General features: G+C 59.5%; 55 protein-coding genes (2 of these 55 cut by a window edge). 30 read left to right on the top strand and 25 right to left on the bottom strand.

Going from position 1 to position 56,287, the window contains the following annotated elements:
* A protein-coding gene (locus tag K328_RS0109575) for a dihydrodipicolinate synthase family protein (protein WP_028465798.1) crosses the window boundary here: on the bottom strand, positions 1-665 show its 5' portion. The gene continues 256 nt to the left of window position 1, outside the view; only the first 665 of its 921 coding nucleotides appear in the window; it begins with the start codon at positions 663-665; its stop codon lies beyond the left edge, outside the window.
* 198 nt (positions 666-863) lie between these two features.
* Between K328_RS0109575 and trhO the strand changes: the two genes are divergently transcribed.
* Positions 864-1,862 (top strand): oxygen-dependent tRNA uridine(34) hydroxylase TrhO, encoded by a 999-nt coding sequence (gene trhO, locus K328_RS0109570; RefSeq protein WP_281169429.1) that lies wholly within the window; start codon positions 864-866, stop codon positions 1,860-1,862.
* A complete protein-coding gene (locus K328_RS0109565) occupies positions 1,855-2,544 on the top strand; it encodes a glutathione S-transferase (RefSeq protein WP_245577434.1) in 690 nt (229 codons plus the stop codon). The genes trhO and K328_RS0109565 overlap by 8 nt, the downstream gene beginning before the upstream one ends.
* A gap of 24 nt (positions 2,545-2,568) precedes the next feature.
* On the opposite strand, the gene K328_RS0109560 is transcribed toward K328_RS0109565, so the two are convergent.
* Positions 2,569-2,943: a VOC family protein gene (locus K328_RS0109560; RefSeq protein ID WP_028465795.1), complete on the bottom strand. Its 375-nt coding sequence runs from the start codon at positions 2,941-2,943 to the stop codon at positions 2,569-2,571.
* Positions 2,944-3,039: 96 nt separating this feature from the next.
* Positions 3,040-4,086, bottom strand: coding sequence for a hypothetical protein (locus K328_RS25740; protein ID WP_051284693.1), 1,047 nt, complete (start codon positions 4,084-4,086; stop codon positions 3,040-3,042).
* 335 nt (positions 4,087-4,421) lie between these two features.
* Between K328_RS25740 and K328_RS0109545 the strand changes: the two genes are divergently transcribed.
* Both K328_RS0109545 and K328_RS0109540 read left to right on the top strand, forming a co-directional pair.
* Positions 4,422-4,943, top strand: coding sequence for a CIA30 family protein (locus K328_RS0109545; RefSeq protein WP_028465794.1), 522 nt, complete (start codon positions 4,422-4,424; stop codon positions 4,941-4,943).
* 92 nt (positions 4,944-5,035) lie between these two features.
* The gene (locus tag K328_RS0109540) at positions 5,036-5,884 is read left to right on the top strand and encodes a TauD/TfdA dioxygenase family protein (protein WP_028465793.1); all 849 of its coding nucleotides are present in this window, start codon (positions 5,036-5,038) and stop codon (positions 5,882-5,884) included.
* Between the two features lie 9 nt (positions 5,885-5,893).
* Here K328_RS0109540 and K328_RS0109535 read toward each other — a convergent pair whose 3' ends face one another.
* Both K328_RS0109535 and K328_RS0109530 read right to left on the bottom strand, forming a co-directional pair.
* Complete coding sequence (locus K328_RS0109535; RefSeq protein WP_028465792.1) at positions 5,894-6,082, bottom strand: helix-turn-helix transcriptional regulator; 189 nt, start codon at positions 6,080-6,082, stop codon at positions 5,894-5,896.
* On the bottom strand, positions 6,079-6,456 hold the full coding sequence (locus tag K328_RS0109530; RefSeq protein WP_028465791.1) for a hypothetical protein: 378 nt from the start codon (positions 6,454-6,456) through the stop codon (positions 6,079-6,081). Before K328_RS0109530 ends, K328_RS0109535 begins: the two co-directional genes overlap by 4 nt.
* Before the next feature lie 282 nt (positions 6,457-6,738).
* Between K328_RS0109530 and K328_RS0109525 the strand changes: the two genes are divergently transcribed.
* Complete coding sequence (locus tag K328_RS0109525; protein WP_028465790.1) at positions 6,739-7,461, top strand: transporter substrate-binding domain-containing protein; 723 nt, start codon at positions 6,739-6,741, stop codon at positions 7,459-7,461.
* 87 nt (positions 7,462-7,548) lie between these two features.
* Complete coding sequence (locus tag K328_RS0109520; protein ID WP_028465789.1) at positions 7,549-8,784, top strand: aspartate aminotransferase type Ic; 1,236 nt, start codon at positions 7,549-7,551, stop codon at positions 8,782-8,784.
* Positions 8,785-8,833: 49 nt separating this feature from the next.
* Here the strand turns inward: K328_RS0109520 and K328_RS23270 are convergent, their stop codons facing one another.
* Entirely contained in the window at positions 8,834-9,826 is a 993-nt protein-coding gene (locus K328_RS23270) for an NAD-dependent epimerase/dehydratase family protein (RefSeq protein WP_051284692.1), read from the bottom strand.
* A gap of 138 nt (positions 9,827-9,964) precedes the next feature.
* Between K328_RS23270 and K328_RS0109510 the strand changes: the two genes are divergently transcribed.
* Positions 9,965-10,870 carry an allantoinase PuuE gene (locus K328_RS0109510; protein WP_028465788.1) on the top strand — a complete coding sequence of 302 codons (906 nt, stop codon included), beginning with the start codon at positions 9,965-9,967 and terminating at the stop codon, positions 10,868-10,870.
* Between the two features lie 44 nt (positions 10,871-10,914).
* Here the strand turns inward: K328_RS0109510 and K328_RS0109505 are convergent, their stop codons facing one another.
* Complete coding sequence (locus K328_RS0109505; protein ID WP_028465787.1) at positions 10,915-11,547, bottom strand: TetR/AcrR family transcriptional regulator; 633 nt, start codon at positions 11,545-11,547, stop codon at positions 10,915-10,917.
* Between the two features lie 112 nt (positions 11,548-11,659).
* On the opposite strand from K328_RS0109505, the gene K328_RS0109500 reads away from it, so the two are divergent.
* Genes K328_RS0109500 through K328_RS0109490 form a run of 3 tightly spaced genes read left to right on the top strand, consistent with a single transcriptional unit; the run spans position 11,660 to position 16,063 of the window.
* Positions 11,660-14,032, top strand: coding sequence for an efflux RND transporter permease subunit (locus tag K328_RS0109500; RefSeq protein ID WP_051284691.1), 2,373 nt, complete (start codon positions 11,660-11,662; stop codon positions 14,030-14,032).
* Positions 14,033-14,036: 4 nt separating this feature from the next.
* Positions 14,037-14,849 carry an outer membrane lipoprotein-sorting protein gene (locus K328_RS0109495; RefSeq protein WP_028465785.1) on the top strand — a complete coding sequence of 271 codons (813 nt, stop codon included), beginning with the start codon at positions 14,037-14,039 and terminating at the stop codon, positions 14,847-14,849.
* Positions 14,846-16,063: a hypothetical protein gene (locus tag K328_RS0109490; protein ID WP_028465784.1), complete on the top strand. Its 1,218-nt coding sequence runs from the start codon at positions 14,846-14,848 to the stop codon at positions 16,061-16,063. The genes K328_RS0109495 and K328_RS0109490 overlap by 4 nt, the downstream gene beginning before the upstream one ends.
* Before the next feature lie 160 nt (positions 16,064-16,223).
* Here the strand turns inward: K328_RS0109490 and K328_RS0109485 are convergent, their stop codons facing one another.
* Entirely contained in the window at positions 16,224-16,436 is a 213-nt protein-coding gene (locus K328_RS0109485; RefSeq protein ID WP_028465783.1) for a hypothetical protein, read from the bottom strand.
* A 450-nt stretch (positions 16,437-16,886) separates the two neighbouring features.
* Here K328_RS0109485 and K328_RS23265 point away from each other — a divergent pair, with 450 nt between their 5' ends.
* Both K328_RS23265 and K328_RS0109475 read left to right on the top strand, forming a co-directional pair.
* Positions 16,887-17,828: a division plane positioning ATPase MipZ gene (locus K328_RS23265; RefSeq protein ID WP_084608189.1), complete on the top strand. Its 942-nt coding sequence runs from the start codon at positions 16,887-16,889 to the stop codon at positions 17,826-17,828.
* Positions 17,829-17,890: 62 nt separating this feature from the next.
* On the top strand, positions 17,891-18,295 hold the full coding sequence (locus K328_RS0109475; protein ID WP_028465782.1) for a VOC family protein: 405 nt from the start codon (positions 17,891-17,893) through the stop codon (positions 18,293-18,295).
* A gap of 15 nt (positions 18,296-18,310) precedes the next feature.
* On the opposite strand, the gene K328_RS23260 is transcribed toward K328_RS0109475, so the two are convergent.
* Complete coding sequence (locus tag K328_RS23260; RefSeq protein ID WP_051284690.1) at positions 18,311-18,796, bottom strand: GNAT family N-acetyltransferase; 486 nt, start codon at positions 18,794-18,796, stop codon at positions 18,311-18,313.
* Between the two features lie 85 nt (positions 18,797-18,881).
* Between K328_RS23260 and K328_RS0109465 the strand changes: the two genes are divergently transcribed.
* The 5 genes from K328_RS0109465 to pgmG all read left to right on the top strand — a co-directional run bounded on the left by K328_RS0109465 (position 18,882) and on the right by pgmG (position 24,086).
* Complete coding sequence (locus K328_RS0109465) at positions 18,882-19,625, top strand: VWA domain-containing protein (protein ID WP_245577432.1); 744 nt, start codon at positions 18,882-18,884, stop codon at positions 19,623-19,625.
* Between the two features lie 25 nt (positions 19,626-19,650).
* Positions 19,651-20,388 carry a J domain-containing protein gene (locus tag K328_RS23255; protein WP_036553285.1) on the top strand — a complete coding sequence of 246 codons (738 nt, stop codon included), beginning with the start codon at positions 19,651-19,653 and terminating at the stop codon, positions 20,386-20,388.
* 105 nt (positions 20,389-20,493) lie between these two features.
* The gene (galU, locus tag K328_RS0109455) at positions 20,494-21,363 is read left to right on the top strand and encodes a UTP--glucose-1-phosphate uridylyltransferase GalU (protein ID WP_028465780.1); all 870 of its coding nucleotides are present in this window, start codon (positions 20,494-20,496) and stop codon (positions 21,361-21,363) included.
* Positions 21,364-21,378: 15 nt separating this feature from the next.
* On the top strand, positions 21,379-22,707 hold the full coding sequence (locus tag K328_RS0109450; protein WP_028465779.1) for a UDP-glucose dehydrogenase family protein: 1,329 nt from the start codon (positions 21,379-21,381) through the stop codon (positions 22,705-22,707).
* Positions 22,704-24,086: a phosphoglucomutase/phosphomannomutase PgmG gene (gene pgmG, locus K328_RS0109445; RefSeq protein ID WP_028465778.1), complete on the top strand. Its 1,383-nt coding sequence runs from the start codon at positions 22,704-22,706 to the stop codon at positions 24,084-24,086. The genes K328_RS0109450 and pgmG overlap by 4 nt, the downstream gene beginning before the upstream one ends.
* A 57-nt stretch (positions 24,087-24,143) precedes the next feature.
* Here the strand turns inward: pgmG and K328_RS0109440 are convergent, their stop codons facing one another.
* Positions 24,144-25,403 (bottom strand): D-alanyl-D-alanine carboxypeptidase, encoded by a 1,260-nt coding sequence (locus K328_RS0109440; RefSeq protein ID WP_036553284.1) that lies wholly within the window; start codon positions 25,401-25,403, stop codon positions 24,144-24,146.
* Between the two features lie 372 nt (positions 25,404-25,775).
* Here K328_RS0109440 and K328_RS23250 point away from each other — a divergent pair, with 372 nt between their 5' ends.
* The 3 genes from K328_RS23250 to clpA all read left to right on the top strand — a co-directional run bounded on the left by K328_RS23250 (position 25,776) and on the right by clpA (position 29,277).
* A complete protein-coding gene (locus K328_RS23250; RefSeq protein ID WP_051284689.1) occupies positions 25,776-26,306 on the top strand; it encodes a phasin family protein in 531 nt (176 codons plus the stop codon).
* Positions 26,307-26,625: 319 nt separating this feature from the next.
* Positions 26,626-26,952 (top strand): ATP-dependent Clp protease adapter ClpS, encoded by a 327-nt coding sequence (clpS, locus tag K328_RS0109430; protein ID WP_028465776.1) that lies wholly within the window; start codon positions 26,626-26,628, stop codon positions 26,950-26,952.
* A gap of 6 nt (positions 26,953-26,958) precedes the next feature.
* Positions 26,959-29,277 carry an ATP-dependent Clp protease ATP-binding subunit ClpA gene (gene clpA / locus K328_RS0109425; protein ID WP_028465775.1) on the top strand — a complete coding sequence of 773 codons (2,319 nt, stop codon included), beginning with the start codon at positions 26,959-26,961 and terminating at the stop codon, positions 29,275-29,277.
* Between the two features lie 109 nt (positions 29,278-29,386).
* On the opposite strand, the gene K328_RS0109420 is transcribed toward clpA, so the two are convergent.
* The 5 genes from K328_RS0109420 to K328_RS0109400 form a co-directional block, all read right to left on the bottom strand.
* Positions 29,387-29,575 (bottom strand): hypothetical protein, encoded by a 189-nt coding sequence (locus tag K328_RS0109420; protein ID WP_028465774.1) that lies wholly within the window; start codon positions 29,573-29,575, stop codon positions 29,387-29,389.
* Positions 29,576-29,716: 141 nt separating this feature from the next.
* Complete coding sequence (locus K328_RS0109415) at positions 29,717-30,889, bottom strand: GNAT family N-acetyltransferase (protein ID WP_051284688.1); 1,173 nt, start codon at positions 30,887-30,889, stop codon at positions 29,717-29,719.
* 74 nt (positions 30,890-30,963) lie between these two features.
* Positions 30,964-31,431 carry a RidA family protein gene (locus K328_RS0109410; protein ID WP_028465772.1) on the bottom strand — a complete coding sequence of 156 codons (468 nt, stop codon included), beginning with the start codon at positions 31,429-31,431 and terminating at the stop codon, positions 30,964-30,966.
* Positions 31,432-31,862: 431 nt separating this feature from the next.
* Positions 31,863-32,777 (bottom strand): hypothetical protein, encoded by a 915-nt coding sequence (locus K328_RS23245; RefSeq protein ID WP_051284687.1) that lies wholly within the window; start codon positions 32,775-32,777, stop codon positions 31,863-31,865.
* Between the two features lie 128 nt (positions 32,778-32,905).
* Positions 32,906-34,597, bottom strand: a complete 1,692-nt coding sequence (locus tag K328_RS0109400; RefSeq protein WP_051284686.1) for a methyl-accepting chemotaxis protein — start codon at positions 34,595-34,597, stop codon at positions 32,906-32,908.
* Positions 34,598-34,971: 374 nt separating this feature from the next.
* Between K328_RS0109400 and K328_RS0109395 the strand changes: the two genes are divergently transcribed.
* A complete protein-coding gene (locus tag K328_RS0109395) occupies positions 34,972-35,412 on the top strand; it encodes a baeRF12 domain-containing protein (protein WP_028465770.1) in 441 nt (146 codons plus the stop codon).
* Positions 35,413-35,499: 87 nt separating this feature from the next.
* On the opposite strand, the gene K328_RS0109390 is transcribed toward K328_RS0109395, so the two are convergent.
* Complete coding sequence (locus tag K328_RS0109390; protein ID WP_028465769.1) at positions 35,500-39,186, bottom strand: vitamin B12-dependent ribonucleotide reductase; 3,687 nt, start codon at positions 39,184-39,186, stop codon at positions 35,500-35,502.
* 572 nt (positions 39,187-39,758) lie between these two features.
* Here K328_RS0109390 and K328_RS0109385 point away from each other — a divergent pair.
* The 5 genes from K328_RS0109385 (at position 39,759) to K328_RS26325 (ending at position 42,512) form a co-directional block, all read left to right on the top strand.
* Positions 39,759-40,388 (top strand): LysE family translocator, encoded by a 630-nt coding sequence (locus tag K328_RS0109385; protein WP_028465768.1) that lies wholly within the window; start codon positions 39,759-39,761, stop codon positions 40,386-40,388.
* Positions 40,389-40,427: 39 nt separating this feature from the next.
* Positions 40,428-41,093, top strand: a complete 666-nt coding sequence (locus K328_RS0109380; protein ID WP_028465767.1) for an RraA family protein — start codon at positions 40,428-40,430, stop codon at positions 41,091-41,093.
* An 85-nt stretch (positions 41,094-41,178) separates the two neighbouring features.
* Positions 41,179-41,532: an NADH:ubiquinone oxidoreductase subunit NDUFA12 gene (locus tag K328_RS0109375; protein WP_028465766.1), complete on the top strand. Its 354-nt coding sequence runs from the start codon at positions 41,179-41,181 to the stop codon at positions 41,530-41,532.
* 61 nt (positions 41,533-41,593) lie between these two features.
* Positions 41,594-42,052: an outer membrane lipid asymmetry maintenance protein MlaD gene (gene mlaD, locus K328_RS0109370; protein ID WP_028465765.1), complete on the top strand. Its 459-nt coding sequence runs from the start codon at positions 41,594-41,596 to the stop codon at positions 42,050-42,052.
* Between the two features lie 28 nt (positions 42,053-42,080).
* Positions 42,081-42,512 carry a DUF2155 domain-containing protein gene (locus K328_RS26325; protein ID WP_084608187.1) on the top strand — a complete coding sequence of 144 codons (432 nt, stop codon included), beginning with the start codon at positions 42,081-42,083 and terminating at the stop codon, positions 42,510-42,512.
* Here the strand turns inward: K328_RS26325 and aat are convergent.
* The 6 genes from aat to K328_RS0109340 form a co-directional block, all read right to left on the bottom strand.
* Positions 42,446-43,099 (bottom strand): leucyl/phenylalanyl-tRNA--protein transferase, encoded by a 654-nt coding sequence (gene aat / locus K328_RS0109365; protein ID WP_028465764.1) that lies wholly within the window; start codon positions 43,097-43,099, stop codon positions 42,446-42,448. The genes K328_RS26325 and aat overlap by 67 nt on opposite strands.
* Positions 43,100-43,146: 47 nt before the next feature.
* Entirely contained in the window at positions 43,147-44,493 is a 1,347-nt protein-coding gene (accC, locus tag K328_RS0109360; protein ID WP_028465763.1) for an acetyl-CoA carboxylase biotin carboxylase subunit, read from the bottom strand.
* Between the two features lie 15 nt (positions 44,494-44,508).
* Positions 44,509-44,949 carry an acetyl-CoA carboxylase biotin carboxyl carrier protein gene (gene accB / locus K328_RS0109355; protein WP_028465762.1) on the bottom strand — a complete coding sequence of 147 codons (441 nt, stop codon included), beginning with the start codon at positions 44,947-44,949 and terminating at the stop codon, positions 44,509-44,511.
* Between the two features lie 18 nt (positions 44,950-44,967).
* Positions 44,968-45,417, bottom strand: coding sequence for a type II 3-dehydroquinate dehydratase (gene aroQ, locus K328_RS0109350; protein WP_028465761.1), 450 nt, complete (start codon positions 45,415-45,417; stop codon positions 44,968-44,970).
* A gap of 78 nt (positions 45,418-45,495) precedes the next feature.
* Positions 45,496-46,062 (bottom strand): PAS domain-containing protein, encoded by a 567-nt coding sequence (locus tag K328_RS0109345; RefSeq protein ID WP_028465760.1) that lies wholly within the window; start codon positions 46,060-46,062, stop codon positions 45,496-45,498.
* Positions 46,063-46,206: 144 nt separating this feature from the next.
* The gene (locus tag K328_RS0109340; RefSeq protein WP_036553680.1) at positions 46,207-46,719 is read right to left on the bottom strand and encodes a MarR family winged helix-turn-helix transcriptional regulator; all 513 of its coding nucleotides are present in this window, start codon (positions 46,717-46,719) and stop codon (positions 46,207-46,209) included.
* A 116-nt stretch (positions 46,720-46,835) separates the two neighbouring features.
* Here K328_RS0109340 and hppD point away from each other — a divergent pair, with 116 nt between their 5' ends.
* On the top strand, positions 46,836-47,927 hold the full coding sequence (gene hppD, locus K328_RS0109335; RefSeq protein WP_051284685.1) for a 4-hydroxyphenylpyruvate dioxygenase: 1,092 nt from the start codon (positions 46,836-46,838) through the stop codon (positions 47,925-47,927).
* 156 nt (positions 47,928-48,083) lie between these two features.
* On the top strand, positions 48,084-49,340 hold the full coding sequence (locus tag K328_RS0109330; protein ID WP_084608186.1) for an MFS transporter: 1,257 nt from the start codon (positions 48,084-48,086) through the stop codon (positions 49,338-49,340).
* Position 49,341: 1 nt separating this feature from the next.
* Here the strand turns inward: K328_RS0109330 and K328_RS0109325 are convergent, their stop codons facing one another.
* Entirely contained in the window at positions 49,342-50,097 is a 756-nt protein-coding gene (locus tag K328_RS0109325) for a DsbA family protein (RefSeq protein WP_245577431.1), read from the bottom strand.
* 129 nt (positions 50,098-50,226) lie between these two features.
* Entirely contained in the window at positions 50,227-51,531 is a 1,305-nt protein-coding gene (locus K328_RS0109320) for a M48 family metalloprotease (protein ID WP_169721195.1), read from the bottom strand.
* A gap of 177 nt (positions 51,532-51,708) precedes the next feature.
* Here K328_RS0109320 and K328_RS0109315 point away from each other — a divergent pair, with 177 nt between their 5' ends.
* Together K328_RS0109315 and K328_RS0109310 are read left to right on the top strand one after the other, a co-directional pair.
* Positions 51,709-53,271 carry a gamma-glutamyltransferase gene (locus tag K328_RS0109315; RefSeq protein ID WP_028465754.1) on the top strand — a complete coding sequence of 521 codons (1,563 nt, stop codon included), beginning with the start codon at positions 51,709-51,711 and terminating at the stop codon, positions 53,269-53,271.
* A gap of 19 nt (positions 53,272-53,290) precedes the next feature.
* Positions 53,291-54,442: a pyridoxal phosphate-dependent aminotransferase gene (locus K328_RS0109310; protein ID WP_028465753.1), complete on the top strand. Its 1,152-nt coding sequence runs from the start codon at positions 53,291-53,293 to the stop codon at positions 54,440-54,442.
* A gap of 2 nt (positions 54,443-54,444) precedes the next feature.
* On the opposite strand, the gene K328_RS23240 is transcribed toward K328_RS0109310, so the two are convergent.
* Positions 54,445-56,287 carry the 3' portion of an efflux RND transporter permease subunit gene (locus K328_RS23240; RefSeq protein ID WP_051284683.1) on the bottom strand. Its footprint extends 1,340 nt past the window's final position, so only the last 1,843 of its 3,183 coding nucleotides appear in the window; the start codon falls outside the window, past its right edge; its stop codon occupies positions 54,445-54,447.

The following is a 56,287-nucleotide window of genomic DNA, read 5'->3' as shown; positions in this document are numbered from 1 at the left end:
ATCATGTCGGGGATCATGGCTGAGGTCATGGAGCCGGTGGCGCCGGCATCGAGATCTGCCAGTAAAGTGATTGCTTCCTCGCCGTCGAACGGGCCCTCGACGGCATCGCCGCCGGCCTCGATCAGGGCGCGGAGCTTGGCCGCTGCCTGAGGAACCTCGATCTTGAACAGCTTCACCTGCTCGATTTCTTTTGCCATGCGCACCAGAAACGGCACGGAGAGGGCGACGCCGGAAAGCGGGGCGTCCTGCACCATGATCGGGATGCCGCCGGCTTGGCTGGCACGCTCGAAATGCTCGAACATGCCGGTCTCGTCCGCTTTCAGCGCGGCGCCGTGGTAGGGCGGCAGCATCATCACCATGGCGGCCCCCAGTGCCGCCGCCTCGCGGGCCCGCGCCTCGACAATGCCGGTGGAGAAATGGGAGATGGTGACGATCACCGGCACGCGGCCCGCCGTGTGCTCAAGGCAAAGCCGGGTCAGGTCGGCCCGCTCCGCGTCGCTCAGCAGGAACTGCTCGGAGAAATTGGCGAGGATGCAGATGCCGTCCACACCTTGGTCCACCATGCAGTCGATGACGCGCTTCATGCTCTCGAAATCGACTGCGCCATCGTCGCTAAAGGGCGTCGGCGCAACCGGCCAGATGCCGGAATAGGGTTTGCTGGTCATGGTGTTTTTCCTCCCTCGGTTCTTTTGCACGCAAGATGAGCCGTTCCGGGAGGCATGTCACTTGCCGATCCGCGCAGTGTGTTGCTTCGGTTCTGATATGGTCTTGAGATATAATTCTGGCGTCGGAGTAGATTTGGCGTCATCACACCGCCGCATGCGCAATAGGACTGAAGACGAGGATTGAAGGAGCTTCCTGAATTGACGGACGCGTCACACATCGCTGCACCTGATAACGACGTCCCGTTCGTGGTCGCGGCGCTTTACAAGTTTACCGCCCTGCCGGATTTCGAGGCTCGCCAGCCGGCGCTGCTGGAAGCCTGCCGCATGGCGGATGTGTACGGTACGCTTTTGCTGGCGTCCGAAGGCATCAACGGCACCATTGCTGGCGGCCGGAGCGGCATCGACGCGGTGCTTGCGCATATTCGCGGCATTCCCGGCTGTCAGGATATGGAGCTGAAGGAATCCTTCGCCTATGTGAACCCCTTCTTCCGCATGAAGGTCCGGCTGAAAAAAGAGATTGTCACGATGGGCGTGCCGGACATCGACCCGACCGAGAGCGTCGGCACCTATGTCGAGCCCGACGCCTGGAACGATCTGATCAGCGATCCGGACGTCATCCTGATCGATACAAGGAACGCCTATGAAGTCGGTATCGGCACATTCAAGCGGGCGATCGATCCCGACACGACGACGTTCCGGGAGTTTCCGGACTGGTTTCGGAAGCAGGAAAGCCTGTCCCCCGAGGCCGTTCGCGGCAAGAAGGTGGCGATGTTCTGTACCGGAGGTATTCGCTGTGAGAAGGCCACAGCGTTTGTCAAACAGCAGGGCATCGAGGATGTTTTCCATCTGAAGGGCGGAATTCTGAAATATCTTGAAACCGTTCCCCCGGAAGAGTCGCTGTGGGAAGGGGAGTGCTTCGTCTTCGACCAGCGCGTGTCCATAAAACACGGCCTGGAACTCGGCAGCTACGATATGTGCCATGCCTGTCGCATGCCCATTGATGAGCAGGACAAGGCTTCATCCCTTTATGTCCCCGGTGTCTCTTGCCCGTTATGCCACAGCTCCAGCGACGACAGGCAGAAGAGGCGTTTCGAGGAGCGTGAACGTCAGGTGGAATTGGCGGAGCAGCGGGGCGAGAAGCATATCGGTAGCGCGCATAAAGTGCCGTCAACCGACTCCGGGGAGCAAAGTGACTGAAGGCCCGGCCATCAACGGGCCGGAGACTTCAGGCGGCCCGCTTCCCGTCCTCTATTCATTTCGCCGCTGTCCTTATGCCATGCGTGCGCGACTGGCCCTGACGGTAAGCCAGCAGGATTGCGTGCTCCGTGAGGTTGTCCTTCGGGACAAGCCAGCTGAGATGCTGAAGCTTTCCCCGAAGGGAACGGTCCCCGTCCTGCATTTGCCCCATGGGCAGGTGCTGGAGCAAAGCCTCGACATCATGCGGTGGACGCTTGCGCGACATGACCCGGAAGGCTGGCTCAACCCGGAGACCGGCAGCGTGGCGGAGATGGAAGCGCTGATCGGCGAGTGCGACGGGACCTTCAAGCATCACCTCGACCGCTATAAGTATTCTGTCCGGTATGGCCCCGAAACCGATCCTCTTTATCATCGAGGTGAAGGCGCGACTTTTCTCAACCACTTGAACGAGCGTCTGAAAGGCCAGGCTCACCTGTTCGGAAACCGGCCAAGCCTTGCGGATTTCGCTATATTTCCCTTCGTGCGCCAGTTCGCCAATACCGGCCGTGAATGGTTCGACGCCCAACCTCTGTCAGATCTGCAAGCCTGGCTCTCAGGTCATCTGAACTCGGACATTTTCCAGTCGGTCATGCGCCGGAGGGAGGGCACTGACGGCGCTGCGGCGCAGAGGTTGCTGAACTGAAATCACGGCTTTGGTGGGGCGGGATTAATGAAAGCTCGCCTCGTCGCGGAGGGAGCAGAGATTGCCGTCCGGGTCGGTGAAGTTGGCGATGGTGCCCCACGAATAGGTCTCGATCTCCAGCGCGATGCCCTTGGCCCGGAGTTCCGCTGCGGCGGCTTCTACATCCTCGACATTGAAGCGTAGTTTGGTCGGGTTTTGTGCGAGGCTTTTTCGTGCGGCTGGAGGCGGGCCGTCGACCTCGATCATCAGGTATGCATCGCCGAAGGCGCAGCACGTGAGATGCGATCCGGGTTCGTCCTTTGTGTACATCACCGCGAGGCCAAGCGTTCCTATGTAGAATTCCACACAGCGTTCGTAATTACTGGTGAAGAGGATGATGCCGTGGCGGGTGAAGTTCATCGTCGTGCTTCCTTAATCGGTGCTCTGAGCCTTGTTCTGGACGCAGCGCCTGCATGAGCGCTGGCGAGAAGACGTCCAATGCGTCGGTACTGACCCTCAACCTTGCAGCAGGGTATGGAGGCCGTAGTAAAGGATGAAGGCGTTGACGAAGGCGAGATAGTAGAGGCCGGTCATAAAATAGGCCTCCATCTGTGGCGACTTTGTGGTGAGCACCAGGATGTAACGTGCATCGGTCGGGCCGCGGACGATTAGTACGAACAGGACGGCATTGATCATCAGGTGGCCGATGGCATCGACCAGGCCGAACTCGAAGATGCCGAGTACCAGCAGGGTCTGGAAGGCAAAGGCGATCAAGCGGGTCGCCACCGAGGCCGCGCCCAACAAGGTGAAGATGATCACGAACTCCACGAACCCGGCCAGCACCATGTAGATTTCCGGGTCGATGCCCATCAAAATCCCAGGATGTTTGGCCAGCAGCGGATAGGTCCAATCCGGAAAGGCAAATTTCTCGATCGAGAGCCAGAGAAAATTGATCCCGGTGACAGCGTAAAGGGTCACAAAGCCCGATTTTTTCCACCCATTTGAGGTACTGGCGGTCGCCAAGAAGAAATAGGAGATCGCCGGGAAGATCAGGTAGTCGATCAGATGGAAAACGCCGTAATCGCGCAGTGCCAGGGCGTAAAGCAGCAGGATCCCAGCACCCAGCAGCGGCGTGGTCCACCGGCTGAACGCGCAGAGCGCTATGGCGAGTTGGAACCAGGGCACCCAGTCCTGATCGGCCGCCAGCTCCGGTGCAAGGTAGAAGCTGATCCCGCCGAATTCGGCCATGGCCCACGCCGATGCAAAGAACAGACCTGCCGCGCCGCGCATAATCAGGATCGAAAGCCCGTCGAAGACCTTCAGCCGCTGGTGGAACGCGTCCAGGATGCCGCGACGCAGCGCTATGCGGTCGACCACGAAAAACAGGTAAACAAGACCGACCGAGATCAGGAAGAACGTTACGAAAATAGAGCTCAGTACCGCGTCGATAGACTTGGGCTGGGCCGAGACGTCGAAAGGCTCGAACCACTTGATATGTGCCGCTGCTGGCGAAGCGATCGACATCGTCGCAAGCAGGATTGTGAGGGTACGGACCATCTTCATTGCGAAATGTCCTCTGCCGCGTCTGAGGTGGCCTTCGAGCCTTGGAAAATCGGCTGGTAGAAATTGTGTTCCCTGCCGGAGACAGTCACCGCGATCTCGATGATGAGCAGATCCAATATGGTTAACGCTCAGCTCATAGGTGAGGAATATACTCCGATGATCGAGGCATCAACTTTCAATTCGAGGTGTCGGAGACCTTTCCGGATGCGGGCGCAGGCCTAACTCTCGGTATCATGTGTTTCTATCTGCCAAACAGAATGCCCATCTCCCGCCGCAAAATCATTGGGTTCCTCGGCGTGATAGGGGCTACCTCACTCATCCCTGGGACATTCGCCATGGCTTCCGGCTCTCCGGTTATCGACGATCTTTCTCATCCGCATCCGCAGTCGTCTCGCGGCACGCACTGGCAACTCGTCTCCGATCAGGTGATGGGCGGCGTTTCGGCGGGAGAGATGACGCGGGAGACAGTCGATGGCCGCGTGGCGCTCCGCATGCGCGGCGAGGTGAGCCTGGAAAACAACGGGGGCTTTCTGCAGCTGGCGCTTGATCTCAATCCGGACGGGGCTCCGATGGACGCCTCCGGCTGGAAAGGGATCGAGCTGCAGGTGCTGGGTGCGGGGGAAGCTTACAATCTGCATCTGCGAACCGAAGACATGACGCGTCCCTGGCAATCCTATCGCGCGGATTTCATCGCCAACCCGGACTGGCATACCGTTCGGCTCGATTTTGCCGATTTCGAGGCCCATCGACTGGAGGCGCCGCTTGATCTGTCCAAGCTCCGGCGCATCGGTCTCGTGGCCATCGGCCGCGCCTTCGACGCCGATCTGGCGGTTTCCGGGGGCCGGTTCTACGCGTGATTGGGTGGGTGGCCTTCCGGCGCCGCTAGAATGCGGATAGCATTGCGACAGGGCCGCCTCTGGCGCTGTAACTTCGTGCATCTGGACCCGCCATGCCTATTCTCTCGAAACTCACCGGCTTCATCGGCGCGGAAATCGAATGTCTTTCGCTCTCCGAGACCATCTCCGGCTCTGGTGCGGAGTTTCTGAAACGCAGCCTGGCGGAGCATCAGGTGCTTGTCCTGCGCGACCAGTACCTGACGTCGCCACAGCAGAAAGCGCTGACCCGTGTCTTCGGCCCGGCGATGCAGCTGCGTTACGTGTCGCCGCTGGAGGACGACCCGGAGATCATCGCCGTGCTGAAGGAAGCATCCGAGATCGGGGGTGGCGTCTTCGGTGGGGAATGGCATGCCGATTTCAGCTTTCTGGAAAACCCGCCCGCCGGATCGATTCTGAACGCGGTAGAAATACCGGATGTCGGCGGCGATACGGTCTGGGCCAGCCAGACAGTCGCTTATCGGTGTTTGCCCGACGCGCTCAAATCCGTGGTGGATGGTCGTAACGCTGTGCATGTCGGCAAGCCCTATGGGGTGAAACATGCGCCGCCTGCGGAAACGCGGGCCAATGCCTCCATCCGAATGACCCGGGGCGATCCGGACGCTGATCGGGAAACCTTCCATCCCGCCGTTATCACCGAGCCGATTACCGGGGCAAAAGCGCTTTTCCTCAACCCGATCTACACCACCCGCCTCGACGGGATGAGTGAGGAGGAGAGCCTGCCGGTCCTGCAGGAAATCTACCGGCATTGCACAAGGCCGGACTTCTCCTGTCGGCATAAATGGCAGGCGGGAGATGTGGTGATCTGGGACAACCGGACGACGCTGCATTACGCGACCAACGATTATGATGGCCACCGCCGGTTGCTATATCGAACGACCTTTTCAGGTGCGGCGCCTCGATAGAGGTGCCGTCTACTCCTCGAAGATCTCCTCGATCCGCAGTTGCATCACCCGGGCGATAGTGAAGGCGAGCGGCAGGCTCGGGTCGTAACGGCCGTTCTCAATGGCGTTCACCGTCTGGCGCGAGACTTCTAGCAATCCGGCGAGATCCGCCTGGGACCAGCCCCGTTCCGCGCGCAATGCTTTCAGGCTGTTTTTCATCGATAGCGCCGGAGGGCAATCACGCTGCCGACAACCCAGAACCCGGCCATCAGCGGCCAGACGGCAAGCATCGAGAGTTTCGGGAAACCGACACCTTCCAGAAAGCCGTAGCTGAAGGTGGAGAGCGCCGTGGCGGCGAAAGCAATAGCCAGAGCCTCAAAGTGAATAATCCGCTGCATCTCGTCCGCCCGCCGGACCTGCCGGATCACCGCCCAGCATACTGCTGCCGCGGGAACCATGGGGAGCAGTGAGATGATTGGCTCAAGCGCATGGCCCGGTTCCAGAGTGCTCAGCAGGCTGTTTGAAACAATGAGAGCCGCGACGTAGACGGCAAAAGCTGCGCCGAGTTCGATCAGGTAACGGGATATTTTCATGTCATCTCCATGTAAAGCAGGTTTTACATTAGGCGATGTTCGATGTGTGTCAAGGGTGCTTTACATTAAGGCGCGCTCAGTGGCGGAATGGCTCTTTTGCCGACCCCTGATCGTGGTGTGTCTGGTAGCCGGGGCTTCGGCTTACGGGGTGCAACTTATAGCTAGGTAATTGGAATTCCTTCGTATTTAAGGAGTATGCGAGATTTCATTGCTGTTTCCACCGAATAAATTGAGCACTATATTGTGACGTGCGAACGTGACGTGAATAAGGAGTGCATCGAGATGATCGATATCGAGGATTTCGGGCTGGCGGAGCCCGGCAAACTGAGAGCGGGGATCAATCTCGGAAATGTTCTGCTGGTGACCGGCACGACCGAAAGCGGGAATCCATCGGGGGTCTCGCCGGCTATCGCAGCGGCCATTGCCCGCAATTTCGGTTTCAGCATCTCCTATTGCACCTATCCTTCGCCGGGCGCGGTGGCCGATGCGGTCGACCGGGATGAATGGGATATCTGTCTGATCGCCGAAGACCCGAAGCGGGCGGAGACCATAGAGTTCTGTGGCGCCTATGCTGAGATCGAGGCAACCTACCTTGTGCCCGCCGGCTCGAAACTGATGAGCCTGGAAGACGTGGACAAGCCGGGTGTACGGATCGCGGTGTCCGATCGCTCCGCCTACGATCTCTATCTCAGCCGGGCCCTGAAGCATGCCGAACTGAAGCGGGCGCCGGGACTGAAGGCGGCGTTCGAGCTGTTTCGCGATCAGAAACTGGACGTATTGGCCGGACTTCGTCCGGCTTTGCTGGAGAACGCAGCGAGCATGCCAGGCGCAAAGGTCCTGGACGGGTCCTATACGGCGGTTCGTCAGGCAGTCGGCGTCAGGCCGGGAAATCCGGCCTTTGCCAAGGCGGTAAAGCGCTTTGTTTCGGAATCCAGATCGAACGGTCTGGTTGACGGGCTGATCAACGAGTTCGGTCAGCGTGGCCGGCTGTCTGTCGCGTCCTGAAGTAAACTGGGACAATCCGGCTCTGGCCTCTGAATCGCTCCTCTGCTAGCGTCCGCTGCACCGCAACAGTGTAACCGGATCGAGCCCATGTCCGACCTCGAAACCCTTTCCTCCGCCTACCGCAATCTGAAGTCCCGTAACCAGAATATCGACATGACGCGGGGCAAGCCCTCGGCGGCCCAGCTCGATCTGGCGGCGGCGATGTTCGATCTCGTCAGCAGTGACGATTGCAAGGGCGCTGACGGCACCGATTACCGCAATTACGGCATTCTCGCCGGTATTTCGGAAGTGCGGGCGCTGTTCGCGGAGTTGATGGAAACCACCCCGGACCTGGTCATCGCGGGCGGCAATGGAAGTCTGCAGATGATGTATGACGCGCTTCTGGGGGCGGTCATGTTCGGCGTGCCGGGCGGTGACGGTCCGTGGACGGGGGCGAAGTTTCTTTGCCCGGTGCCGGGCTATGACCGACATTTCGCCATCTGCGAGCGGCTCGGCATCGAGATGATCCCGGTCGAGATGCTGGATGACGGGCCGGACATGGATGCGGTCGAGACGCTGGTTGCCGAAGATGCATCCATCAAGGGCATCTGGTGCGTTCCGAAATATTCCAACCCGACCGGCGCGGTCTATTCCGACCTGACGGTGGATCGGCTGGCGGCGATGAAGACCGCCGCGCCGGATTTCCGGATCATGTGGGACAACGCCTATGTGGTGCACCATCTGACCGGTGACATAGCGACGGTCAAAAACATACAGAAAGTGGCGGAGGCGGCGGGTAATGCAGACCGTATCCTGACCTTTGTCTCGACGTCCAAGATCACTCTGGCCGGCGCCGGGGTGGCAGCGATGTCCGCCTCCAAAACCAACATCGACGATCAGTTGGAGCGAATGTTCTATTCCAGCATAGGTCCGGACAAGGTCAATCAACTCCGCCATGTCCGCTTCTTCAAGGATACGGCTGGAATCGCGGCACACATGGTCAAGCATGCCGAGATCATCGCGCCGAAATTCGCCGTTGTGGAAAAAGCGCTGACCGCAGCCTTCGAAGGCACAGATCTGGCCAGCTGGACCAAGCCCGAGGGCGGTTATTTCGTCAGCGTCGACCTATCGGATGGTTGTGCAGCGGAAACCGTGAAGCTCTGCGCCGAGGCCGGCGTGAAGCTCACCGCTTCCGGCGCCTGCTTCCCCTACGGCAAAGATCCGCGCGACCGCAACATCCGCCTTGCTCCGACCATGCCGACGGTGGATGAGCTGGAGCGCGCGATGGAAGTGTTCTGCACCACGGCGAAGATGGTGTGTTTGCGGAAGACGGCAGGGGGCTGATCGCGGTCCCGCCATTCTTGCGCAATCGAGTTTGGCGGGAACGGATGCGTCAGGCGTTGTTCAGCCAATAGTCTCCGTAATTGTCCGCCCATTTCTTGAAATCCGCGAAGCTCCGCTCCGGGTTCAGATCGGGTGACCAGCCGAGTGCTTCCTTCAGGCGCGCGCTCACCAGCAGTTGCCTGTCTGTGTCGCCATGCAGGTTCACGGTTGGCTCTTCTTCCGGTTTGGCGAGACGCCAGGAGAAGTCCTGATAGCCGCCTGCCAGCAATTCGCACCAGTCGGCCGTGCTCCAGGGATCTGAGCAACTGATGTTGAAAACATCGTATGGACGGCTCTCCGAATTGATCAGCCTGACCAGCGCGTCGGCGATGTCGCGGCTGTAGGTCCAGTCCCGCATGTCGCGGTAGCGCAATGTCGCCTCGCCGCCCTTGAGGGCGATGAGGGATGCCTGCATCTGCGGGCTCAGCGTGTCGCGCAATCCGCTATCGACTTCCCACGGGCCGAACACGCCGGAGAGGCGGACGCTGAACATGTCCATTTGCCACAGCTCGGCCAGCCGGCGGGTGATGCATTCGGAGGCAAACTTCGTCGTCGAGTACATGTTGTGCGGCCAGGCTGGGAGGTCTTCGGATAGTGGCTTGTCACCGAAGGCCGTTGTGCCATAGGCGGCAGTGGAGCCGACATTGATCACCCGCTTCAGCCCGGCATCGCGAGCCGCTTCCAGAGCGGCGGTGAACGCCATCAGGTTGACCTCGAGGATCGAGCGCGGGGCGTTGGCATCCCGTTCCGGGCCAGCAGTGATCGCGGCGGCGCAGAACATCCGGTCGACCTTGTTTTCCTTCAGGGCGGAGAGGATGGCGCCGTCCTTGAGCGCATCGCCGACGGTTTCGACGACAGTGCCCGGATGCGTCTCGAAGGCGCGCTTGGCGGCAGCCGGGATCGGGCGCCGGTCGAACACGACGACGGTTTCGCCCTTCGCCAGCAATGCCTCCGCGATGTTGAGGCCGACAAAACCCGCGCCGCCCAAAATCAGCACTGCCATTTCTCTCTCCAGTTCGCCCGTTGACTTGTAGGGGTGATCCTAATGCAGGTGGGTTTATTTCCAAGAAGTTCCAAAGGCATCGCACCTTGGACGGTCACGCGCTAGTCTTCCCCGCGTACAGTTGGGGAGTTCAGGAGCATGACTGCATATCCGCGCGACTTTGTCGGCTATGGGGCCAATCCGCCGGATCCGCACTGGCCTGGCGGGGCGCGTTTGGCGGTGAACTTTGTCGTCAATATCGAGGAGGGATCGGAATATTCGATTCATGACGGTGACGGGTTCTCCGAGTCCGGCCTGACGGAATCGCCGGGTTCGCCGAATATGCCGGGCAGCCGCGATCTCGCCGCAGAGTCGATGTTCGAGTATGGCAGCCGGGTCGGGTTCTGGCGGGTGCTGCGTCTGTTTCAGGAACGGGAAATGCCGGCCACCTTCTTCACCTGCGCTCTGGCGGTGGAGCGCAATGCGGAACTGGCGGCGGCAATCCGGTCCTCGGGTTTCGATATCTGTTGCCACGGATGGCGCTGGGAGGAGCACTTCAAACTCCAGCGTGACGAGGAACAGGAGCATATCCAGCGCGCCGTCGCTTCCTTGCAGAAGACACTCGGAGAGCGCCCTCTCGGCTGGTATTGCCGTCACGGCCCGGGGGAGGTGACGCGGGAGCTTCTGGTGGAGGAAGGCGGCTTTCTTTATGACAGCGACGCCTATAACGACGAGTTACCCTATTGGGTCGAAGTCGATGGCAACCCGCATCTCGTCGTGCCGTATTCCCTGACCCACAACGACTCGAAATTCTCACGGGGCTGGCTCAATACCGGCCAGCAGTTCTTCGAGTTTATCCGGGATGGCTTCGACATGCTGTATGCGGAGGGGGCGACGCAGCCGAAGATGATGTCGATCGGTCTGCACACGCGGCTCATCGGCCATCCGGCACGGGCTGCCGGGTTGGCGCGCCTGCTCGATTACATCAAAGGGTTCGATGATGTCTGGGTGACGGGGCGGCTGAATATCGCCCGACACTGGTGGGAGCATCATCCATATCGCTGATTGGCGGAGGGATATAACCGGGCCCGACCTCTAGTCCGCGCATATCAGTCCGGCGCGTAGGCTTTCAAAAAACTCTCGACGGCAGGGCCGACCGAATTTATCGCGTCTTCGGCTGTCCAGTCGCAGGAAGAGGTAAACAATCTCTGGATCAGGAATGGTCCGGTTACAAATCCCTGGAAATGCGCTGCAGCCATGGCCGGGTCGGTTTTCCTGAGAAGGCCCTGATCCTGCATTTTGCCTATATAGCCCGCCAGCTCGTTGCGCATCTTGCCGGGGCCTTCATTCCAGAAGGTTTCCCCGATCAGTGGAAACTGCTCGGCCTCCGCGATCACGGTGCGCATCAATCGTAGTTTTTCGGGGTTGTTCACTTTCGCCAGGATCAGAAGTGCACAATCAGTCAGTACTTCGCGAGGCGTTCCGGAATAATCGATGTCATCGGAATTGGGCTCGCCGAAACCGGCGCACATTCCCCCCATGACAGTGCAAAACAGGTGCTCCTTGCTATCGAAGTAGCTGTACACCGTGCGCTTGGAGACATTGGCTTCCGCGGCAACCTTGTCCATCGAGGTAACTTCGTACCCCTGTTCCGTGAAAAGTTTGCAGGCAGCATCAACGATTTGTCGCTGTTTTTCGGTTAACGGCTCGCTGTCCGGAAAATTCTGATCGGTTTTTACCATGAGTCCTTGAAGTCTCTCGGTACACTACTAAGTTTACGTACACTGCACGGTGTAGTCTATTTTTTAACACCTAAGAGACAGTAGCACGTTCTCTGAGTCGTAGGAGGGGCCGATGTCGGACGTACGTTCCGGGGATTCCGCTATACGGAAGGCCGGATGGGCAGCGAAATATGCCCACTGGGTCATTCGCTGGCGTTGGGCGGTTATCGCCGTCTCGATTTTGCTAACACTGGGGGCGGGCTTCGGTGGCCAGTTCCTGTCCTTTTCCACTGACTATCGTGTCTTCTTCAGTAAGGAAAATCCGCAGCTTCAGGCGTTTGAATCGCTGCAGCGGGTGTTCAACAAGGAAGACAATATCTCCCTGGTGCTGCAGCCGAAGAATGGCGATGTGTTCCAGGCTGACATGCTTGCCGCTATCCGGGACCTGACGGAGGAATCCTGGCAGGTACCCTTCGCAACGCGCGTCGATAGTATCTCCAATTTCCAGAACAGCACGGCGGAAGAAGACGATCTGATCGTTGACGATCTGGTGCCGGCTGGAAGTCCGCTTGATGCCTCCGATCTGCAGCGTATTCGCGCGGCGGCGATGACCGAGCCGCTGTTGCGGGACCGGATCATTTCCCCGGACGCCCGGACAACAATGGTCAACATCACCATCACGCTGCCCCAGAAGGAGCTGACGGAGGTGCCGGAGGCGATGGCCCATGTCGACGGGCTGGTCGCTGATTTCCGAGCCGATAATCCGAACATCACCCTGGCGATCACTGGCTCGGTGGCACTCAACAACAGTTTCTCGGTTTCCGCGCAGAACGACATGCAGACCCTCATCCCGCTGATGTACGGGGTTCTGCTGCTGGTCATGGCAGTGCTTCTGCGGTCCATCTCGGGAACATTCGCGACGCTTCTGGTAATCGCGTTCTCGGCCATGACGGCGATGGGGCTGGCCGGCTGGCTCGGTATTCAGCTGACACCACCATCTGTCACGGCACCGACCATCATCCTGACCCTGGCCATCGCGGATTCAGTCCATGTGCTGATCAGCATGTTCCACGGCATGAGGCGCGGGATGTCCAAGCGGGATGCGCTGGTGGAGAGCCTTCGGGTGAATTTCCAGCCGGTCTTCCTGACCAGCCTGACAACCATGATCGGCTTCATGTCGCTGAACTTCTCGGACGCGCCGCCGTTCCGCGATCTTGGCAACATCACGGCAATGGGTGTGGGGGCGGCCTGGTTCTTCTCCATCGCCTTCCTGCCGGCCCTGATGGCCGTTCTGCCGGTGCGTATCAAGCCGCGGGAGGAGCATGAAAGTGTGGCCATGGAGCGCTTGGCGGAATTCGTTATCCGGCGCCGTGGCCCGATCATGATCGGCACGCTCGCCCTCGTTGCCGGACTTGTCGCCTTTATTCCGAAGATCGAGCTGAACGATCAGTTCGTGAAGTATTTCGACAAGAGCATCCAGTTCCGGAACGACACGGACTGGGCGACGGACAATCTCTCCGGCATCTATCAGGCCCAGTGGAGCATTCCGGCGGCCGAGAGCGGCGGGATCTCCGATCCCGATTATCTGCGCCGTCTCGAGGGTTTCACGCAGTTCCTGAGGGCGCGCGGTGAGGTGGTCCACGTCCTCACGTTGACCGACATCTTCAAACGCCTGAACAAGAACATGCATGGCGACGACCCGGACTGGTACAAGCTGCCGGACGAACGGGACCTTGCCGCGCAGTATCTGTTGTTGTTCGAGATGTCCCTGCCGTTCGGGCTCGACCTGAACAATCAGGTGAATGTCGACAAGTCGGCGGTGCGGGTCATTGCCACACTGGAGAACATCACCACGAATGAGCTCCGGGCGCTGGACGAGGAAGCCTCGGCCTGGCTCCAGGATCACTTCCCGAGTGCGGCTGAAACCCGGGCCTCGGGGCCGTTCGTCATGTTCGCCTATATTGCCAAGCGCAATATCGAGGGCATGCTGACCGGTACTTTCTTCGCCTTCCTGCTGATCTCTGCAACGCTGACCATCGCGCTCCGGAGCCCGAAGCTCGGCGCTATTTCGCTGGCTCCCAATCTGGTGCCGGCGGCCATGGCCTTCGGGATCTGGGGGCTGACAGTCGGCGAGGTCGGCATGGCGTCCTCGGTCGTGACCGCGACCAGCCTCGGGATCATCGTCGATGCGACGGTGCACTTCCTCTCGAAATACCGGCGCGCCCGGGTCGAGCGGGGTGAGGATGCGGAGGACGCGGTGCGCTATGCCTTCTCGACGGTCGGCACGGCGCTCTGGGTCACCACCGCTATCCTGGTCGCCGGGTTCGCGGTGCTGTCCCTCTCCACTTTCAAGATCAACGGGTCCATGGGGATGCTGACCGCGATCACGCTGGTCATGGCCATCATCATCGACTTCCTCCTGTTGCCGGCCATGCTGCTGTTGCTCGACGGCCGGCGCAAAGACCGGGACGCCGGACAGGCGCCCATTGCTCAAGCTGCGGAGTAAGAAAATGGGAAAACTTCAGCGCATTCTCGCCCTGGCGGTGCTCGCCATCAGTCCGGTGCTGCAATCCGCCTACGCGGAAACGCCACAAGAGAAGGGGCGGGCGATTGCCGAGGAGACCGACCGGCGGGATCTCGGTTGGGGCGACAGCGATGTCGTGATGTCGATGATCCTGCGCAACGCCGAGGGAGAGAGCAGCGTCCGCGAATTGCGGCTCCGCTCCCTCGAAGTGCCGGAGCGGGGCGTCGGGGACAAGAGCATCACTGTGTTCGACAAGCCGAGGGATATCGAGGGAACGGCCTTTCTCTCGCATACCAAGATCCTGGATCCGGACGATCAGTGGCTGTACCTGCCGGCCCTGAAGCGGGTGAAGCGGATCTCGTCCAAGAACAAGTCCGGCCCCTTCGTAGGCTCCGAGTTCGCCTACGAGGATCTGGTGAGCCAGGAAGTGGACCGGTACGACTACACATGGCTGCGGGACGAGAATTGCGGCGAGGCGGCACCGACCAGGGAATGCTTCGTTGTCGAGCGTAAACCGCTCTATGAGCATTCCGGCTACACCAAGCAGGTCTCCTGGGTGGACAAACAGGACTATCAGCCGCGCAAGACAGAGTTCTACGACCGCAAGGATGCGCTCCTGAAAACCCTGCTGCAGCTCGATTACAAGCAGTATCAGGGCCAGTACTGGCGGACCCACCGGATGGACATGACCAACCACCAGACCGGTAAGTCCACCACCCTGACCTTCGAGGATTACAGCTTCAAGGTCGGGCTCTCGGAGGGTGATTTCGAGAAGAACAGGCTGAAGCGCGTCAGATGATCAGTGGTGTCCGTATTGCGGCGGCGGGGCTTTGCCTCGCCGCCGGTGCTCTGCCCGCTCTGGCGAAGGAGCCGAACATAGAAACCAGTCTGGAGCTCGGCATGGAGCTCCGGTTATTCCCGAACGACCCCGCCTTCGGCTTGCAGCGGGACCGGGCTGTCAGTCCGTCCTTCTACCTGGAGCCGGAAATCTCCGCGGACTGGAATGGCGGAGACGATCGTCTCACGCTGGTGCCTTTTGCGCGTGTCGACAGGGACGATGACAGCCGGACCCATGTCGATCTTCGGGAGGCCAACTGGCTGCATATCGGCGATGGCTACGATCTGGTGATCGGTGCCGACAAGGTCTTCTGGGGCGTCACCGAATCCCGGCACCTGGTTGACATAGTGAACCAGAGCGACGGGGTCGAGGATGTGGACCTGGAAGACAAACTGGGCCAGCCGATGGTACAGCTTGCGGTGCCGAGCGACCTGGGCACGTTCAGCTTATTCGTCATGCCCTATTTCCGTGAACGCACGTTCCCTGATGCGGATGCCCGGCTGAGCGGCGGTGTTCGTGTCGATGACGATGCGCAGTACGACTCGGATGCGGAAGAGTTCCATCCGGACCTTGCGGTCCGCTGGTCCCAGGTGATCGGCGATTTCGATGTTGGGTTGTCGCATTTTCACGGCACCAGCCGCGAGCCGCGCCTGCTCGCGCTCGATCCCGCCAATCCGTCCAACTTGACGCCTTATTACGACCAGATCGACCAGACAGGGCTGGATCTGCAATACACCACCGATGCCTGGCTCTGGAAGCTTGAGGCCATCGGCAGGGGCGGGCACGGGGACTATTTCCCCGCAGCAGTCGCCGGGTTCGAATATACGCTCTTCGGCGTTCGCGGCAGTGACATGGATCTCGGGTTTCTGGCCGAATATCAGTATGACGGCCGGGACGAGGATAGCAGCGCGCCGGGGACGCTTGCCAATAACGACACATTCATCGGCACGCGGCTGACCTTCAACGATGTCGACGATACCTCGCTCCTTGCCGGGGCGGTGGTCGATAACGAGGATGGCTCGACCTTGCTGTCTCTGGAGGCGGAACGCCGGATCGGGGATGACTGGAAGGTAGAGGCGGTTGCCCGTTTCTTCCTCAATGCCGACAGCGAGAACGGTCTCAAGGCGCTGGAGCGTGACGATTTCGTCAGTCTGACACTGATCCGCTATTTCTGAGGCGTGGCCGGCGGGACTATGCCGCCGGTTTCACGGCCGAAAGGATAACGTGGCCGGCAACGCACCAGAGCAGGTCCACCTGCTCGAAACCGGCATCCTGTCCGCCGATCTTCTCCGCCGACCAGCGATGGGATAATAAATGCGTGCGGATAATCCGGGACTAATAATGGAGCATAGCCTCTTCCCAGTCGCGCCGGCGGATCAGTACGGCCTCGCAATCGGTTTCCTTCGGCAGGAAGACCCAGAGGCCTACTTCGGGCGACCGCGGGTCGTCATGCCCGTTCGCCTTGCTGATGGTGCCGACCCGATTAAAGAGAAGCTCATGAATATCGCCGGTGTACCGAGCGGTTCGGTGTTCCATAGTCAGGTTCATCGCGACCTCCCGCGCCAAATGGTATGCCCAGTTGACGAAAAAGCGGGCTATAGGTGAAGTGCCAGCTTGTTTAAAAATATTCGAAAAAAAGAAAATTTTCCCTGATTGGTTGGCTAACCAATTGCATTCGGAGGGTTTTTCCAAAAAAGGGTCAGATCGCTGCATTAAGCCCCTATTTTAGTGAAGAAATTTTGTTTTTACGCCAAAAAGACATTCGGCGCATATATAATGGTGACGTGTTGTCCGGGTGTTTTTCTTTCGGCGACCTCTGCTTGATATTTAACCGCCGCCAGTCGCAGGCCGGCTCTCCCGGAAGCCTGTTCTGCGTACGTATCGGGCTTCTACAAGAGCGGATCGTGAGCGATGACGTATCCACTGATGCGGCTTCTCTCTTTACGCCGCTGGGGACCGGGGATAAGAACCGAAGGCATTTGTTCGTGAGGTGATGACGTGACCGACCAATCTCCGGATACCGGCGCCAAGGCGCCAGCGCCGCTCGGACCTGACGATCCGGCGACGGTTATCGTATTCGGGAACGAGAAAGGCGGCTCCGGTAAATCCACGGGCTCCATGCATGTGACCGTGGCACTGCTCCGGCTTGGCTTTAAAGTCGGCTCCATCGATCTCGATATGCGGCAGTGGACATTGACCCGGTATCTTTCCAACCGCGCGGCGACGATGAAGAACGATGGCATTTCGATGCCGATGCCCGTGCATGTGTTCCTCTCCCGCAGCGACAAGCCAAACCGCAAGGAAGCAGAGGCGGAGGACAAGCAACGATTTGAGGCCGTCCTGAAGAAGCTGCGATCAGAGGCCGATTTCGTGGTGATCGATTGTCCGGGTACAGACACCTATGTCGGCCGTCTTGCGACCGGCTACGCGGACAAGCTGGTCACGCCGCTGAATGACAGCTTTGTCGATCTGGACATGCTGGCCAATGTCGATGGCCGGACCGGTGAGATCATCAAGCCGAGTGTCTATTCCGAAATGGTCTGGGAGGCCCGCAAACAGAAAGCAGCCCGCGATGGCGGCACGCTCGACTGGATCGTGATGCGCAACCGCCTCTCCAGTCTGGCTGCGCGCAACAAGCAGGAAATGGAGCGCGTGGTTGGTCTGCTGGCAAAGCGGATCGGCTTTCGGGTGGCGCCCGGTTTCAGTGAACGGGTGATTTTCCGCGAGTTGTTCCTGCGCGGTCTGACCATGCTCGATGTCTTCGAGATTGGCGACAGTGGCAAGCCGCAGCTTTCTCATGTCGCGGCCCGTCAGGAAGTCCGGGGCCTGCTGAATTCGTTGCAGCTGCCAAACCGGATCCCGACGCCGCATTCCAGTGAGCCGACTGACGAGGCCGTCGAGACTCCATCGGTGATAGGGGATGAGGACCAGGAAGAGTAAGGGCCTCTGTCTGTTTTTCCGGACTTTATGTCCAGCATCTGCCGCAAGAATGGACTGCTGCCGTGAGTGTGACTGCCGGACTGAATCATCTAGGCCTGTCTGTCCGAGATCTGGACGAGACCACCCGGTTTTTTGTCGAGGTGCTCGGCTGGGAGGAACTGGCGCGGGACGAGAGTTACCCTCGTAACGCAGTCACGGATGGGAATCTGCGCATGACACTCTGGCAGGTTGACCATTCACAGGACGTGGTCGATTTCGACCGGCGGGCGAATATCGGCCTGCACCACCTTGCCATCGAGGTTCCGGGGGAGGATGTCCTCTATGCGACTGCCGAGCGTGTGCGGGACTGGCCGGGGGTGGAGATCGAGTTCATGCCGGAAATCATGGGCGCCGGGCCGAGGAAGCACATGATGTTCCGCGAGCCGGGCGGCATTCGCCTGGAACTGGTCTGGCCGGGCGCCGCGTAGGCGGCTCTTGAGGATCTAACGCCAGCTCGACTCGGCAGCCATCTCGTTCAATGTCAGTCCGCTGAGCTCGAAGTCCGCAGCTTGGTACTGCCTGCTGCCGATATGATTATAGAATTCGATGGCGACCGAATTGGTTGGCAGGGACTGCCAGACCACCCAGGACCCGCCGCGTGCAATGGTTTCTGCCGCCACGGCACCGATCAGAGCGCGTCCGGCACCGGTGCCACGGGCCCGGTCCTCGACATAGAGGTCGAGCATGTGAAGGCCGGGTGTGCCGAGCCCGATATTGAAGCTGTTGATGAAAATGGCGTAACCGATCAGGTCCGAATCACGTTCCGCGACGATGCCGTCGAACCGCTTGTGCTCGCCGAAACCATAGCGGATCACGTCGTCGGCATCGAAGGGCGGTGGCGGCATGCCTTCATGAGCGGACAAAGCGGCGGCCATCTCCGCCACGCGCTGCGCATCCTTTTCCAGCAAAGCCCTGACACGGAATTCCATTATGATCTCCCTGCGATGCGGGTTGGAAACTTGAGGCTGCGATGCAACATAATGCTAAAGCCTCGAAGAAAGTGAAGCGTCGAAGATGACCACACGAAAAAAGAGCGGAGGGATCGTTGACCGGCCGGGAGCGGCGCCGTCCGCGTCGATCTCGTCCCAATCCGATATCGACGCATTCGTGCGCCGGGTCCGCAGCGCGCCCGCAGCGGTTCCCACGGGACGGCCGGGGCGTCTGCTCTTCGCCATGGATGCCACGGCCAGTCGTGAGCCTTCCTGGGATCGGGCCTGCCAGCTTCAGGGTGAGATGTTTTCGGAAACGGCCGCTCTTGGCGGTCTTGCGGTGCAACTCGCTTACTATCGAGGGTTCGGCGAGTTCAAAGCCAGCGCCTGGCTGACGGATACAGAGAAACTGCTGCGGGAGATGACAGGCGTATTCTGCCTTGGGGGCCAGACCCAGATCGGACGCTTGCTTGGCCACGTCATCTCCGAGACAGGCAAGGAGCGGGTTCAGGCGGTCGTGTTTATCGGCGATGCGTTCGAAGAAGACATCGATGCGGTCTGTCATCGGGCAGGTGAACTTGGCGTTCTCGGGGTTCCGATCTTCATCTTTCACGAAGGTGGCGATCCGGTCGCACGGCGCGCATTCGAGCAGATCGCGCGATTGACCAAGGGCGCCTGCTGCCCGTTCGACGGTAACAGTGCCCAGCAGCTCCGGGATTTACTGACGGCGGTTGCCGTTTATGCGGCGGGCGGCAGAAAGGCTCTGCAGGATTTTTCAGCGCAACGGGGGGGAGCGGCCTTACAGTTGACCCATCGCTTCGGCAAATGACGGCGACCGGCGGGAGGATAGCCAGGTGCAGTTTCTGATACTGGGCAGCAGTCTGTTGGTCGGATTTGGTCTGATCGGTTACTGGTTCATCAATGCCGATCCGGCAAAGATTCGCGCGACCGCGAAATGGTTCGGGCTTGGTCTGCTCGGCGTTCTTGTTATGGCGCTGATTTTCTTCCGGCGTTTCGACTGGTTGATGTATGCCGGATTAGTTGGATTGCCGGTGCTCATGCGGGCTGGCGCTCTATTCCGTCGTTTCAGGAACGCTGTCAAAATGGCGCGCGGTCCGTCCGCCGGGCAGAGCAGCGCTGTGCGCACGGAAACGCTTGCGGTCAGTCTCGACCATGATAGTGGAGAGATTGCTGGTGAGGTGTTGCGAGGCCGTTTTGCAGGTATGCAGCTCTCCGCTCTGACCTTTGACGATGTACTGGAACTGCTGGCGGACTGTGCCAGGAACGATCCGCAGTCTGTCGCCGTGCTGGAAAGCTATCTCGCTGCGGCTCATGGGCCGGACTGGCAGGAACGGGCCGGTGAGGCTGCAGGCGCGAATAACGATACCCGGAGCAGGCGGGCATCGCGCGGCTCCGGTGTCATGTCGCGAGAGCAGGCGCTGGAAATTTTGGGCCTGGAGGAAGGCGCTGACAAGGCTGCGATTCGGGAGGCACATCGCCGTTTGATGATGGTCAATCACCCCGACCGCGGTGGATCCGACTATCTCGCGGCCCAGATCAACGAAGCAAAAGACTTTCTGTTAGGCTCCTGAGCCAAGCGATCCTTGCGGTTTTTGCCGGATGTATGCGAATAACGAGGCGCCTTGCCGACCAGTATGGCGAGGTAGGGGACCGGAGCAACGATTAGAGGTTCAGATATGCCAGTACCAGTGCGGAAGGCGATCTTTCCGGTAGGGGGGCTTGGCACGCGTTTCCTGCCGGCAACCAAGTCGATGCCGAAGGAAATGCTCCCGGTTGTCGACAAGCCACTCATCCAATATGCCGTCGAAGAAGCCCGCGCCGCCGGGATCGAGGAATTCATCTTCGTCACCGGCCGAGGCAAGTCCGCGATAGAGGATCATTTCGATCATGCGTTCGAACTGCAATCCATGCTCGGTGAGCGTGGCAAGGAAGAGGCGCTGAAGGTTGTCGAGGCGACGATCCCGCAGCCTGGACAATTTTCCTATACTCGCCAACAGGAGCCGCTGGGGCTCGGACATGCAGTCTGGTGCGCGCGAAATTTCGTCGGCATGGAACCGGTAGCGGTTCTGCTCGCGGATGACCTGATCTTGAATGGCCAAGGCTGTCTGAAGCAGATGGTCGATACCTATAACGAGGTCGGCGGAAACATGGTTGCGGCCATGGAGGTCGCACGTGAGGAAACCCAGTCGTACGGGGTCATCACGCCGGGAGAGGTTAAGGGCCGCTTGATTGAGGTGCGCGGTCTGGTGGAAAAGCCAAAACCGAAAGATGCGCCCTCGAATTATGCAGTTATCGGCCGCTATATCCTGCAGCCGAAGGTGTTTGAGGACCTGGCGCGTTTCGAGAAAGGCGCCGGTGGGGAAATCCAGCTGACGGACGCCTTGGCGCGGCAGCTTGGGCTGCAGCCGTTCAACGGCTATCTTTTTGAAGGCCATCGCTTCGATTGCGGCAGTAAGGCCGGCTTCCTCGAAGCGAATATCGCGTATGCTCTCGACCGTCCGGACATGGCCGATGCCGTCCGGAGCTTTTTGAAGAATTACGCCTGATAACGGAGTAAATTCATGCGTATTGCCATGATCGGTACAGGCTATGTTGGCCTGGTATCCGGAGCCTGCTTTTCGGAGTTCGGTAACGACGTCGTCTGCGTCGATAAGGACGAGGTGAAAATATCACGTCTCGACCGCGGCGAAATTCCGATCTTCGAGCCGGGCCTGGATGACCTTGTCGCCAACAATGTGCGGGCCGGGCGGCTGACCTTCACCACGGACCTGACCTCGGCGGTCAGGGACGCGGACGCGGTGTTCATCGCCGTTGGCACGCCGACGCGGCGCGGCGACGGGCACGCGGATCTCTCCTATGTGTATGGAGCGGCGAAAGAGATCGCCGCGGCGATGACCGGGTATACCGTCGTTGTCACCAAGTCGACTGTGCCTGTCGGTACCGGTCGAGAGGTGGAGCGGATCATTCGCGAAGCGCGGCCGGACATTGAGTTCGACGTCTGCTCGAACCCGGAGTTCCTGCGGGAAGGTGCCGCGATCACCGACTTCATGCGGCCCGACCGGGTGGTGATCGGCACGGAAAGCGAACGCGCGCAGGAAGCGATGCGGGAAATCTACCGGCCGCTCTATCTGATCGAGACGCCGATCGTCTTCACCTCATTGCAGACCAGTGAGTTGATCAAATACGCGGCGAACACCTTTCTCGCGACCAAGATCACCTTCATCAATGAAATCGCGGATTTGTGCGAGCAGGTTGGCGCCGATGTGCATGACGTGTCGCGCGGTATCGGCCTCGATGGCCGGATCGGCAGGAAGTTCCTGCATCCGGGACCGGGTTATGGCGGTTCCTGCTTCCCGAAAGACACCTTGGCGCTGGTCAAGACCGCGCAGGATTACAAGGCCCCGCTGCGGATCGTCGAGACGGTTGTCGACATCAACGACAAACGCAAGAAGCAGATGGCGGATAAGGTCATTCAGGCCTGTGGCGGCACCGTCTCCGGCAAGACCATTGCTGTCCTCGGCCTGACCTTCAAGCCGAACACGGATGATATGCGTGACAGCCCGAGCCTCGACATTCTGCCGGCCCTGCAGGCGGCCGGAGCCACGGTGAAGGCTTACGATCCCGAAGGCATGAAGGAAGCGCGGGAGATGCTCCCGGGGGTCGAGATGTGTGACAATGCATATGCTCCGATCGATGGGGCCGATGTCGTTGTGCTCATCACCGAGTGGAACGAGTTCCGGGCACTCGATCTTAAGCGCATCAAGGGATTGCTGAAGGAGCCGCTGATGGTCGATCTCCGTAACGTCTACAACCCGGACGATATGGCCGATGCCGGCTTCACCTATGTCTGCGTCGGACGCAGCACAGTTGATGCGAAGGTTTCAGCATGAGTGCGCATCAGTTCCGGCCGACGATCCTTCGGGAATATGACGTTCGCGGTGTTGTTGGCGATACGCTGAGTACCGACGATGCGCGGGCTCTCGGCCGGGCGTTTGGAACGCGGGTCATCCGTAACGGCGGCACAAAGGTGTCTGTCGGACGCGACGGGCGGCTTAGCTCGCCGGACATGGAAGCGGCGGTGGTCGAGGGGCTGATGGCGGCCGGGATCGCCGTCACCCGGCTTGGCGGCGTTGCCACGCCGATGCTCTATTATTCGGTCTATGCCCTCGAGACCGATGGCGGGATCATGATCACCGGCTCGCACAATCCGCCGAACCATAACGGTTTCAAGATGATGCTGGGCAAGGGGCCGTTCTTCGGTGCCGATATTCAGGATCTTGGCCGGATCGCGTCGGAAGGTGACTTCGAGAGCGGCGAGGGCTCGGTCGAGGATGCCGATATCCTCGACAGCTATGTCGACCGCCTGCTGCGGGACGTCAGCCTGGGCCGCCAGCTGAAGATCGTCTGGGACTGCGGTAACGGCGCTGCCGGCCCGTCAGTGAACCAGGTCTGCATGCGGCTGCCCTCGAACCACAAGGTGCTGTTCCCCGAAGTCGACGGAACCTTCCCCAACCATCATCCGGACCCGACCGTTCCCGAGAATCTCGAAGATCTCATGGCCATGGTTCTGGAGCGCGGCGCGGATCTCGGAATTGCCTTCGACGGCGACGGCGACCGTATCGGCGTCATCGACGACAAGGGCCGGGTACTGTGGGGCGATCAGCTGCTGACGGTGCTGGCGGAGGACGTGCTGAAGGAAAATCCCGGCGCAACTGTCATCGCCGACGTGAAGGCAAGCCAGGTGCTGTTCGACAAGATCGCGGAATTCGGCGGCAAGCCTCTGATGTGGCGGACCGGCCATTCCCTGATCAAGACCAAGATGGCGGAAACGGGCGCACCGCTCGCCGGGGAGATGAGCGGTCATATCTTCTTCAAGGATCGCTATTACGGCTTTGATGACGCGCTCTACGCGGCTGTCCGACTGATCGAGGGGCTGAGCCACCGGGACGAGCCGCTGTCGGCCATCCGGGACGCTCTGCCGCAGGTCATGAACACACCTGAAATGCGCTTCCAGTGCGACGACACCCGCAAGTTCGACGTGGTGGTTGAGGTTAAGGACTGGCTCTCCGGCCAGACCGGCATCGAGGTGTCGGACGCGGACGGGGTCCGGGTCAACACACCGGATGGATGGTGGCTGCTGCGCGCCTCAAACACACAGGACGTGCTGGTTGCCCGGTGCGAGTCCCAGACCGAGGCAGGGCTGGAGCGGCTGAAGGGCCAGCTCCGTGCTGCGCTGACGGCAGTCGGTGAGACACCGCCGGACATCTGATTGTTCTTTTGGGATAAGTCAGGAAAAGCGCCGCTGGGAAACTGCGGCGCTTTTTTGTCAGTCGTTCGCCGGGATGGTGGCGACTTCGAGGCCCTCGTTGCCTGGAACAGGGACACAAGGCACATGCTTGCGGGCCAGCAGAGCGCAGGCATTGCGGGCGCCGGCCTCGCTCAGGCCGGTAATACGCGAGCGGTAGACGGTGCCATGGTCGCGGGTCACGCGCTCAACGGATTCGATCGAGCCCTTCAGTATTTTCTTCAGATGACCGCGGGCCGTGCTGATCATCGCTTCAGCCGGACCCTGGCTTGAATAGGCTCCGACCTGGATACCCCAGCCGCGGTCCGAACCGCTCAGAGCCGTATCGGTTTGCTGGCTTATGTCAGTTTGCAGGGTGGCGTCGGCAATCGTCGATTGCGCGGAGGCGAGTTGAATGATGCCGTTTTCATCGAAGGCTGGCCGTGCCATCGGGATCGGCGCGGGTGTCCGGTTGCGGGCAATCAGCTCCGCCTTTTTAAAGCCGCGATTGAGAAGTGAGATCATGTGTCGGTCGCGGGATTTGGCGGTCCGGCCGCCAAACACCACGGCGATCAGATGTCTGTCGCCCTGGTGGACGGAGGAGACCAGATTGAAACCGGATGCGCGGGTGTAGCCCGTCTTGATGCCATCGGTTCCGGAATAGCGGCCGAGAAGGTTGTTGTGATTACCGTAGGTACGTCCCTTGTAGGTGAATTTCTTGGTCCGGAAGAAGTGGTAATATTGCGGGAAATCGCGCTGGATCCGGAGGCCAAGCTTGGCCATGTCGCGGGCTGTGCTTTTTTGCCGGCGATTAGGCAGGCCAGAGGCGTTCCGGAAGCTGGTCTTGGTCATGCCAAGCGCGCGCGCCTTTTTGGTCATGGCGCCGGCGAAATTGACTTCGCTTTTCTCCAGATGCTCGCCGACCACGGTGGCGACATCGTTAGCGGAGCGGGTGACCAGAGCGAGGATCGCGTCTTTGACGGAGATGCGGTCGCCTCTACGCAAACCAATATTGGTTTGCGGCTGCCCTGCGGCACGCTTGGAAACCTTCATCTGGGTTTTCAGCGTAATCTTGCCTTTATCCAAGGCATCGAAAACCATGTAGAGGGTCATGATCTTGGTGAGTGATGCGGGGTAGTTTCTGGTATCGGCATTTTTGGCGTAGAGGACGTCCAGCGTTTCAGCGTCCATGACAAAGGAGGCGTAGCGTGCCTCAGCGTTGCCAGCCGCGAGCCAGACCATCAGGCCGAGCGTGAGGGCGCAGAAAGTCCTGAAGGCTCGCCGTGTCACGCTGTCCGCCATATGCCCCCCAATCTTCCGCATTGCCAAAAGTGCAATACGAGTACACCCCAACGAAAATCCCCAAAATCTTATGTAAGAGCTTAGCTGTTGTCCATAACCGATTGAAACAAAATTAAACATGCCGTCGATATTGGAGGTGTTTTCAGAATCATTCGGAGGTTAGGGAGCGAGTCGCAAGCTCGTTCTAATTAATAATGGTGCAGCGCACAAAAATGCCCTTGACCTTTCCCCAGCATTCCCTATCTTAACGTGCATGTTGCAGTGCAGCATGAGCCCAGACATATCCTGTGAATGTGCGTGTCCGAGGGACATGCCTGCGGCCCGCCGGGTAAGACCCCGGATTTTGATAATGAATGCGCAAGGAGAGTGAATATGGTTGCGAAGAAAACCACCTCTACCGCTGCTGCCGGCCAGGTTGAAGACGCGGTCGCAGCTGGTAAGGAAGCTGTTGAAACGGCTGTGAAGGCGACGCAGGACGTTGCCCAGAAGGGCTATGATCAGGCGGTTGAGCTTATGAAAGAGCATGCCGAGAAGGCCCAGAAGACCCTCTATGGCGGCTATGACGAATACACCTCGCTCGGCAAGGCCAACTACGATGCCTATGTCACCGCGATGAACACCTGGTCCAAGGGCTTTGAGGCCATCGGCAAAGAGCTCTATGCCTTCGGTCAGGAAAGCGTTGAGGTCTCCGTCGAAACCGGCAAGACCGTGATGAGCTGCAAGAACGTCAACGATCTGATGGAACTGCAGAACGACATGACCAAGAAGAGCTATGACAAGGCCGTCGGGGAAATCACCAAGATTTCCGAGATGTCCGTCAAGACGGTCAATGAAGCGATCAAGCCGATTCAGGAGAGCCTGACCGGCACCTTCGAAAAACTGTCCAAGCAGGTCGCCGCCTAACAGGCAGCGCCACATAGGACGAGCAGAAGCCCGGCTGTTTCAGCCGGGCTTTTTGCATGTGGCCTGTATCCAGCCCCTCTGGACCGCGGATTTCCCCGGCGTGATGTTTTTCTGATCCGGAAATCGGGTGTTGTCTGTCCGATTTAACCTTGCAACGGCTTGTGCTCGACACGAAATGTCTGTCACCCTATTCGCATAGGACGAGAGGTCCGGCGGGAAGTATCGCCCGGACTTTCTTCTGGTCCGCAACGGTCTAATTTAGCGAGTGCAGCTTGTGGATACCGGCCCGGTGTGGTGCGGGAGAGTTACGGTTCTGGAAATGAGTAAAGACGACGACAAGATCGGTGATGGCACCAACACAGGCGTGGTGGTCAAGGCGCGCCCGAAAACCAAGAAGCCGGCGATGTATAAAGTCATCATGCTGAATGATGATTATACGCCGATGGAGTTCGTCGTTCACGTTCTGGAAAGATTTTTCTCCAAGAATAGGGACGAGGCGACGACCATAATGATGCATGTCCACCAGCGCGGGGTCGGTATATGCGGCGTTTACACCTACGAAGTCGCTGAAACGAAGGTTACCCAGGTGATGGATTTTGCCCGTCAGCACCAGCACCCGTTGCAATGCACTCTAGAAAAGGCTTGAGCACTCATGTTGTCGAAAAACCTAGAGGAAAGTCTGCATAGGGCCCTCGATCTCGCGAACGAGCGCAGCCACGAATATGCGACGCTTGAGCATCTGCTCTACGCATTGACGACCGATCAGGACGCCATAGCGGTGATGCGGGCCTGCGACGTCGATGTCGAGAGATTGCGCGGCGATCTGGCCGGGTATATCGACAATGACCTGATGAACCTGATTGGCGGGCAGGAAGAAGAAGCCAAGCCGACCGCTGGTTTCCAGCGGGTCGTTCAGCGGGCCGTGATCCACGTGCAGTCCTCCGGCCGGGCAGAGGTGACGGGCGCGAACGTTCTGGTTGCGCTGTTCTCCGAGCGCGAGAGCCATGCCGTCTACTTCCTGCAAGAGCAGGAAATGTCCCGCTTCGACGCGGTGAATTACATTTCACACGGTATCGCCAAGGTGCATGGCCAGACGGAGGCCCCCCGGGTCGACGGCGCCGATGAGGACGCCAAGCAGGATACCGTGAACAAGAGCGGTAACGAGGCACTGGACGCCTATTGCGTCGACCTGAACAAGAAGGCAATGGCGGGCAAGATCGATCCGCTGATCGGCCGGGAGTTCGAGGTCGACCGCACCATCCAGATCCTTTGCCGCCGGACAAAGAACAACCCGCTTTATGTCGGCGATCCGGGTGTCGGAAAGACCGCTATCGCGGAAGGGCTGGCCCGCCGCATCGTGGACGGGCAAGTCCCCGAGGTGTTGCAGAATGCCCAGATCTTCTCGCTCGATATGGGCTCGTTGCTTGCCGGTACCCGTTATCGCGGCGATTTCGAAGAGCGGCTGAAGGCCGTTGTCTCCGAGCTTGAGCGCAATCCGGAGGCCGTGCTGTTTATCGACGAAATCCACACGGTGATCGGTGCCGGCGCAACCTCTGGCGGCGCGATGGATGCATCGAATCTGCTGAAGCCCGCGCTTCAGTCCGGTGCCCTGCGCTGCATCGGTTCGACCACCTACAAGGAATTCCGGACCCATTTCGAAAAGGACCGCGCGCTGGTCCGCCGGTTCCAGAAGATCGACGTGAAAGAGCCGTCCATCGAGGACAGCATCAAGATTCTCAAAGGTCTGAAGCCCTATTACGAAGAGCATCACAAGGTGCGCTTCACCGCAGAGGCGCTGAGAACGGCTGTCGAACTTTCTGCAAAATATATCGGCGACCGAAAATTGCCCGATAAGGCGATCGACGTGATCGACGAGGTCGGCGCTGCACAGATGCTGGTCGCCCCGTCCAAACGGCGCAAGACAATCGGCGTGAAGGAAGTCGAGGAGATCGTTGCCAAGATCGCCCGCATTCCTCCGAAGAGCGTGTCGACCGACGACAAGACGGTCCTGAAGCATCTGGAGCGCGATCTGAAGACCGTGGTCTTCGGGCAGGATACTGCCATTGCCTCTCTGGCGACCGCGATCAAGCTCTCACGGGCGGGGCTGCGTGAGCCAGAAAAGCCGATCGGCAACTATCTTTTCTCCGGCCCGACCGGTGTCGGCAAGACCGAGGTGGCGCGTCAGCTTGCGAATGCGCTGGGTATCGAGCTCACCCGTTTCGACATGTCGGAATATATGGAGCGCCACAGCATCTCCCGCCTGATCGGGGCGCCTCCGGGCTATGTCGGGTTTGACCAGGGCGGCCTGCTGACGGACGCTATCGATCAGAACCCGCATTGTGTTCTGCTGCTCGATGAAATCGAGAAGGCTCATCCGGATCTGTTCAACGTGCTGCTGCAGGTCATGGATCACGGCAAGCTGACGGATCACAATGGCAAGAACGTCGATTTCCGGAACGTGATCCTGATCATGACGACCAATGCGGGGGCATCCGATCTGGCAAAAGAAGCTGTCGGCTTCATGCGCACGGAACGTGAAGGTGACGATTCCGAAGCGATCAACCGGATGTTCACGCCGGAATTCCGGAACCGTCTGGACGCCATCATACCGTTCAGCAACCTGACGCCGGAAATCATCTCCCGCGTGGTCGAGAAGTTCATCATGCAGCTCGAGGTGCAGCTCTCTGACCGGGGTGTGACCATCGAGCTCAGCGATGCGGCACGCACCTGGCTTGGCGAGAAGGGCTACGACCGTCTTTACGGCGCCCGCCCGCTCGCCCGGGTTATTCAGGAGCACGTCAAGAAGCCGCTCGCCGAGGAACTGCTCTTTGGCAAGCTGGTCAAGGGCGGCCTGGTTCAGGTTGACCTGAAGGATGACGGCCTGACCTTCTCCTACCCGGATGAGGGCGGGGACAGCTCCGGAGGCGGTTCAAGCAAGGGCACGAAGAAAAAGCCCGAACTGGTCAACTGACATACGAATATGCCGGGGCCCTTGCTGGCCCCGGCCGACACAGTAAGAGCACAAAAAAGGCCCGCGCGATGCGCGGGCCTTTTTTGTGTCGGTCAATAGCGGCTATGGCTTAGGCAGCCTGCAGATAGCCGGCGGAACCGTCGACGACAGCCTTGAGGGCGTTGGGGTCGATGCGCCAAGCGCCATTGGCGTTCAGAGCAACATCGGCGTGCCGGTCAACGAGGACCTGCATTTCAGCGGCAGTGAAGCCGTTCATTTCAGCAGCTTCGAGAAGCGTGAGGCAAAAACGATCACCCATGATCTATCTCCCAGTATCTTGATTTGAAGGATGCGGACGGCGCCGTTTCGGCTGGCCAGTCAGCAATGTACCTGTCCAACATATTGCCCCATTCGTTAATTTTGCGGTGCACAAATAGCGAAGGTCAGCCATGCATCCCGTTCAACCCTCCGAGCGGAAGGGAGATTGATTTTCGAGGGCTTCTTTTTCGTAGGCCATCTGTTCTGTTTCCCGCCGAAGAAAATCCCCGACCGCGTCACTGAAGGAGCGCGAGGGAATGAGATGGCAACTCCGGGTGTAGCGGGGCATATAACCACGCTGGATCTTGTGCTGCCCCTGGGCACCGGCTTCGACCCATTTCAGGCTGCGCTCGATGGCGAAATCGATAGCTTGATAGTAGCAAAGCTCAAAATGCAGGAACTTGAAGTCGGCGATGCAACCCCAGTTTCGGCCATAGAGCGTATCGTCGCCGATCAGGTTGAGGGCGCCGGCGACGGGCGTGCCGTCCATTTCCGCTATTACCAGCAGCACCCGGTCAGCCATGCGCTCGCCAAGCAGGTCGAAGAAGGAGCGTGTCAGATAGGCCGAGCCCCATTTCCTGTCGCTGGTGTCCGTATAGAACTCGAAGAAGGCGTCCCAGTGCCGGGGCTCGATATCGGCGCCGGTCAGCCTTCGGATGGTAAGGCCAGCCTCTGCCGCTGCCTTGCGTTCCTTGCGGATCGCCTTACGCTTGCGGGAGGAGAGAGCGTCGAGGAAGTCACCGAAATTCTGGTAGCCGTCATTATGCCAATGGAATTGCAGGCCGACCCGTTTCAGGAAGCTGGCCTCCCCAAGGGCGTTCCATTGCGCTTCCGGCAGGAAGTTCACATGCAGGGACGAAACGTCGAAACGTCGCGTGATCTCGATCAGGCCGCCAATCAAGATGTTCGTGGTGGCGTCGGCATCCGCATCGGGATGACAAAGCAGTCGGGGACCCGTTACCGGTGTGAAGGGCACGGCTGAGAGCAGTTTCGGATAATACTCACCACCGGCACGCTCATAAGCGTCCGCCCAGCCCCAGTCGAACACATACTCGCCCTGGGAGTGGCCCTTCAGGTAGAGCGGAACGACTCCGGCGATCCGGTCTTCGTCATCGGCATAAACCAAATGTTGCGGCAGCCAGCCGGTCTCGGCCTTGACCGAGCCACTGTCTTCCAGCGCGGACAGGAAGGCATGGCTGAGAAAGGGATTGGCGGCACCGGTGCAGGCGTCCCAATCGGCCGGGGCGATCTCGTGGATGGAGCGGGCAACCGAGATGGCCGCCCGCGTGTCTGTTGTGTTTTCACCGTCCGGCACCGGTCCTCACCTTCCGCTGGTGTTGCTCTTGGAAGATTGTGCGCCGCAACGATCAGTCAACCGCTAACGGTTGCTCAAGCGAGTTCAATGACCGCTTCGACCTCGACCGCGACACCGAGCGGCAGGGAACCTGCGCCGACGGCGAAACGGGCATGCTTGCCCTTGTCGCCAAACACTTCGACCATCAGGTCGGACGCTCCGTTGATCACCATCGGGTGCTGGGTAAAGTCGTCCGTCGCATTGACGAAACCGCCGACCTTCACGATCCGAGCAACCTTGTCGAGGTCGCCGCCGCAGGCAGCGCGGGCCTGGGCGATGATGTTGAGGGCACAGATCCGGGCAATCTTCTGGGCGTCCTCAGCGGTCATGTCCTTGCCGACTTTTCCGACGCCTTTCAGCTCTCCGTTCCAGAACGGGACCTGACCTGAAATATACAGGGTCTTCCCGGAAATAACGTATGGCACATAATTGGCCGCGGGCGCGGCGGCGTTGGGAAGCTCGATGCCGAGTTCGGAAAGGCGTGCGTCAATTGCGCCGGCCATGGCTGACTCCTTAGTATCCTGGAATGATCTTGCGAATTGTCCTGAAGGACCGCGCAAAGCATAGACAGTCACGCCGGAGGCCGCTACTTTTTCCAAAAAGAGGGGTGCGCCAGTAAATGACGCACCCAGTATCGGACGATAGAGGCTTCGTCCTTAGGAGCTTCACAGGGTAATCGGGGAGCGGGGATGGGAGAGTACCGCTCCCCGGTTTTCCATCGTTTGGCTGACGATGGAACTCTGAACCTTGAGGACTGAAGCTATGCCCTCACGGGTCCGCTACCAGGGGGAGCCGCTCTAAATCCGGCTCAATAACTCTATATATAGTAGTTTAGGGTACCCTGAACCGCAACAAGTATTTTTGCGGGTAATTTTATGGAATATTTAAAAAGAAGATGAGTTAGTTGCCCGTTACTGAAGTAACCTTCAGCGTATTAGGGCCATTTCCGTCGAGTCTTTGACCCACTGTGAATGTCATTTTCATGGCGCGGGTCCACCCGGTTTTTCGAGAGTGCGGCGAACTCCCTGAAAGCGGAAACGCAGGACGCGTAATACGTGTCGCTTTTGTAGTTCAAGTCTCCGATCGCTCGCTCTACTGCGACAACGGGGTCGCACACAGTCTTCATCAGCTCGTGTTCGCAGGCCTTACGCCGTCTTGCCAATTCATGCCGTACCGGCTCCGGAGGAGACGGGGCCGATTGCAGAAAATCAAGCGATGGCCGGAAATTGCGGAGCCGTGTCATGGCAATCATCTGGTCCGATCCCGGGGCGAGGGATATTCCGGCGCCAACGCGATTGACGCAAATGATGGGGAAGAGCGCGGCAATGCCCGGAAACTCTGTATTCGCGAAGGTGTCGCAGTTCCAGTAGGACTCCGCGATCCGAGCAAAATGAAAGAAATCGGATACCGGGACCATGCCGGACTTCTTGAGAGGCAGGATTTCGATCCGTGGCTTCGCCGGATTGACAGTATCGTTGGCGACATCGACATAGAATGTGCCGAACTGCATCGCATTCTGGAAATAGCTTTCCCGCAGAACGCCCCAGATCTTGCGGCCTATACCGCCGGCGCGAATGAAGCTGAGCAGTGCCAGAGACGTGGCGCATCGCGGTTGATGGATATCGGCGACCAGTCGGTCATACACGGCGTCCCGAATTTCCCGGCAACGGCCTAGCGGATAAGGCTTTCCGCTGAACTCGGGAAATTGCGGTGCAAGCTCGGCGTCAACTTCCCGTCGCAGTTTCCCGAGATAGTCGAGGAGCGCTGGAGCATCGAGGTGGGCCCGGCTCAGGGAGCGCTGCTTGGCATCGGGAGCCATTGGCTGCTGAGGGAGGAGTTCCGCCGCCATTGTGCTGTGATCCGTGAATTGCCGAGGTCGGCCTTTTTAAAAGGCTTTCGTATTTTATGGCAAGGCGCGGTCGATGTGCGGAGACAGGATGGCCCGGCGGCGGAGACCGCCAACCGGGCCGTCTGCGGTCAGTTTTCGTTCAGCTTGCGAACAAAGGTATCGATCTCCTGACGGAGTGAGCGGACCTGCTGGCTTAGATTACCGGTCACCTCCGAGAGATCGCGCGCGGTAACATCGGAGCGCTCGCCGGCCGAACTGACCCGGCCGATGTTGCTGGTTACGGTGTCGGTCGCCCGCGAAACCTGCTCGACATTGTTGGAAATCTCGCGCGTTGCAGATTCCTGTTCCTCCACGGCAGCAGCAATGGCTGACGTCGTCTCGTCGATATTCTGAATCGTCCCGACGATGGCACCGATCACGTCGGCGGCATCCTTGGTCGCCTGCTGAATGGCTGAAATCTGTCCGGCGATCTCCTGGGTCGCACTGCCTGTCTGGTTGGCGAGAGATTTCACTTCGCTCGCAACAACGGCAAAGCCCTTGCCTGCTTCTCCGGCCCGGGCCGCTTCGATCGTCGCGTTGAGGGCGAGGAGGTTTGTCTGCTCGGCGATGTCGTTGATCAGGCTGACGACTTCCCCGATCCGTTCGGCAGAGGTCTGAAGGCTTGTCACCTTTGCATTGGCGTCTTCGGCTTCCGTCGCAGCGGAACGGGATATGGATGCGGACTGGTCCGCCTGCCGGCCGATTTCCGCGATGGAATTCGTCAGCTGTTCTGTCGCGGCGGCCACGCTCTGAAGGCTTTCGGATGCTTCTTGTGCCGCATGATTGGCCTCACGGGCACTCTCGGCGGTTTCTGTCGCATTATGCTGCATGTCGGCCGCTGATTTCTGCGCGGAATTTACCGAAGTCTCGACCTCACCCGTGACTCGGCCAACGGAGCTTTCCAGATCCCTGGTGAGCTCCTGCAGGAGGCGGTGACGTTCGGACTGGGCCTTCTCAGCATCCTGTAACCGACTCTCTTCAAGTGATGAGACGCGTTCCGCGTTTTCCTTGAACACTTGGACGGCTTGCGCCATCGCGCCGATCTCGTCCCGGCGGTTGGTGCCAGGCACCGAGACCGCAATATTGTTGCCTGCAAGCTCTGACATCGTATTTCGCAGCGCTTCCATCGGGCGGGTCATGCTCCGCGCAATTGTCAATCCGGCAGCGACCATGATTAACAGAGCGACCGCGGAAAATCCTGCTGAACGCATTGCGTAATTGATGAGGGCGGCATCGATGTCGTCGGTATAGATCCCGGTTCCGACAAAGATCTGCCAAGGCTCGATCATCGCAACAAAGGACAGCTTCGGCTGGGGGACTTCGGACCCGGCTTTCGGCCACATGTATTCGCTGGTTCCACCTTTCGGATCTTTCTTGAGAAGCTCAACCATCTCCTGGATGATCTTGACACCGTTCGGGTCTGCCACGCCGGACATGTCTTTGCCCTTCAGCGACGGTTTTCCGCCATGCACGACATTGATGCCGTTCATGGTGTAGGCGAACAGATATTCAACGCCCCGGAAGCGCGCTGCGACTGCGGTTTTTTCCCAGGCGGACACGGCCTCTTCCCGTGAAATCTCACCACTCATCACGCGCGCCTCATGGGCCAGTGCTTCGGAAACGCTCATTTCCACGACAGATTGAATCTCGCGCGTCCGCTCCTTGTAGAGCTGCTGGCGCTCTAGCCATACGGTTGAGGCAATCTGCGTGATCATTGCAATGGCGGCGAGCAGAATGATCAGGGCGATCTTCTGCGCGAAAGACAGGCGGTCCAAGCCCATTTGAGGGAACTCCATCCACGAGGAAATGAATAAACCTCATTATGCAGTTGTTTCGTTAATTAAGCTCTAACGCGCTGGATGGGAGCCGACTGCAACCAATATACTGCATGTTTGCGCCTCTAGGAGCCTCCTCAGGCTGGGCGCTTCATGTGCGTTTGGTACGGCCCGGGCGCTCAACGCAAAAAAACCTCTCGGTGGTTCCTTTTAATCCGTCAGGGTTTGTCATTCTGCCGGTCTGACGTTGGTCACATAGCACCGATACGGGGAAATTCATGAACCCATTCCTGCCAGACATGTAATAATCTGCGTTATGTCTTTCGCGGCTTCGGACGCGGGGGCCTGCAATTGGATAACTAAACTGTTGGGGTAGTAGAATGCAGGTACCACACAAGGCTTGGGTGCTCGTCGCGGATGGCGAACGTTTCGTTGTGTTCGAGAATCACGGGGATGCCGAGATCATCGATCTCCGTACCGTCGATGCGGGATCTATCCGGAACCCGCCGGATCATTTGCAGGGAACGGATCGGCCCGGGCGTCTGAACGATGCCTCGTACAGGCAAAAGAGTGCGGTCGAGGCGACGGATTGGCATGTCTTCGAGAAGAGGCATTTTGCCGAGCAAACCGCTGAACATCTGAATGCGTGGGTGCGCGACAAAAGGTTTGGCGATCTTGTCATTATCGCGGACCCCCGAACGCTCGGAACCTTGAGGTCCCACTACAGTGCGGCGGTGCAGGACGCGTTGCTGGCCGAAATCGACAAGGATCTGACGGCGAAGCCGGTCAATGAACTTGAAGAAGCTATCTCGCGGATGTAGGGCGAGAGTTTCGTTCGTTTCGGTTTAAAAGCAGACGGCCGCCGCGAGATCTCGCGGCGGCCGTCTGCATTTAGCTTTGATGGAGCCTTAGCTACAGCCGGACGTCCCGCCGCATGTGTCGCACTTCAGGCATGTGCCGTTGCGGACCAGGGTGAAGTTGCCGCATTCGCCGCAGCTTTCGCCCTCATAGCCCTTGATGCGGGCCTCACGGATCCGGTTCAGCTTTGCGTCAGTAGCATCCATCACGCTTTCGGAGACGGTAACCGATGCGCTCTTCTGCACCGTTGTCGTCACAGTCGCCGTCTGCGCGGCTGTCGTTGCCATGACCGGCTGGACATTGTCCGTTCCGGTGGCCTTCATCTGGTTCGACTGACCGCCCTGTAGCACCACCAGGTTCTTGCGGACATAACCGCGGCTGGTGATGGTACCGACCTGCTCCATGAGCTGGGCCTTGGCCTTGTCGACCGCATTCTCGTCGTCTCCCTCGCCCAGTGCGTCCGGCAGCAGATCGCTGGTATCGACGTGGCTGAGATCGTGCCGGTCGAGATAGGAGATCGCCAGCTCACGGAAGATGTAGTCGAGGATGGAGGTCGCCATCTTGATGGCGTCGTTGCCGGTCACCATGCCCTGCGGCTCGAACCGCGTGAAGGTGAAGGCGTCGACATATTCCTCGAGCGGCACGCCATATTGCAGTCCGATGGAGACGGCGATCGCGAAGTTGTTCATCAGCGAGCGGAAAGCGGCGCCTTCCTTGTGCATGTCGATGAAGATTTCGCCGAGCTTGCCTTCCTCGTATTCACCGGTTCGGAGATACACCTTGTGGCCGCCGACATTGGCCTTCTGGGTGTAGCCCTTACGGCGATGCGGCAGACGCTCACGTTCCACGGCCCGTTCGATGATGCGCTCGACGATCCGTTCGGCGACAACCGGCGCCTTGGCGGCGATCGGCGCTTCCATCAGATCTTCCATCTCGTCCTCGTCCTCATCGTCGACAAGGGAGGAGGAGAGCGGCTGGCTCAGTTTGGAGCCGTCGCGATAGAGCGCGTTGGCCTTGATGCCGAGCTTCCAGGACAGGATGTAGGCGTCCGAGCAATCCTGGACCGTCGCCGCGTTCGGCATGTTGATGGTCTTGGATATCGCACCGGTGATGAACGGCTGGGAGGCCGCCATCATCCGGATGTGGCTCTCGGTGGAGAGGAACCGCTTGCCGGTCCGGCCGCACGGGTTGGCGCAGTCGAACACCGGCAGATGCTCGTCCTTCAGATACGGCGCGCCTTCCAGGGTCATCGCACCGCAGACATAGGTGTTGGCTTCCTCGACCTGCTTCCTGGTGAAGCCGAGGGACAGCAGCATGTCGAAGGAGAGATCGTTCAGCTGCTCGTCGGTGAAGCCGAGGGTGTCGCGGCAGAAGTCCTCGCCGAGGGTCCATTTGTTGAAGGCGAACTTGATGTCGAAGGCGGTGGCGACCGCATCCTGGATCACTTTCACCTGGGCATCGCCGAAGCCCTTTGCCTTCAGGCTCTCCGGGTTGATACCCGTGGCACCTTCCAGCGTGCCGTGACCGACGGCATAGCGAATGATTTCCTCGATCTGGTCGTCCGAATAGCCGAGATTGCTGAGGGCTTCCGGCACGATCCGGTTGATGATCTTGAAGTAACCGCCGCCGGCCAGCTTCTTGAACTTCACCAGGGCGAAGTCAGGCTCGATGCCGGTGGTGTCGCAATCCATCACCAGGCCGATGGTGCCGGTCGGCGCGATTACCGTGGTCTGGGCGTTGCGGTAGCCGTGCTGCTCGCCGAGTTCCAGCGCCGCATCCCAGGCCGCAATGGCGGCCGCGTTCAGATCGCGGTTCGGGCTGTTCAGGGCGTTCAGCGGCACCGGCTGGATCGCCAGATCCTCATACCCTTTGTCCTCGCCATAGGCGGCGCGGCGGTGGTTGCGGATCACCCGCAGCATGTGCGCGGCGTTCGGCTTGTATTCGGGGAATGTGCCCAGCTCGCCGGCCATTTCGGCAGAGGTCTTGTAGGCGATGCCAGTCATCAGGGCGCTGATGCCGCCGCAAAGCTCGCGGCCTTCGTCACTGTCGTAGGAAAAGCCGCTGGCCATCAGCAGACCGCCGATATTGGCGAAGCCGAGGCCGAGGGTGCGGAAGTCGTAGGACAGTTTGGCGATTTCCTTGGACGGGAACTGCGCCATCAGCACGGAGATTTCCAGTGTGATGGTCCAGATCCGGGTGGCGTGCTCGAACGCGTCGATGTCGAAGCTGCCATCCTCATGCCGGAACTGCATCAGGTTCATCGATGCGAGGTTACAGGCCGTGTCGTCGAGGAACATGTACTCGGAGCAGGGGTTGGATGCATTGATCCGTCCCGAAGCCGGGCAGGTGTGCCATTCGTTGATCGTGGTGTCGTACTGGATACCGGGATCGGCGCAGGCCCAGGCCGCGTTGGAGACCTTGTCCCACAGCTCGGCTGCATTGACCGACTCGGAGACCTTGCCGTCGGTACGGCGGATCAGGTCCCAGTTCTTGCCTTCGGCAACCGCTTCCAGGAAGTCATTGCTGACCCGGATGGAGTTGTTTGAGTTCTGGCCGGAGACGGTGAGATAGGCTTCGCTGTCCCAGTCGGTGTCGTAGGTCGGGAAGTCGATTTCAGTGAAGCCCTGCTCGGCGAACTGGATGACCCGCTGGATGTAGTTCTCCGGGATCATCGCCTTGCGGCCGCCGATGATGGCTTTCTTCAGGGCACGGTTCTGCTTCGGGTCGAAGCGGGCAGCGCCCTCGACACCGTCGGCATCGCGGCAGGCAGCCATGACTTCTTTGAGATGCTTCTGGGCCAGCTTGGATCCGGAGACCAGGGCAGCGACTTTCTGCTCTTCGCGAACCTTCCAGTCGATGTATTTCTCGATGTCCGGATGATCGATATCGACGGTGACCATCTTCGCCGCACGGCGGGTGGTGCCACCAGACTTGATGGCGCCGGCAGCCCGGTCGCCGATCTTCAGGAAGCTCATCAGGCCGGAGGACTTGCCTCCGCCGGAGAGGGATTCGCCCTCGCCGCGCAGGCGGGAGAAGTTGGAGCCGGTGCCGGAGCCATATTTGAAGAGCCGCGCCTCACGGACCCAGAGGTCCATGATGCCACCTTCATTCACCAGATCGTCACTGACGCCCTGGATGAAGCAGGCATGGGGCTGGGGATGCTCGTATGCCGACTTGGAACGGGTCAGCTTGCCGGTCTTGTAGTCGACATAATGATGGCCCTGTGCGGGACCGTCGACGCCATAAGCCCAGTGCAAGCCGGTGTTAAACCATTGGGGGGAGTTCGGGGCAGCCATCTGCCGGCAAAGCATATGGCACATTTCTTCGTAATAGGTCTTGGCGTCGGCTTCAGCGTCGAAGTAGCCGCCTTTCCAGCCCCAGTATGTCCAGGTGCCGGCCAGCCGGTTGAAAACCTGCTTGGCGCTGCTTTCGCCAACCGTGCGCTCGTCTTCCGGAAGGGTCGCGATGGCGTCCTTGTCCGGGGTCATGCGCCACAGCCATGAAGGAACATCGTTCTCTTCGAACGGCTTCAGGCGAGCCGGGATGCCCGCCTTGCGGAAATATTTCTGTGCGAGGATGTCGCAAGCGACCTGCGACCAATCGGCCGGGACTTCAATATCTGCATTCTGGAACACCACAGACCCATCCGGATTGCGGATTTCGCTGCTGGTTTTCCGAAATTCAATACCTGCATAAGGACCCTTTTTAGCGTCCGTAAACCGGCGTTCGATTCTCATACTTGGAACTCCCCCGTTCCGTTTTGGTCAGTGACTTGAGCGCTGATGCCACAAGATCTAGTGGCCAAGGGTTGAGACGATACCGGATTTGGCTTCTGGGAAGCAACGATAAATGAACCAGAAGGGTGGAAAAAATGAATGTGGTTCGGTATGCGCGGAATTCTGCGGAAACTGCCTGTCCGCAGCGATCCTTAAAGTAAAATGGAAGTAAAATAGGAGTAAATTCACCAATTCATTTAGGTGAATTAAGGGTGACGTGGAGTTTTGCGGGTCGCGCTTCACAATCCGGCGATCCGAAGTCTTGATCTTGCGGTCAAGCTCCGCATTTTCATTAAGAGGCCCGTGCCAAGCCATCGACCTGAATAATGCCGTTTTCGGTTTTCCGAATCAACATATTTTGTGCGCCGAAATGTCATAAAATCTACATCTAGTGGTTTTTTGCACTGTTGCCTCGTAATGCGAGCGTCCGCCGATACATGGAAAAGCAGGTCTTGCCTGGGGTTCCGGTGCTGTGGCTCTCTTGGTGCCGTCGGCGGTGCCGGTTTTCAGAGATCTCGCGTGGAGGAAATAAAATGGACCTGGCACTCTGGCTCGCATTCACAGCGGCCTCGGCTTTCATGCTGGCGATACCGGGGCCGACCGTGATGCTGGTTGCGAGCTACGCGATGGCACGCGGGCGGGAATCGGGCTGGGCGACGGTGCCGGGCGTCGCGCTCGGCGATTTGTTGGCAATGACGGTATCGCTGCTCGGCGCGGGTGCTGTTCTGGCCGCATCCGCCGATCTCTTCACCGTAATGAAATTGGCTGGAGCAGGCTATCTTGTCTGGCTCGGTATCCAGCTATGGCGGAGCAAGCCCGAACTTGCGTCGGTACCGGTCGGGACGGGGCGGCGCGACAAACTCAGGATGTTCAGCAATGCCTTTGTGGTGACGGCCCTCAATCCCAAGGGTATCGTTTTCTTCGTGGCTTTCGTGCCGCAATTCGTCGATCCATCGCGCCCCATCGTGATGCAATGTTTCATCCTCATTGCGACCTTCGTGATTCTCGGTGCATTGAACGCGGTCTTCTGGGCGGTTATGGCCGGGACGATGCGGAACCGGTTTTCCAGTCCGCGGGCGCTCCGGATAGTGAACAGGCTTGGCGGAAGTGCAATGATTGGCGCTGGACTTCTGACAGCCCTGACCCGGCGTTCTGTCGGGTGAAGGGTATTAACGACAAAAAAAACATTTGGGAGCAGACCAATGGCGATCATCAGATATAAGGGCGACTATAAGGCGCTCGATGCAGCGGCACTGGAGCGCTGGAAAGGCGTGCCGCCAGCGGTCGCCGGAGATTGTCTGAACCGGACGGCGAGCATGGCGGGACGGGTCTCGCCCCTGCATCCGGACATGCGAATCATCGGACATGCCCGGACCATTCGGGTCATGGCCGGCGACAATGCCTGCGTTCATGCGGCTATTCCGCTGATGCGGCAGGGCGAGATCATCGTGATCGATGCCGGTGGCAATCCGGATGTCGCCATCATTGGGGAAATCCTCGTGACAGCAGCGAAGCACAAGGGTGTCGCCGGATTCGTCATAGACGGGGCCGCACGGGATGTGGCGGAACTCCGTGCGGGAGATATCCCGGTCTTCGCCTCGGCGTCTGTTCCGGCCGGGCCCCACAAGGGGTTCGGCGGATCGATCGACGGTCCGATTTCCTGCGGCGGCGTTGCGGTGATGACGGGCGATCTCATCCTCGGCGATGCGGACGGCGTGACCGTCGTGCCATTGGGCCAGGCGGCCGCGATTTTGGAAGCCGGTGAGGCGCATGTCCGCAAGGAAACGGATATGCTGGCGCAGCTTGCGGCCGGCAAGACGACGGCGGAGATGCTCGGCATCGAAATTCCGGAGGTCAACGCGGAATGAGCCGATGCGCGTCCGACTGGACTGCGCGGCGTGGGAATGACATATTCCGCCAACGTATTGATGCAGGTGACAAGGTGGTTGGTCGATGAACATCGGCACGTCAATTTACACATGGCTTCACGGCCGCGAGGTCGGCCAGGACCAGTTCGGTAATCGCTACTACGAGCACAAGTCCGAACCGGCCGCTGGCTACAAGCGGAAGCGCTGGGTGATTTATAACGGCATCGTCGAAGCCTCGAAGGTTCCGGCGGAATGGCATGCCTGGTTGCACTACACAGCCGAAGCTCCGCTGGAAACCGAGCATGAGTTTGAATGGCAGAAAGAACATCTGCCCAACCTTACGGGCACCCGGTACGCCTACCGTCCACCGGGGCATGTCCTCGAGGGCGGTAAGCGTGACGCGGCTACCGGAGATTACGAAGCCTGGACGCCGAACTGACGGTTCCTGGCTGTGCGAAGACGGCGTCCCGACGTCGCCTGGTTCAACCTGTTGAGGTCTCATGAAACGCAATACGATCGAAACGGTTATCGGCGCCGTAGTGTTGCTGGTTGCTGGCATATTCACAGTGTTCGCCTATATTTCGGCCGATCTCAACACGCGTGGCGGCTATATCGTGACGGCAAACTTCAACAAGGTCTCCGGCCTTGCCGTCGGCGGTGATGTCCGGATGAGCGGGATCAAGGTCGGTACCATCGTCAGCCAGGAGCTGGATCCGAAATCCTTCCTGGCCAAAGTGACAATGAATATCCGCGACGATATTGAACTGCCGGCTGACAGTGCGGCAGCGATCTCCAATGAAAGCCTGCTTGGCGGAAGCTTTCTGGAGATAATTCCGGGTGGCGATCCGGATATCATCAAGAGCGGCGGTTCTATCGAATACACTCAGGACCCCGTGGATATCGTTCAACTTCTCGGCAAGTTCATATTTTCGGCCAGTTCTTCCGCTAAGAAGGAATAGTCGGGCGAAACTGGTTGGGACCGCTCCCATGCGACTGTCGAAGTATGTCTTTATCTGGCTGGCGGTTTTTCTGATCGCCCGGTCTGTTGGCGCAGGTGCTCAGACGCCGGCTCCCGAGCCGGGCTGGATCGAGCTTCCCGTGGCCGTCATGCAGGGGCTGGACAAGATCACGGCGCGGATTTCCACCTTTGAGGCAGAGGTTGGTGAGACGGCGATCTTCGGGACGTTCTCCATTACGCCGCGTGCCTGCCGCAAGCGCCCGCCGACCGAAACACCGGAAAACGCCGCCTTCCTCGAGATCGACGAGCAGAAACCCGATGAAGAGCAGATCCGCTTGTTTACGGGCTGGATGTTCTCTTCAAGTCCCGCACTAAACGCGGTGGAGCATCCGGTCTACGATGTCTGGCTTCTTGACTGCAGAAGTTCTTCGACGAACGGCCAGTCATCCGACTCCGAGTAAAATTCGGCCGGAATCTTGATGGCTTCGGCGAGCTGGTCGCGATAATTCTGACGCGGAATTTCGACGGCGCCGAATTGTGCCAGATGGTCGGTGATGAACTGGCTGTCCAGCAGAGTGAAGCCGGACGCCTTGAGCCGGGCAACCAGATGAACAAGCGCGACCTTGCTTGCGTTCGGCTCCCGGCTGAACATGCTTTCGCCGAAAAAAGCGGCCCCCAAAGCTACCCCGTAGAGTCCGCCGACGAGCTTTCCGTCGTGCCAGCATTCCACGCTGTGCCCGTAACCCATCTCGTGAAGCGACATATAAAGCCTGAAGATTTCGTCGTTGATCCAGGTGTCGGGACGCTCGTCCCTCGGCTCCGCGCAGCCCTCGAGGACAGCTTTGAAATCCGTATCGCACCGGATGTCGAAACGCCGCCGCTTTACCTCCTTGCGGAGGCTGCGCGACACATGAAAGGTGTTGAGAGGCAGAACGCCGCGCTCTTCCGGATCAACGAAGAAGGTGCGGGCATCGTCATGGCTTTCCGCCATCGGAAAGACACCGATGGCATAAGCCTGCAGCAACAGTTCGGGCCGCAATTGCGACATCGTGCCGGCACCTCCTCTGCACCCGGTTGGGCGATATGCCGAGCCGGTCAGGCCGGATCGGCGAGGAAAACCTTCTCAAGCCAGTGTATGTCGTATTCGCCGTTTATGAAATCGGGAGCCTGCGAGAGATCCTGATGCAGAGGCACGGTGGTCTCCACATTGCTTATCACGATTTCGTCCAAAGCCCGGCGCAGCCGCAGCAAACACTCATTCCTGTTGGAGCCATGCACGATCAGTTTGGCAATCAGGCTGTCATAGAAGGGCGGGATCTGATAGCCGGCATAGAGAGCCGAATCGACCCTGACCCCGAGACCGCCCGGTGCATGGTAGTCGGTGACGCGGCCCGGCGACGGCATGAAGGTGCGCGGGTTTTCCGCGTTGATCCGGCACTCGATTGAATGTCCGTTCAGCACCACATCGTCCTGGGTGAAGGACAGTGAGGCTCCCGAAGCGATCTGGATCTGTTCACGCACAAGGTCGATGCCGGTGATCATCTCGGTGATCGGGTGCTCGACCTGCAGGCGGGTGTTCATCTCAATGAAGAAGAACTCGCCGTCCTCATAAAGGAACTCGAGCGTTCCAAGACTGCGGTAATTCATCTTCGCGGTGGCGCTGGCGGCAATGGCGCCTATTTTTGCGCGCGCCGCTTCATTCAGTGCCGGGGAAGGGGCTTCCTCCAGGACCTTCTGGTGGCGCCGCTGCAGGGAGCAGTCACGCTCGCCCAGATGAACGACATGGCCATTGCCGTCGCCAACGATCTGGACTTCGATATGGCGCGGCTTGGAGAGATAGCGCTCCATATAGACTTCGTCATTGCCGAAGGCGGCCGCTGCTTCCCGGCGGGCCATGTTGTAGGCGTCGCTGACTTCTTCGCGGTTCTGGGCAATCTTCATGCCCCGCCCGCCGCCGCCGGCTGTTGCCTTGATCAGGACCGGAAACCCGATCTCCTCGGCCGCGGCGATGGCGCCCTCGACTGATTCGACTGGCCCGTCCGACCCGGGCACGCAGGGAATTCCCAGTGCCTTTACCGTCCGTTTGGCGATGATCTTGTCGCCCATGTCGCGGATATGCTGCGGCGAGGGGCCGATGAAGACAAAGCCATGAGCTTCGACGATTTCGGCGAAATCCGCATTCTCGGACAGGAAACCGACACCGGGATGGATGGCGTCGGCGCCGGTCACGGTCGCGGCGGTTAGAATAGCCGGAATGTTGAGGTAGCTGTCCTTCGCGGCAGGTGGGCCGATACAGACACTCTCATCGGCGAGGCGCACATGCATCGCGTCCGCATCGGCGGTCGAATGCACGGCGACGGTCCGTATGCCCATTTCTCGGCAGGCCCGGTGAATGCGCAGGGCCACGTCGCCGCGATTGGCGATCAGGACTTTCTCAAACATTTCGGCTCCAGCCCGCTACTCGATCACGATCAGCGGCTGGCCGAACTCGATCGGCTGCCCGTTCTGAACCAGTACGTCCTTCACCGTTCCGGCACGGGGCGCGGGAATCGGGTTCATGACCTTCATGGCTTCGATGATCATCAGGGTCTGGCCTTCTGTTACCCTGGTGCCGACAGAAACGAACGGTGCCGTGTCGGGGTCGGGGCCGAGATAGGCCGTTCCGACCATCGGGGAGTTCACCGCGCCTGCGATATCGGCAGATGCTGTGTCCGCAGCCGCGGCGGGCGCGACTGCTGCGGGCGCCGGAGTGGCGACCACGCTGGCGGCCTGTTGCACGGCCGGACGGGCCACGCGGATCCGCCAGTCGTCCTTCGCATATTCAAGCTCACCGAGGCCGGTCTCTTCCAGGAGGGCGGCGAGCTTTCTTACGAGTTTGCTGTCAATGTCGTGCGACAAAGGGGTCTCCGGGTTCGTTCAGGTGCGATCAAGTATCCGCGCCATACCATCTAGGGCCAGGACATAGCCTTGGGTTCCAAGCCCTACGATGATTCCTTCGGCGACGGAGGAAATATAGGAAGTGTGGCGGAAGCTTTCGCGCCGGTGGATGTTCGAAATATGCACTTCGATGACTGGCAGGTCGGCCACGCGCAAAGCGTCGTGAATAGCGACGGAGGTGTGCGTGTAGGCGCCTGCATTGATGATGATGCCGGACGCGCTGCCGCGTGCCTGCTGGATAATCGTTACCAGCTCACCTTCAAAGTTCGATTGCCGAAAATCTGTGTCCAGTCCAAGTGTTACCGCATGATCGGCACACATGGCTTCGACATCATCCAATGTCTCGGCCCCGTAGAGCTCAGGCTCCCGGGTTCCAAGCATGTTCAGATTCGGGCCATTGAGAATAAGTATTTCCGGGCGTTCGGACACTATGCTCGCCTGCATCTCAGTTTCGAGGGTTATATCACGCGGCCCGACTGACGCAATCGGAACCGGCTGCCGTGCAGCCTAATATAACGGATCCTTGGAATACATGGTGAGAGTGGCGTTGCCTACCTTAATTCGGGTGCCGTCGTTTCTGTAAGTGGCTTCCCGGGAGGGTGCATCCTCTCCGGCACGCCCGGAGACCGTGTCGGTCACTTTTGTGCATCCGAGGATCGTATCCAACTCTCCCCCGGAGCCGGTCATGGGCAGAAGCAAGCGCTGGACCAGTACATGGCGCTTGTCATGCAAGGTCTGCGCACCAACCGTATGGATAATGTGTCCGGACTCAAGACAGTCGTCCAGTCGCTCTTTCAGAAGATTAGCTGTTTTACCAGACAGGAAGTCCTTCAGAGAGCGACCGCGCAGACCTTGGCCATAAAGTGTGTTCACAGCTTCGCCCACGAGGTGGTAGCGATAGCAATTCAGGTCCGGTTCGCGTTGGCATATCCAGACAAATGGAAGTGCTTGACCAAGCTCAAGCGGTTCAATCGACTTGCGCGCCGGATAGGTGTCGCCGCCGCGCCACGCGAACCATCTTTCCACCAATTTCCCTAATGTAGGGTCGTCGATGTTCTCGAATATCTGGCTCATTGCCTGAACTCTTTCCAAGAGCTTGGACGGGTCCAAAGCGCGATCGCGCGAACCTCAATCGGAATCCGGATATCATGCCGCATTGGTTGTGGCAATAAACCTCGTGTAGAAAATATCAGTCCTGAAGTCTTGAGATGTTAATATTCACATTGGCGGAGCGGTTGTCATACTCTTGGCCGTTTTTGTCAATTTTTCCAACAATTGAATTAAATCCCGTTTCTCCTTTTCGCTGAGGGCCGATGAGAGATAGGCTTCCCGTTCGAGGGCGATAGGCACGATTTGGTTGTAAATTTTAGAGCCGCTATCGGAAAGAGACAGGGTCGCGCGGCGTTTGTCTTCAGGGTCTACCTGTTTGCGGATATGCCCTGCGTCCAATAATTTCGCGGCGGCACGGCTGACCTGAACCTTGTCCATCGCTGCACGTTGTCGAATGTCGTTAGCCGTCATCGGGCCGTCACTGCCGAGAATGGCCACGAGCCGCCACTCGGGGATGCTGATATCGAATTCCGACGCATACAATTTCTGGATGCTGCCGGAGACCAGTGACGAGAGCAGCGCTAGCCGATAAGGCAAAAAATTGTCGAGAGAGAACGTTACCTGATCTTGGTCCTGATCGGGATCGGCGGAGGTATCGGCACTGCTTTCTTGACTCTTCACGCGCAAACCCTAATTAGTTTCGTATGCAACTAAATGCATCCTGCCCTGACGTTCCGTTCTCGCCGGTTTGCTGTCAAGGCGGGAGCTAAACCATCAGCAGACCGGAGGAGACATTCATGGCATCCGAAACGCTTTCCCCAATTCCGGGCGGCACCATCGAAAATCCGATGGCGACCGACGGCTTTGAGTTCGTCGAATATACCGCGCCCGATCCGGAAAATCTGAAGACGCTGTTTCGGTCTCTCGGCTTTACCGCGGTCGCCCGTCACCGATCGAAGGACGTAACGCTTTTCCGTCAGGGCGGTGTCAATTTCATCGTCAACGGAGAGCCAGACAGTTTCGCTCAGTCTTTCGCCCGCGTTCACGGGCCGTCCTGCTGTGCCATCGCGTTCCGGGTAAAGGACGCAGCGGCGGCCTATGATCGCGCCCTGAAACTCGGAGCACGACCTTTTGAAGGCAAGGTTGGGCCGATGGAGCTGAATATTCCGGCGATCCACGGTATCGGCGACAGCCTGATTTATCTGGTTGACCGGTATGGCGAGCAAAGTATCTACGATGTCGATTTCGTACCGCTGGACGGTGTGGAGCAGGTGCCGGCCGGAGCCGGGTTCACAATGGTCGATCATCTGACTCACAACGTGCATCGCGGACGGATGGATGTGTGGGCCGGTTTCTACGAGAAGCTCTTCAATTTTCGCGAGATCCGCTATTTCGACATTGAAGGCAAGCTGACCGGGCTGAAGTCCAAGGCGATGACCAGTCCATGCGGCAAGATTCGGATCCCGATCAACGAATCCTCTGACGACAAATCCCAGATTGAGGAATATCTCACCGCCTACAAGGGGGAAGGTATCCAGCATATCGCAATGGCGACCGACGATATCTTTGCCAGTGTGGAAGCGCTCAAGGCCGCTGGCTCCAGTTTCATGGCGTCGCCGCCGGACACTTACTATGAAATGCTGGACGAAAGGTTGCCCGGGCATGGTGAGGATGTCGCCAGCCTGAAGCAGCACGGTATTCTGATCGACGGAGCACCGACTGAAAACGGCGGTCTTCTGTTGCAGATTTTCACCGAGACGGTGATCGGCCCGATCTTCTTCGAGCTCATTCAACGCAAGGGCGATGAAGGATTCGGCGAAGGTAACTTCAAGGCTCTCTTTGAATCCATCGAACAGGACCAGGTCAAGCGCGGGGTTCTCAACGCCTGATAGAAGATCCTTGACCGGACGGCCAAATCGCTCTTGGCTCCATAGTACAGCCCGCCAGCCGATGCTGGTGGGCTGTTACATTTTGACCGGGGTATTCATGGTTCCGCTGTTGTTCTTCCGAGCGGTCCGCAGTGCCGGTAGGTCCGGGGGTGTCTTGTGACAGGCGCTACCGGACATGCCGTGCGCAGCGGCGCCGCACGGGTTTTCTTTATTCTTTGCGCGTTTTTGACATTGGTGCAGATCAACCGGCTCGGCGGCGGTGTGATCGCGAATGCCTTGATCGAACAGCGGGGCATTTCCCCGGCGGAAATCGGCGCGGTGATCGGTATCATGTCGCTTGCCGCTGCTTTCGTGCAGATCCCGATGGGCGTTCTGTTCGACCGGTATGGCGCACGCCTTACCACGTCGGCGCTGAGCTTGATCGCGGTGGGCGGGATGGTGCTCTTTGCGATCTCTGAAACTGCTACCGGATTGATCGGTGGGCGGATACTGCTCGGCGTGGGGCATGCCGGTGCCGTGACAACCGTTTATTTGATTGTGCTCGGCTGGGTCCGTCCGGACCGCGTTGCCACGGTTTCGGCGCGGCTTATCGCATTTTCCGGGGCGACAAGCGGTCTGCTCGCGACGGCGCCGCTCGCCATCATGTTGCAGCAAGCCGGGTTTACTGTGACATTCCTGCTCCTCGCTGCGGCAATTTTGCTGATGACGATCCTGATCTTTCTCTGGGGTCGGGATCACCCCCCCGGCGTTGCGCGCCCCGAGCGGCCTCATGAAAGTATCGGCCAGGCCTTTTCAGCGATCCTGACGATGCTGCGTGACCGCGATATTCGCGGCACCCTGGTCATGGCCAGCTGTTTTGCCGCGCCTTTCGCAACGGTTGGCGGCCTCTGGGCCGGACCTTATCTCAGGGAAGTTCACGGGCTTGGCCAGACGGAGGCTGGCTACGCACTACTCGTCATGGTGCTGGCGCAGAATGCCGGAACGCTGGGATTTGGTCCATTGGACAGGCTATTTAACTCCCGCAAGCGCGTGATCCTAGGGAGTTGTGTGCTTATGGTTCTGCTGCTCGGCTTTATGGCGGTTATCCCGCGTCCCCCGCTGTGGCTGGCCGTGATGTTGCTGGTTGCCTTCGGCTTTGTCTCGCCGTTCTTTGTCGTCCTGGCCGCGCATTGCCGGGGCTTTGTGCCTAGTCATCTGGCCGGTAGGGCTATTACGGCCATGAGCCTGGTTGGTGTCGGCACGATTTTTCTCTCGCAGTGGATCACCGGGTTGATCGTGGATCATGCGGGCGGCGGCTCGGATGGCGCATACCGGCTGGTCTTCGCCAGTGTTGCCGGACTGATCGTGGTAGCGGCTCTGTTCTACAGCCGGGTCCGCGATATTCCGCCGTCCGTTCCTTCAACGGCTTCCTGACCTAGCCTTTCCGGGCGGCCTCGATCTGTTCGACCAGGGTGTCGAGGCTGACGGCGCCCGGCAACACTTCCCCGCCGATGACAAAGGCAGGTGTCCCGTTGATGCCGAGAGTGCGTGCCAGAACCGTGGCGTCCCGGATTGTTTTTCCGGTTTCAGGAGACGCCATGTCCGCTTTCAGTTTGTCCAGATCAAGACCGACTTCGAGGGCCGTCTGGAACACAACCGCATCGCTCAGCCGTCCGCGATATTTCATCAAAGCGACGTGGAACTCGCTGTAGGCTCCTTGCTTGTCAGCTGCGATCGACGCATGGGCGGCGGTCACGGATGCCGGACCGAGAATTGGAAACTCTTTCATCACCCAGCGGACATTCGGGTCCTGCTTCAGCAACTGCATCACCGGATCGATCATCCGTTTGCAGTAGCCGCATTGGTAATCGAAGAACTCGACCACAGTGACATCGCCGTCCGGATTGCCGATGACCGGGTCGTTTTCGTTGCCGGTAATCTGACCCTGCATGTGGGCGAGGGCGGCGCGCTGGCGCTCCTTTTCCGCGATTTCTTGGCGCGCCTGCATGGCGTTCAGGGATTCAACGATCACTTCCGGGTGGGCCAGGATGTAATCGCGGATGGCCGTGTCGAGAGCGGATTTCTGATCCGGTGAGAACGGCTCCGCGGCGGCGGCCTGCTGGCTTGCGGGATAGACCGCTATGCCGGAGGCGAGAGTCAGGGCCAGGATTAACGCTTTGTGGGGTTTCATAAGGGGCGCCATGGTGGCCATGCTGCGTGCCTTTCCGGTCGTGCTTACAGTCACTAAATCTTGCGCCGGTCCGTCGTTGCCGACAAACCACGTTATCGTTATTGCATTCTGGCTATGGAACGGCGCGCGCTATTTTTTCTTCGGCGGCGGGTCTTTTTTCCGCTCCCGGTCGCGCGGGGTCGAGATTCCCTCGATATCGCTGGCGCGCAACCAGGCTTCCGTATGCGGTTTCAGCTTCTGTTTCGCCCGGTTTGCCTGCAGGGCGGCATCCCGTTCATTACCGGAGCGGAAAGCTTCCTCGGCGAGAGCGAGGGCGGACATGCCGTGATCGCCGTTGCGGCCATAGGCGATGGCCAGTTGACGCCAGGCGAACGTCGCATTCGGAAGCAGCCGCACGACATGTTCGAGATGCGTCTGCGCTTCCTCGTTGTGTTCCTTTGTGTCGAGAGCCAGCAAAACCCGCGACAGCTCCAGTTCGATCCGCGGCGCGTCGGGTAGGGTTTCGAGGGCCTTGCGATACGCAACTTCAGCGTCTGCCGGCCGGGCTGCCTCGAACAGGATCTGGCCTTTCAGCTCATGGAAAAACGGATCGTCCGGGTTATCAGCCAGCAGTTCGTCGACGAGCGCGACGGCTCCGTTGGCATCCGGCAGCCGGTATGTGGCAACGGCCCGGGCGTAGCGGGCTTCCACCGATGTATCCGTATCGGGATATGCCTTGAAGGTGCGTGCCGGAGATCGGATGAACCCATGGAGCTTGGCAACCATTCGGCGGTGTTTTTGCTGCAGCTCTTCCGGCAGCTTTTTATCGCTGAAGCGTGAACTCTTCACCTGCTCTTCGACAAAGGCGATCCGGTCCCGGGTGAGCGGGTGGGTGCTTGCGTAAGGTGAGCGGCTGCGCCCGCTCAACAGTTCCTGGCCGCTGAGTGTCGAGAGGAATTCAAGCATGCCTTTTGAGGATTCGCGATTGCTTTCAAGGAAACGGATACCCGCCTGGTCAGCCGAAGATTCCTGTGCCCGGCTGTACTGGAGCAAGGAGCCCTGAACAGCTGCCTGACTGCCCTGGATGATCGCAGCGGCGGCGTCTCCCCGGCCGGTCGCGAGGGCCGCGCCGGCACCGAGGATGAGGCCGAGCAATGCGTTCTGGCTGGCATTCCGAAGGGCCTCTCCGCTCCGCGCCAGATGCCCGCCGGAGATATGCCCTGTTTCATGGGCGATCACGCCGAGCAACTGCTCCGGCGTTTCTGTCGCCATCAGCAAGCCGGTATGGAAGAATATGTTCTGGCCACCGGCGACGAAGGCATTCAGCGTATCGTCGTTGATGAAATAGAGATCGACCGCAGATGGCGAAAGACCCGCGCTCTGGAAGATCGGGGTCGAAAGCTCGCGGATATAGAGCTCGATCTCAGTATCGGTGATGAAGGATCGCGCATCCACGGACCGGGACCATCCGGCAATACTCAGCAACGTAAAAACTAACGCAATTAGATGCTTGCCAACCACGGCTTTGCACTTCATGGATTTGGTCCGAGCCTGTTGGTGCGGTGCATGAACTTGTAATGTGCGCGTGTCCGGGGCTGCATTCAATAGCCTGCGGCGATTTGAGAGGACGTTATGTTTAAGAGGACCGTGCCTGTGGCATTGGCGCTTTGCGCCGGATTGCTTGCAGGCTGCGCGAGCGACGAAGTCGTCGAAGTCACCGAAGGGTTCTTCGGATCCGTCGCTGTCGATGAGCCGCGGGCCGCCGTTATCGCCCAGGATGTGCTGGTCCAGGGTGGCACCGCTGCCGACGCCGCTGTCTCCGCTTATTTCACTCTGGCCGTGACGCTGCCGTCTTCCGCCGGACTTGGGGCGGGTGGTTCCTGTCTCGCTTTCGACCCCGTGAGCAAGCGGTTTGAACGCCTCTCATTCTTGCCGCAACCCTTGTCGGGCAGCCAGAATGCGATTGCCGCTCCGCTGGGGCCGCGCGCGATGTTCGCTTTGCATGCCCGCTACGGCCGCCTGCCGATTACGCAGTTGATCGGTGTTCCGGAGCAGCTCGCCCGGTTCGGTGAGCCCGTCTCCCGCCGCCTCGCGGAGGATCTCGCGCGTGATGGCGCAGCTCTGAAATCATCGGGCGCCGGACGGCCGAGTGTGTTCGCCCCGGATGGTGTTGCCTTGCAAGCGGGCCGTTCACTGGTCCAGTTGGATCTGGCCTCCACCTACAGCCGGCTTCGTGTCGCGGGAGTTGGCGATCTTTATTCAGGCCAACTCGCCAGCCGTTTCGTCGCCGAGGCGGAAGCTTTTGGATACGGGGTCGACCTTGCTCGGTTGCGCGGAGCGGTTCCGGTTTGGAGCGAGGCCGAGGGTGTCGATTTCGACAATCATCTCTGGGCTGTCGCAGCCAGTCGAAATGCCGACAGCGCTCTGATTTCAAAAACTCTTTCGCTTGCCTTCAACGAAGCGGGATGGTCGTCCTCGCCGCAGGATGTCGATCCGCTGATGATAGCCGAAATGCAGGTCCGCGCCGCCAATGCAGTGGCAAGTGGCAATACGGATTTGAGTGCGGATGCAGCCGAGTTGCTGTTTGGTGATTTCCGTTCCGGCGCTCGCCGTACTGCCGCAACGCCCGCTGCGGTCGCCTTGTTCGGTGGAGACTCGCGGTCCGGTGCAACGAGCTTTGTCATCACGGACAGGCGGGGGCTTTCCGTTGGCTGTGCGTTGACCATGAATGCACCTTTCGGAATCGGTCAGACGCTCCCGGATCTCGGTTTCATTCCGGCTCCGGCGCAGCCGTCTTCAAACCCTCCGCTGGCTGCCGCAGTTATCGCCGGGAACACCCACGCCTGGCAGGTTCACATGACCGCCATGGCGACCGGTGGCAGGGAGACGGTCTCGGCCCTGGTTCCCCCGATCTTGCGTCACTATGTGGCCGGTCAGGCGATGAGTGCTGCCGTTGCCGCGCCGCGCTCCCATTTCGATCTGGCGGCGGGCACGCTGTCGGTCGAATCCGGCATTGCTCCGGCAGCCGGAGCAATGGCTGAGCGTGCCGGCTATCCTGTGCAGCCAGCCACCCAGCCGATAGGCGCTGTCCGTCTTTTCCGCTGCAAGGAAGGCCTGCCGCGCAGCGATAGAGATTGCGGCATAGCCGACGATCCGCGCGGACGCGGCATGATCCTTTTTGAAGGCGGCAACTAACCAACGGGAAGGCGAGCACGTGGCTCTGAAAGTATCCCGGCGGGGCGCTGTACCCGCCTTCATCGTCATGGATGTGATGCAGGCGGCCGCAGACCGAGAGGCTGCCGGCGGCGATGTGCTGCATCTTGAAGTCGGCCAGCCTGCGACCCCGGCACCGCGCGGCGTGATCGAAGCGGCGAAGCGAGCGCTGGATGATGACCGGATCGGCTATACGCTGGCCGCTGGCATCAACCCTCTCCGGGAGCGGATCGCGCAGCATTACAAGGATTGGTACGGCGTCTCTCTGGACCCGAGCCGGATAATGGTGACGACCGGATCCTCCGGCGCGTTTCAGGTTGCCTTTCTCGCGGCCTTCGAGGCAGGCGACCGGGTCGCCATGGCCTCACCGGGCTATCCGGCCTACCGAAACATCCTTTCAGCCCTCGGCGTTGAAACCGTGCTGCTGGAGACGGAGCGCAAGCACCGTTATCAGCCGACACCGGAGCTTCTCGACGCGGTGGAGGGAAAGATCGATGGCCTGATCGTTGCCAGCCCGTCAAACCCGACGGGCACCATGTTGGGGGAGGAGGAACTCGCCGCCCTGACGGGATACTGCAAGGAAAAGGGTATCCGGGTTGTCTCCGACGAGATCTATCACGGGATCGGCTTCGGCACCCGTCCGGTCTCGGCGCTGGAGAGCGACGATCAGGCGCTGGTCATTAACAGCTTCTCAAAATATTTCTCGATGACCGGCTGGCGTCTTGGCTGGATGGTGGTACCGGAGGATCTGTCCCGTTCCATGGAATGTCTGGCACAGAATTTCTTCATCTCTCCGCCGACCCTGTCGCAGCACGCGGCTGTCGCGGCGTTCGATTGTCACGAGGAATTGCAGGCCAACGTGGCGCGCTACGCGAAGAACCGCGAGGTGTTGCTGAACGAGCTTCCGGCCGCTGGGCTGGACGATCTGGCGCCGGCGGACGGCGCATTCTACATCTATGCGGACGTCACCCGCTTCACCAACGACAGTGTCGATTTCTCGAAGCGGATGCTGGCCGAGATCGGCCTCGCCGCAACGCCGGGTGTCGATTTCGACCCGGCGCGCGGCCATGGCTCTCTGCGTTTTTCCTTTGCCGGGGCAACGGAGGACATGGTGGAGGCGGCCAGCCGTCTCAAGAACTGGCTGAAACGCTAACGCTATTCAGCGGCGTTGGGGACACTGCCGTCATAACCGCCATCCTGATCGCGTCCCGTCTTGCGGGCCCGCCGCGCCGCGCGCCAGTCCTGGAAATTACCCCGGAGCTGCAACGCTGAAGGGGTAACGATCAGTGTCAGGATCGTGGCGAAGCCCATGCCGAAGACGATGGCCGAGGCCAGCGCTACCCACCATTGGGTCGAGGGTGCCCCGACCGAGATCTCCCGCGTGAACAGATCGATATTCAGCTGGAACACCATCGGCAGCAGGCCGAGCATCGTCGTGACGGTGGTCAGCATCACCGGACGAAGGCGCTGGGCACCGGTGCGCAAGACCGCTTCCATGGTGCTGCCCGTGGTTGTCTTCAGGGCGTCGAACGTATCGATCAGCACGATATTGTTGTTAACCACGATACCGGCCAGCGCGATCACGCCGATGCCGCTCATCACAATACCGAAGGGCTGCCCCGTGATCATCAATCCGATCATCACGCCGATAGTCGACATGATCACGGCGCTCAGGATCAGGAAGGCGCTGTAGAAGCTGTTGAACTGGGTGACCAGGATGATCGCCATGATGAACAGCGCGACTCCGAAAGCCTTGCCGAGGAAAGCCTCGGCAGCCTTCTGCTCCTCGTCCTCCCCTTTGAACTTATAGGTCACGCCTTTCGGCAGTTCGGTCTTACCCAGCCAGGCGGTCAGTTCCTTGACCTTTTCGTCCGCCAATACTCCGGGCAGCACGTCCGCCTTCACCGCCATGACCTGACGGGCGTCGGAGCGCTTGATGGTCCCGACTTTGGATTGCGGCGACCAGGAGACAAAGTTTCGCAAGGGAACCAGGCCCTTGTCCGTCATCATCCGGATCGCGAGGAACTGGTCGAGGCGGCGGGACGGACGGGGATAGCGGACGACAATATCGATTTCCTCGTCGCTGTCGTTCGGCCGGTAATCGCTGATTTTCAGGCCGCGGGTGACGAGCTGCACGTAGCTGCCGATCAGGGCGATATCCGCCCCGAATTTCGCTGCCTGGGCCCGGTCGACGGCGATCTGCCACTCGATGCCGGGGATATGCCGGTCATCCTCGATATTCTGCAGACCGGCCATGCGGTCGAACTGTGCCCGGACCATCTCTGTCGCCTCGGTCAGGCGGTCGGGATAGACAGACCGTAGCTGGACTTGCACCGCTTTGCCGGTTGGCGGGCCGCCTTCTTCCTTGGCGGTTTCGACGAAAATGCCGGGATAGGCTCTGGCGCGTTCGGAGATCTCGGCCAGAATTTCGTCGGCGGGCGCACGGCTCTGCCAGTCGTCGAATTCGACCTGAATAGTGCCGACGACATCCTCGGCCAGATCCTGACCGCCGCCCTCCTTTTCGCCGACGAATGTGTAGACGGATTTGAAACCGCCGACATCGAGGACTTCCTTCTCGATCTGGAAGACCAGACGCGCCTTTTCGGCAGTCGACATGTTGCCGCGGGCATGGACATGGATCATCGCGTTATCAGGTTCGACCTCGGGGAAGAACTCCACCCCGTTGCCGTGATTGGCGTAATAATACTGCACGCCGACCAGCAACGCGGTTGCGGCCAGTATCACCTTTCCGGGATTGGTCAGCGCGAGTTTCAGGACTTTCAGATAGCCGCCGGTAAAGCCCCTGACCTTGTTCAGGTCGCCATTCTCCATAGCTGCCAGAGATTCCCGGCTTTCTTCGGTCTGGGCACCGGACTTGCCGAAGATCGATCCGAGGGCTGGGACAAACAGCAGGGCCATGAAGAGGGAGGCCGTGAGGGTCGCGATCAGGGTTATAGGCAGGAATTTCATGAACTCGCCGACCACACCCGGCCAGAAC

This window comes from Nisaea denitrificans DSM 18348, from assembly GCF_000426505.1.
Lineage (GTDB): Bacteria > Pseudomonadota > Alphaproteobacteria > Thalassobaculales > Thalassobaculaceae > Nisaea > Nisaea denitrificans.
Note: the sequence above shows the minus strand (reverse complement) of the source record. Positions and strands in the feature narration are given on the sequence as shown.

Excerpts from the sequence above, each read along its gene's own strand:
- clpA (WP_028465775.1), top strand. The coding sequence starts at position 26,959 with ATGTTGTCGAAAAACCTAGAGGAAAGTCTGCATAGGGCCCTCGATCTC.
- K328_RS0109490 (WP_028465784.1), top strand. The coding sequence starts at position 14,846 with ATGATCAGTGGTGTCCGTATTGCGGCGGCGGGGCTTTGCCTCGCCGCC.
- K328_RS0109540 (WP_028465793.1), top strand. The coding sequence starts at position 5,036 with ATGCCTATTCTCTCGAAACTCACCGGCTTCATCGGCGCGGAAATCGAA.
- K328_RS0109505 (WP_028465787.1), bottom strand. The coding sequence starts at position 11,547 with ATGGTAAAAACCGATCAGAATTTTCCGGACAGCGAGCCGTTAACCGAA.
- clpS (WP_028465776.1), top strand. The coding sequence starts at position 26,626 with ATGAGTAAAGACGACGACAAGATCGGTGATGGCACCAACACAGGCGTG.
- K328_RS0109420 (WP_028465774.1), bottom strand. The coding sequence starts at position 29,575 with ATGGGTGATCGTTTTTGCCTCACGCTTCTCGAAGCTGCTGAAATGAAC.
- K328_RS0109535 (WP_028465792.1), bottom strand. The coding sequence starts at position 6,082 with ATGAAAAACAGCCTGAAAGCATTGCGCGCGGAACGGGGCTGGTCCCAG.
- K328_RS0109385 (WP_028465768.1), top strand. The coding sequence starts at position 39,759 with ATGGACCTGGCACTCTGGCTCGCATTCACAGCGGCCTCGGCTTTCATG.
- K328_RS0109450 (WP_028465779.1), top strand. The coding sequence starts at position 21,379 with ATGCGTATTGCCATGATCGGTACAGGCTATGTTGGCCTGGTATCCGGA.
- accC (WP_028465763.1), bottom strand. The coding sequence starts at position 44,493 with ATGTTTGAGAAAGTCCTGATCGCCAATCGCGGCGACGTGGCCCTGCGC.
- hppD (WP_051284685.1), top strand. The coding sequence starts at position 46,836 with ATGGCATCCGAAACGCTTTCCCCAATTCCGGGCGGCACCATCGAAAAT.
- K328_RS0109510 (WP_028465788.1), top strand. The coding sequence starts at position 9,965 with ATGACTGCATATCCGCGCGACTTTGTCGGCTATGGGGCCAATCCGCCG.
- K328_RS0109500 (WP_051284691.1), top strand. The coding sequence starts at position 11,660 with ATGTCGGACGTACGTTCCGGGGATTCCGCTATACGGAAGGCCGGATGG.
- K328_RS0109495 (WP_028465785.1), top strand. The coding sequence starts at position 14,037 with ATGGGAAAACTTCAGCGCATTCTCGCCCTGGCGGTGCTCGCCATCAGT.
- K328_RS0109520 (WP_028465789.1), top strand. The coding sequence starts at position 7,549 with ATGTCCGACCTCGAAACCCTTTCCTCCGCCTACCGCAATCTGAAGTCC.
- K328_RS0109315 (WP_028465754.1), top strand. The coding sequence starts at position 51,709 with ATGTTTAAGAGGACCGTGCCTGTGGCATTGGCGCTTTGCGCCGGATTG.
- galU (WP_028465780.1), top strand. The coding sequence starts at position 20,494 with ATGCCAGTACCAGTGCGGAAGGCGATCTTTCCGGTAGGGGGGCTTGGC.
- K328_RS23250 (WP_051284689.1), top strand. The coding sequence starts at position 25,776 with ATGGTTGCGAAGAAAACCACCTCTACCGCTGCTGCCGGCCAGGTTGAA.
- K328_RS0109380 (WP_028465767.1), top strand. The coding sequence starts at position 40,428 with ATGGCGATCATCAGATATAAGGGCGACTATAAGGCGCTCGATGCAGCG.
- K328_RS0109400 (WP_051284686.1), bottom strand. The coding sequence starts at position 34,597 with ATGGGCTTGGACCGCCTGTCTTTCGCGCAGAAGATCGCCCTGATCATT.
- K328_RS0109440 (WP_036553284.1), bottom strand. The coding sequence starts at position 25,403 with ATGGCGGACAGCGTGACACGGCGAGCCTTCAGGACTTTCTGCGCCCTC.
- K328_RS0109560 (WP_028465795.1), bottom strand. The coding sequence starts at position 2,943 with ATGAACTTCACCCGCCACGGCATCATCCTCTTCACCAGTAATTACGAA.
- K328_RS0109390 (WP_028465769.1), bottom strand. The coding sequence starts at position 39,186 with ATGAGAATCGAACGCCGGTTTACGGACGCTAAAAAGGGTCCTTATGCA.
- K328_RS0109395 (WP_028465770.1), top strand. The coding sequence starts at position 34,972 with ATGCAGGTACCACACAAGGCTTGGGTGCTCGTCGCGGATGGCGAACGT.
- K328_RS0109545 (WP_028465794.1), top strand. The coding sequence starts at position 4,422 with ATGGCTTCCGGCTCTCCGGTTATCGACGATCTTTCTCATCCGCATCCG.
- K328_RS23260 (WP_051284690.1), bottom strand. The coding sequence starts at position 18,796 with ATGGAATTCCGTGTCAGGGCTTTGCTGGAAAAGGATGCGCAGCGCGTG.
- K328_RS0109465 (WP_245577432.1), top strand. The coding sequence starts at position 18,882 with ATGACCACACGAAAAAAGAGCGGAGGGATCGTTGACCGGCCGGGAGCG.
- K328_RS0109525 (WP_028465790.1), top strand. The coding sequence starts at position 6,739 with ATGATCGATATCGAGGATTTCGGGCTGGCGGAGCCCGGCAAACTGAGA.
- mlaD (WP_028465765.1), top strand. The coding sequence starts at position 41,594 with ATGAAACGCAATACGATCGAAACGGTTATCGGCGCCGTAGTGTTGCTG.
- K328_RS0109485 (WP_028465783.1), bottom strand. The coding sequence starts at position 16,436 with ATGAACCTGACTATGGAACACCGAACCGCTCGGTACACCGGCGATATT.
- K328_RS0109325 (WP_245577431.1), bottom strand. The coding sequence starts at position 50,097 with ATGAAACCCCACAAAGCGTTAATCCTGGCCCTGACTCTCGCCTCCGGC.
- K328_RS23245 (WP_051284687.1), bottom strand. The coding sequence starts at position 32,777 with ATGGCGGCGGAACTCCTCCCTCAGCAGCCAATGGCTCCCGATGCCAAG.
- K328_RS26325 (WP_084608187.1), top strand. The coding sequence starts at position 42,081 with ATGCGACTGTCGAAGTATGTCTTTATCTGGCTGGCGGTTTTTCTGATC.
- pgmG (WP_028465778.1), top strand. The coding sequence starts at position 22,704 with ATGAGTGCGCATCAGTTCCGGCCGACGATCCTTCGGGAATATGACGTT.
- K328_RS0109375 (WP_028465766.1), top strand. The coding sequence starts at position 41,179 with ATGAACATCGGCACGTCAATTTACACATGGCTTCACGGCCGCGAGGTC.
- K328_RS0109530 (WP_028465791.1), bottom strand. The coding sequence starts at position 6,456 with ATGAAAATATCCCGTTACCTGATCGAACTCGGCGCAGCTTTTGCCGTC.
- K328_RS25740 (WP_051284693.1), bottom strand. The coding sequence starts at position 4,086 with ATGAAGATGGTCCGTACCCTCACAATCCTGCTTGCGACGATGTCGATC.
- K328_RS0109410 (WP_028465772.1), bottom strand. The coding sequence starts at position 31,431 with ATGGCCGGCGCAATTGACGCACGCCTTTCCGAACTCGGCATCGAGCTT.
- aat (WP_028465764.1), bottom strand. The coding sequence starts at position 43,099 with ATGTCGCAATTGCGGCCCGAACTGTTGCTGCAGGCTTATGCCATCGGT.
- K328_RS23270 (WP_051284692.1), bottom strand. The coding sequence starts at position 9,826 with ATGGCAGTGCTGATTTTGGGCGGCGCGGGTTTTGTCGGCCTCAACATC.
- K328_RS0109345 (WP_028465760.1), bottom strand. The coding sequence starts at position 46,062 with ATGAGCCAGATATTCGAGAACATCGACGACCCTACATTAGGGAAATTG.